65 protein-coding genes and 1 pseudogene (2 of these 66 cut by a window edge) are annotated in these 53,604 nt (G+C 73.1%); 31 read left to right on the plus strand and 35 right to left on the minus strand.

Annotation, left to right across the window (positions count from 1 at the left end; genetic code table 11):
* A protein-coding gene (locus I4I82_RS17605; RefSeq protein WP_218590973.1) for a fumarylacetoacetate hydrolase family protein crosses the window boundary here: on the plus strand, positions 1-474 show its final stretch. The gene continues 660 nt to the left of window position 1, outside the view; 474 of the gene's 1,134 nt are visible here — the last part of the coding sequence; its start codon lies beyond the left edge, outside the window; its stop codon occupies positions 472-474.
* Between the two features lie 45 nt (positions 475-519).
* On the opposite strand, the gene I4I82_RS17610 is transcribed toward I4I82_RS17605, so the two are convergent.
* From I4I82_RS17610 to I4I82_RS17625, 4 genes are all read right to left on the minus strand, one after another.
* The gene (locus I4I82_RS17610) at positions 520-819 is read right to left on the minus strand and encodes a hypothetical protein (RefSeq protein WP_218590972.1); all 300 of its coding nucleotides are present in this window, start codon (positions 817-819) and stop codon (positions 520-522) included.
* 108 nt (positions 820-927) lie between these two features.
* Complete coding sequence (locus I4I82_RS17615; RefSeq protein WP_218590971.1) at positions 928-1,341, minus strand: acyl-CoA thioesterase; 414 nt, start codon at positions 1,339-1,341, stop codon at positions 928-930.
* On the minus strand, positions 1,338-1,664 hold the full coding sequence (locus I4I82_RS17620) for a cupin domain-containing protein (RefSeq protein WP_218590970.1): 327 nt from the start codon (positions 1,662-1,664) through the stop codon (positions 1,338-1,340). Before I4I82_RS17620 ends, I4I82_RS17615 begins: the two co-directional genes overlap by 4 nt.
* Positions 1,665-1,673: 9 nt before the next feature.
* Complete coding sequence (locus I4I82_RS17625; RefSeq protein WP_218590969.1) at positions 1,674-2,378, minus strand: MerR family transcriptional regulator; 705 nt, start codon at positions 2,376-2,378, stop codon at positions 1,674-1,676.
* A 58-nt stretch (positions 2,379-2,436) separates the two neighbouring features.
* Between I4I82_RS17625 and I4I82_RS17630 the strand changes: the two genes are divergently transcribed.
* Both I4I82_RS17630 and I4I82_RS17635 read left to right on the plus strand, forming a co-directional pair.
* Positions 2,437-3,657, plus strand: a complete 1,221-nt coding sequence (locus I4I82_RS17630) for an acetyl-CoA C-acetyltransferase (protein WP_218590968.1) — start codon at positions 2,437-2,439, stop codon at positions 3,655-3,657.
* Complete coding sequence (locus I4I82_RS17635; protein ID WP_218590967.1) at positions 3,657-5,816, plus strand: 3-hydroxyacyl-CoA dehydrogenase NAD-binding domain-containing protein; 2,160 nt, start codon at positions 3,657-3,659, stop codon at positions 5,814-5,816. Before I4I82_RS17630 ends, I4I82_RS17635 begins: the two co-directional genes overlap by 1 nt.
* Before the next feature lie 89 nt (positions 5,817-5,905).
* Here I4I82_RS17635 and I4I82_RS17640 read toward each other — a convergent pair whose 3' ends face one another.
* Genes I4I82_RS17640 through I4I82_RS17650 form a run of 3 tightly spaced genes read right to left on the minus strand, consistent with a single transcriptional unit; the run spans position 5,906 to position 8,042 of the window.
* The gene (locus tag I4I82_RS17640; protein ID WP_218590966.1) at positions 5,906-7,003 is read right to left on the minus strand and encodes a carboxylate-amine ligase; all 1,098 of its coding nucleotides are present in this window, start codon (positions 7,001-7,003) and stop codon (positions 5,906-5,908) included.
* Entirely contained in the window at positions 7,000-7,683 is a 684-nt protein-coding gene (locus I4I82_RS17645; protein ID WP_218590965.1) for an SGNH/GDSL hydrolase family protein, read from the minus strand. Before I4I82_RS17645 ends, I4I82_RS17640 begins: the two co-directional genes overlap by 4 nt.
* The gene (locus I4I82_RS17650; RefSeq protein ID WP_218590964.1) at positions 7,680-8,042 is read right to left on the minus strand and encodes a DUF1330 domain-containing protein; all 363 of its coding nucleotides are present in this window, start codon (positions 8,040-8,042) and stop codon (positions 7,680-7,682) included. The genes I4I82_RS17645 and I4I82_RS17650 overlap by 4 nt, the downstream gene beginning before the upstream one ends.
* A gap of 74 nt (positions 8,043-8,116) precedes the next feature.
* On the opposite strand from I4I82_RS17650, the gene I4I82_RS17655 reads away from it, so the two are divergent.
* The 9 genes from I4I82_RS17655 to I4I82_RS17695 all read left to right on the plus strand — a co-directional run bounded on the left by I4I82_RS17655 (position 8,117) and on the right by I4I82_RS17695 (position 13,236).
* Positions 8,117-8,743 (plus strand): DedA family protein, encoded by a 627-nt coding sequence (locus I4I82_RS17655; protein ID WP_225920619.1) that lies wholly within the window; start codon positions 8,117-8,119, stop codon positions 8,741-8,743.
* Positions 8,744-8,843: 100 nt separating this feature from the next.
* Complete coding sequence (locus tag I4I82_RS17660; RefSeq protein WP_226370119.1) at positions 8,844-9,611, plus strand: ANTAR domain-containing protein; 768 nt, start codon at positions 8,844-8,846, stop codon at positions 9,609-9,611.
* A gap of 47 nt (positions 9,612-9,658) precedes the next feature.
* On the plus strand, positions 9,659-9,955 hold the full coding sequence (locus I4I82_RS17665) for a Dabb family protein (RefSeq protein WP_218590963.1): 297 nt from the start codon (positions 9,659-9,661) through the stop codon (positions 9,953-9,955).
* 3 nt (positions 9,956-9,958) lie between these two features.
* The gene (locus I4I82_RS17670) at positions 9,959-10,762 is read left to right on the plus strand and encodes an ABC transporter ATP-binding protein (protein ID WP_218590962.1); all 804 of its coding nucleotides are present in this window, start codon (positions 9,959-9,961) and stop codon (positions 10,760-10,762) included.
* Complete coding sequence (locus I4I82_RS17675; RefSeq protein ID WP_218590961.1) at positions 10,759-11,412, plus strand: hypothetical protein; 654 nt, start codon at positions 10,759-10,761, stop codon at positions 11,410-11,412. Before I4I82_RS17670 ends, I4I82_RS17675 begins: the two co-directional genes overlap by 4 nt.
* Before the next feature lie 71 nt (positions 11,413-11,483).
* Positions 11,484-11,843 (plus strand): GntR family transcriptional regulator, encoded by a 360-nt coding sequence (locus I4I82_RS17680; RefSeq protein ID WP_226370120.1) that lies wholly within the window; start codon positions 11,484-11,486, stop codon positions 11,841-11,843.
* Complete coding sequence (locus tag I4I82_RS34475) at positions 11,840-12,118, plus strand: ATP-binding cassette domain-containing protein (RefSeq protein WP_218590959.1); 279 nt, start codon at positions 11,840-11,842, stop codon at positions 12,116-12,118. Before I4I82_RS17680 ends, I4I82_RS34475 begins: the two co-directional genes overlap by 4 nt.
* 48 nt (positions 12,119-12,166) lie before the next feature.
* The gene (locus I4I82_RS17690; RefSeq protein ID WP_218590958.1) at positions 12,167-12,565 is read left to right on the plus strand and encodes an ATP-binding cassette domain-containing protein; all 399 of its coding nucleotides are present in this window, start codon (positions 12,167-12,169) and stop codon (positions 12,563-12,565) included.
* Positions 12,562-13,236 carry a hypothetical protein gene (locus tag I4I82_RS17695; protein WP_218590957.1) on the plus strand — a complete coding sequence of 225 codons (675 nt, stop codon included), beginning with the start codon at positions 12,562-12,564 and terminating at the stop codon, positions 13,234-13,236. Before I4I82_RS17690 ends, I4I82_RS17695 begins: the two co-directional genes overlap by 4 nt.
* Positions 13,237-13,297: 61 nt before the next feature.
* Here the strand turns inward: I4I82_RS17695 and I4I82_RS17700 are convergent, their stop codons facing one another.
* Complete coding sequence (locus tag I4I82_RS17700; RefSeq protein ID WP_218590956.1) at positions 13,298-13,873, minus strand: Uma2 family endonuclease; 576 nt, start codon at positions 13,871-13,873, stop codon at positions 13,298-13,300.
* 62 nt (positions 13,874-13,935) lie between these two features.
* Between I4I82_RS17700 and I4I82_RS17705 the strand changes: the two genes are divergently transcribed.
* Positions 13,936-14,970 (plus strand): maleylacetate reductase, encoded by a 1,035-nt coding sequence (locus I4I82_RS17705; RefSeq protein WP_218595880.1) that lies wholly within the window; start codon positions 13,936-13,938, stop codon positions 14,968-14,970.
* 15 nt (positions 14,971-14,985) lie between these two features.
* On the opposite strand, the gene I4I82_RS17710 is transcribed toward I4I82_RS17705, so the two are convergent.
* The gene (locus I4I82_RS17710) at positions 14,986-15,432 is read right to left on the minus strand and encodes an SRPBCC family protein (RefSeq protein WP_218594861.1); all 447 of its coding nucleotides are present in this window, start codon (positions 15,430-15,432) and stop codon (positions 14,986-14,988) included.
* Between the two features lie 56 nt (positions 15,433-15,488).
* Between I4I82_RS17710 and I4I82_RS17715 the strand changes: the two genes are divergently transcribed.
* The 7 genes from I4I82_RS17715 to I4I82_RS17745 all read left to right on the plus strand — a co-directional run bounded on the left by I4I82_RS17715 (position 15,489) and on the right by I4I82_RS17745 (position 18,997).
* Positions 15,489-15,872 (plus strand): SRPBCC family protein, encoded by a 384-nt coding sequence (locus I4I82_RS17715; RefSeq protein WP_218594862.1) that lies wholly within the window; start codon positions 15,489-15,491, stop codon positions 15,870-15,872.
* A gap of 103 nt (positions 15,873-15,975) precedes the next feature.
* On the plus strand, positions 15,976-16,746 hold the full coding sequence (locus I4I82_RS17720) for an IclR family transcriptional regulator (protein WP_275948785.1): 771 nt from the start codon (positions 15,976-15,978) through the stop codon (positions 16,744-16,746).
* Positions 16,743-17,264: a hypothetical protein gene (locus I4I82_RS17725; RefSeq protein WP_218589512.1), complete on the plus strand. Its 522-nt coding sequence runs from the start codon at positions 16,743-16,745 to the stop codon at positions 17,262-17,264. The genes I4I82_RS17720 and I4I82_RS17725 overlap by 4 nt, the downstream gene beginning before the upstream one ends.
* Positions 17,265-17,311: 47 nt before the next feature.
* Entirely contained in the window at positions 17,312-17,803 is a 492-nt protein-coding gene (locus I4I82_RS17730) for a pyridoxamine 5'-phosphate oxidase family protein (protein ID WP_218589511.1), read from the plus strand.
* A gap of 19 nt (positions 17,804-17,822) precedes the next feature.
* The gene (locus I4I82_RS34480; RefSeq protein WP_218589510.1) at positions 17,823-18,128 is read left to right on the plus strand and encodes an SH3-like domain-containing protein; all 306 of its coding nucleotides are present in this window, start codon (positions 17,823-17,825) and stop codon (positions 18,126-18,128) included.
* Positions 18,121-18,411: an SH3-like domain-containing protein gene (locus tag I4I82_RS34485; protein WP_218589509.1), complete on the plus strand. Its 291-nt coding sequence runs from the start codon at positions 18,121-18,123 to the stop codon at positions 18,409-18,411. The genes I4I82_RS34480 and I4I82_RS34485 overlap by 8 nt, the downstream gene beginning before the upstream one ends.
* A gap of 22 nt (positions 18,412-18,433) precedes the next feature.
* Positions 18,434-18,997 (plus strand): nitrile hydratase subunit alpha, encoded by a 564-nt coding sequence (locus I4I82_RS17745; protein WP_218596496.1) that lies wholly within the window; start codon positions 18,434-18,436, stop codon positions 18,995-18,997.
* Between the two features lie 4 nt (positions 18,998-19,001).
* Here I4I82_RS17745 and I4I82_RS17750 read toward each other — a convergent pair whose 3' ends face one another.
* The 8 genes from I4I82_RS17750 to I4I82_RS17785 form a co-directional block, all read right to left on the minus strand.
* Positions 19,002-19,628: a TetR/AcrR family transcriptional regulator gene (locus I4I82_RS17750; protein ID WP_218589507.1), complete on the minus strand. Its 627-nt coding sequence runs from the start codon at positions 19,626-19,628 to the stop codon at positions 19,002-19,004.
* Positions 19,625-20,920 carry a cytochrome P450 gene (locus I4I82_RS17755; protein WP_218589506.1) on the minus strand — a complete coding sequence of 432 codons (1,296 nt, stop codon included), beginning with the start codon at positions 20,918-20,920 and terminating at the stop codon, positions 19,625-19,627. Before I4I82_RS17755 ends, I4I82_RS17750 begins: the two co-directional genes overlap by 4 nt.
* Positions 20,844-21,554, minus strand: a complete 711-nt coding sequence (locus I4I82_RS17760; RefSeq protein WP_218589505.1) for a DedA family protein — start codon at positions 21,552-21,554, stop codon at positions 20,844-20,846. Before I4I82_RS17760 ends, I4I82_RS17755 begins: the two co-directional genes overlap by 77 nt.
* Positions 21,547-21,786 carry a helix-turn-helix domain-containing protein gene (locus I4I82_RS17765; protein ID WP_218589504.1) on the minus strand — a complete coding sequence of 80 codons (240 nt, stop codon included), beginning with the start codon at positions 21,784-21,786 and terminating at the stop codon, positions 21,547-21,549. Before I4I82_RS17765 ends, I4I82_RS17760 begins: the two co-directional genes overlap by 8 nt.
* Positions 21,786-22,271 carry a DUF2975 domain-containing protein gene (locus I4I82_RS17770; RefSeq protein WP_218589503.1) on the minus strand — a complete coding sequence of 162 codons (486 nt, stop codon included), beginning with the start codon at positions 22,269-22,271 and terminating at the stop codon, positions 21,786-21,788. Before I4I82_RS17770 ends, I4I82_RS17765 begins: the two co-directional genes overlap by 1 nt.
* Before the next feature lie 31 nt (positions 22,272-22,302).
* Complete coding sequence (locus I4I82_RS17775; protein WP_218589502.1) at positions 22,303-23,679, minus strand: sensor histidine kinase; 1,377 nt, start codon at positions 23,677-23,679, stop codon at positions 22,303-22,305.
* 182 nt (positions 23,680-23,861) lie between these two features.
* Positions 23,862-24,749, minus strand: coding sequence for an alpha/beta fold hydrolase (locus I4I82_RS17780; protein ID WP_218589501.1), 888 nt, complete (start codon positions 24,747-24,749; stop codon positions 23,862-23,864).
* Positions 24,750-24,766: 17 nt separating this feature from the next.
* On the minus strand, positions 24,767-25,927 hold the full coding sequence (locus I4I82_RS17785; RefSeq protein WP_218589500.1) for an erythromycin esterase family protein: 1,161 nt from the start codon (positions 25,925-25,927) through the stop codon (positions 24,767-24,769).
* 97 nt (positions 25,928-26,024) lie between these two features.
* Here I4I82_RS17785 and I4I82_RS17790 point away from each other — a divergent pair, with 97 nt between their 5' ends.
* The 5 genes from I4I82_RS17790 (at position 26,025) to I4I82_RS17810 (ending at position 31,340) form a co-directional block, all read left to right on the plus strand.
* Positions 26,025-26,714, plus strand: coding sequence for a MerR family transcriptional regulator (locus I4I82_RS17790; RefSeq protein ID WP_218589499.1), 690 nt, complete (start codon positions 26,025-26,027; stop codon positions 26,712-26,714).
* A 388-nt stretch (positions 26,715-27,102) separates the two neighbouring features.
* Positions 27,103-29,472, plus strand: coding sequence for a molybdopterin cofactor-binding domain-containing protein (locus tag I4I82_RS17795; protein ID WP_218589498.1), 2,370 nt, complete (start codon positions 27,103-27,105; stop codon positions 29,470-29,472).
* 10 nt (positions 29,473-29,482) lie between these two features.
* Positions 29,483-29,959: a (2Fe-2S)-binding protein gene (locus I4I82_RS17800; RefSeq protein WP_218589497.1), complete on the plus strand. Its 477-nt coding sequence runs from the start codon at positions 29,483-29,485 to the stop codon at positions 29,957-29,959.
* Positions 29,960-30,029: 70 nt separating this feature from the next.
* A complete protein-coding gene (locus I4I82_RS17805) occupies positions 30,030-30,329 on the plus strand; it encodes a hypothetical protein (protein ID WP_218589496.1) in 300 nt (99 codons plus the stop codon).
* Positions 30,330-30,467: 138 nt separating this feature from the next.
* On the plus strand, positions 30,468-31,340 hold the full coding sequence (locus I4I82_RS17810; protein ID WP_218589495.1) for a LuxR C-terminal-related transcriptional regulator: 873 nt from the start codon (positions 30,468-30,470) through the stop codon (positions 31,338-31,340).
* Between the two features lie 19 nt (positions 31,341-31,359).
* Here I4I82_RS17810 and I4I82_RS17815 read toward each other — a convergent pair whose 3' ends face one another.
* Both I4I82_RS17815 and I4I82_RS17820 read right to left on the minus strand, forming a co-directional pair.
* Entirely contained in the window at positions 31,360-31,713 is a 354-nt protein-coding gene (locus I4I82_RS17815) for an SRPBCC family protein (RefSeq protein WP_218589494.1), read from the minus strand.
* 73 nt (positions 31,714-31,786) lie between these two features.
* Positions 31,787-32,806 carry a helix-turn-helix transcriptional regulator gene (locus tag I4I82_RS17820; protein ID WP_218589493.1) on the minus strand — a complete coding sequence of 340 codons (1,020 nt, stop codon included), beginning with the start codon at positions 32,804-32,806 and terminating at the stop codon, positions 31,787-31,789.
* A 101-nt stretch (positions 32,807-32,907) separates the two neighbouring features.
* Here I4I82_RS17820 and I4I82_RS17825 point away from each other — a divergent pair, with 101 nt between their 5' ends.
* Positions 32,908-33,303, plus strand: coding sequence for a RidA family protein (locus tag I4I82_RS17825; protein ID WP_218589513.1), 396 nt, complete (start codon positions 32,908-32,910; stop codon positions 33,301-33,303).
* Between the two features lie 8 nt (positions 33,304-33,311).
* Here the strand turns inward: I4I82_RS17825 and gdhA are convergent, their stop codons facing one another.
* From gdhA to I4I82_RS17845, 4 genes are all read right to left on the minus strand, one after another.
* Positions 33,312-34,646, minus strand: coding sequence for an NADP-specific glutamate dehydrogenase (gene gdhA / locus I4I82_RS17830; protein WP_218589492.1), 1,335 nt, complete (start codon positions 34,644-34,646; stop codon positions 33,312-33,314).
* A 97-nt stretch (positions 34,647-34,743) separates the two neighbouring features.
* Positions 34,744-35,529: an AraC family transcriptional regulator gene (locus I4I82_RS17835; RefSeq protein ID WP_218589491.1), complete on the minus strand. Its 786-nt coding sequence runs from the start codon at positions 35,527-35,529 to the stop codon at positions 34,744-34,746.
* 64 nt (positions 35,530-35,593) lie between these two features.
* On the minus strand, positions 35,594-36,463 hold the full coding sequence (locus I4I82_RS17840) for an alpha/beta hydrolase (protein WP_218589490.1): 870 nt from the start codon (positions 36,461-36,463) through the stop codon (positions 35,594-35,596).
* Positions 36,464-36,484: 21 nt separating this feature from the next.
* Positions 36,485-37,315, minus strand: a complete 831-nt coding sequence (locus tag I4I82_RS17845; protein WP_218589489.1) for an alpha/beta fold hydrolase — start codon at positions 37,313-37,315, stop codon at positions 36,485-36,487.
* Between the two features lie 153 nt (positions 37,316-37,468).
* Here I4I82_RS17845 and I4I82_RS17850 point away from each other — a divergent pair, with 153 nt between their 5' ends.
* Positions 37,469-38,458: a helix-turn-helix transcriptional regulator gene (locus I4I82_RS17850; RefSeq protein ID WP_218589488.1), complete on the plus strand. Its 990-nt coding sequence runs from the start codon at positions 37,469-37,471 to the stop codon at positions 38,456-38,458.
* Between the two features lie 25 nt (positions 38,459-38,483).
* Here I4I82_RS17850 and I4I82_RS17855 read toward each other — a convergent pair whose 3' ends face one another.
* Positions 38,484-38,975: an FBP domain-containing protein gene (locus I4I82_RS17855; RefSeq protein ID WP_218589487.1), complete on the minus strand. Its 492-nt coding sequence runs from the start codon at positions 38,973-38,975 to the stop codon at positions 38,484-38,486.
* 104 nt (positions 38,976-39,079) lie between these two features.
* On the opposite strand from I4I82_RS17855, the gene I4I82_RS17860 reads away from it, so the two are divergent.
* On the plus strand, positions 39,080-39,598 hold the full coding sequence (locus I4I82_RS17860) for an amidohydrolase family protein (RefSeq protein ID WP_218589486.1): 519 nt from the start codon (positions 39,080-39,082) through the stop codon (positions 39,596-39,598).
* Entirely contained in the window at positions 39,577-40,413 is an 837-nt protein-coding gene (locus I4I82_RS17865) for a LysR family transcriptional regulator (protein WP_218595881.1), read from the plus strand. The genes I4I82_RS17860 and I4I82_RS17865 overlap by 22 nt, the downstream gene beginning before the upstream one ends.
* Positions 40,414-40,569: 156 nt before the next feature.
* On the opposite strand, the gene I4I82_RS17870 is transcribed toward I4I82_RS17865, so the two are convergent.
* From I4I82_RS17870 to I4I82_RS17920, 11 genes and pseudogenes are all read right to left on the minus strand, one after another.
* Positions 40,570-41,820 carry an alpha/beta hydrolase gene (locus I4I82_RS17870; protein WP_218589485.1) on the minus strand — a complete coding sequence of 417 codons (1,251 nt, stop codon included), beginning with the start codon at positions 41,818-41,820 and terminating at the stop codon, positions 40,570-40,572.
* Positions 41,817-42,062 (minus strand): hypothetical protein, encoded by a 246-nt coding sequence (locus tag I4I82_RS17875; protein ID WP_218589484.1) that lies wholly within the window; start codon positions 42,060-42,062, stop codon positions 41,817-41,819. The genes I4I82_RS17870 and I4I82_RS17875 overlap by 4 nt, the downstream gene beginning before the upstream one ends.
* Positions 42,059-42,685 (minus strand): VOC family protein, encoded by a 627-nt coding sequence (locus tag I4I82_RS17880; protein ID WP_218589483.1) that lies wholly within the window; start codon positions 42,683-42,685, stop codon positions 42,059-42,061. The genes I4I82_RS17875 and I4I82_RS17880 overlap by 4 nt, the downstream gene beginning before the upstream one ends.
* Positions 42,686-42,694: 9 nt before the next feature.
* Positions 42,695-43,459 (minus strand): maleate cis-trans isomerase family protein, encoded by a 765-nt coding sequence (locus tag I4I82_RS17885; RefSeq protein WP_218589482.1) that lies wholly within the window; start codon positions 43,457-43,459, stop codon positions 42,695-42,697.
* Positions 43,456-44,976 carry an FAD-dependent monooxygenase gene (locus tag I4I82_RS17890; protein ID WP_218589481.1) on the minus strand — a complete coding sequence of 507 codons (1,521 nt, stop codon included), beginning with the start codon at positions 44,974-44,976 and terminating at the stop codon, positions 43,456-43,458. The genes I4I82_RS17885 and I4I82_RS17890 overlap by 4 nt, the downstream gene beginning before the upstream one ends.
* Entirely contained in the window at positions 44,973-46,628 is a 1,656-nt protein-coding gene (locus tag I4I82_RS17895) for an AMP-binding protein (protein ID WP_218589480.1), read from the minus strand. The genes I4I82_RS17890 and I4I82_RS17895 overlap by 4 nt, the downstream gene beginning before the upstream one ends.
* Positions 46,625-47,887 (minus strand): MFS transporter, encoded by a 1,263-nt coding sequence (locus tag I4I82_RS17900; RefSeq protein ID WP_218589479.1) that lies wholly within the window; start codon positions 47,885-47,887, stop codon positions 46,625-46,627. Before I4I82_RS17900 ends, I4I82_RS17895 begins: the two co-directional genes overlap by 4 nt.
* 79 nt (positions 47,888-47,966) lie before the next feature.
* On the minus strand, positions 47,967-48,668 hold the full coding sequence (locus I4I82_RS17905) for a TetR/AcrR family transcriptional regulator (protein WP_218589478.1): 702 nt from the start codon (positions 48,666-48,668) through the stop codon (positions 47,967-47,969).
* 1,982 nt (positions 48,669-50,650) lie between these two features.
* On the minus strand, positions 50,651-51,220 hold the full coding sequence (locus I4I82_RS17910; protein ID WP_218595882.1) for a hypothetical protein: 570 nt from the start codon (positions 51,218-51,220) through the stop codon (positions 50,651-50,653).
* Positions 51,221-51,227: 7 nt separating this feature from the next.
* Positions 51,228-52,143 (minus strand): annotated as a pseudogene (locus tag I4I82_RS17915) (IS5 family transposase).
* Between the two features lie 15 nt (positions 52,144-52,158).
* Positions 52,159-52,521, minus strand: a complete 363-nt coding sequence (locus I4I82_RS17920; protein ID WP_218595883.1) for an AlbA family DNA-binding domain-containing protein — start codon at positions 52,519-52,521, stop codon at positions 52,159-52,161.
* A gap of 130 nt (positions 52,522-52,651) precedes the next feature.
* Here I4I82_RS17920 and I4I82_RS17925 point away from each other — a divergent pair, with 130 nt between their 5' ends.
* Both I4I82_RS17925 and I4I82_RS17930 read left to right on the plus strand, forming a co-directional pair.
* A complete protein-coding gene (locus I4I82_RS17925; protein WP_225920621.1) occupies positions 52,652-53,290 on the plus strand; it encodes a GntR family transcriptional regulator in 639 nt (212 codons plus the stop codon).
* 108 nt (positions 53,291-53,398) lie between these two features.
* A protein-coding gene (locus tag I4I82_RS17930; RefSeq protein ID WP_308112798.1) for an NUDIX hydrolase crosses the window boundary here: on the plus strand, positions 53,399-53,604 show its 5' portion. Its footprint extends 319 nt past the window's final position; only the first 206 of its 525 coding nucleotides appear in the window; its start codon is at positions 53,399-53,401; its stop codon lies off the right edge, out of view.

A 53,604-nucleotide genomic window follows, 5' to 3' on the forward strand; every position in this document is an offset into this window, starting at 1 on the left:
TTCGCCACGTCGATCTCGGGGTGGGTCACGCCGCTCGACGAGCTCGCCGCCGCGTGGACCGACCCGCCCCCGCGCGACCCCGCGCCGGCGTCGTACCTGCGGGGCTCCACCGACCGCGGGCTCGACGTCGCCTGCGAGCTGGTCGTCAACGGCACGACCGTGTCCCGGCCGCCCGCGGTGGACCTGCACTGGACCGTCGCCCAGCTCGTCACGCACCTGACGACGAACGGCACGCCGCTGCGCGCGGGCGACCTGCTCGGCTCCGGCACGATCTCCGGCGCCCGGCGCGACCAGCGCGGCTGCCTGCTGGAGCTGAGCTGGGGCGGCACGGAGCCGGTGGCGGTCGGCGGTGGCGGCAGCCGGACCTACCTCGAGGACGGCGACGAGGTCGTCATCGCCGCGACGGCGCCCGCGGTCGGCGGCGGGCGCGTGGAGCTGGGCGAGGTGCGCGGGCGGGTGCTGCCCGCCCGCTGACCCGCGGGCCCGGGCGGTGGTGGACGCCCGGGCGGGCGCCCCCGCTCAGGCGGTGGCGGTGCGGATCGGGCAGCCGGCCACGTGCTGGGCCGCGCCCCGCAGGGGCCACTCGGCACCGCACACGCGGCACAGCCGGGCGCGGTCGGAGTCGACCGCGCGCAGCCCCGGCGCCCCGAGCGGGATGATCGGCTCGCCGCCGGACAGGGCCGCGGTGGCGAAGGTGTAGATGCTCAGCTCCGTGTCGGTCATCTCCGCACGGGGCTTGTCGACGAGCTCCTGGATCCGCACCAGTGCGTAGCGCATCCAGACCTCGCGGGTCAGCGGACCGTCGGGGACGGCGAACATCGGGACCTCCGTAGTCGGCAGCGGCGCGGACAGACCGCAGTGTGCACACAGGGTGCACCGGTTGCGTGTCCCGGAATGAGACGCGTCCCACAGAGCGGACGCGACCGGTCAGGGGGCGAGCAGCGGGGCCGGCTCGCCGAGGGCGTCGGCGATCAGCGGTGGGATCGGGCGCTTCCCGGAGCCGTCGGTGGCCACCACGACGTACACCGTGCGGCCTGCGCACGTGACCTCCCCGCCGCGGCGCACCTCGAAGTCGAGCGCGAAGGAGGTGGTGCCGGTGCGGGCGGTGGCGACGGCGATGTCGACCTCGTCCTGGAATCCCACGCCGGTGCGCCAGTCGATCTCCGAACGCACGAGCTGCACGTCGTGGCCCGAGGCGAGCATGTCGGCGTAGGGCAGGCCGCGGTCGGCGAGGAAAGCGGTCATGGCGTCGTCGAACCAGGCGAGGTACCACGAGTTGAAGACGACGCCCTGGCCGTCGACCTCGAGGTAGCGGACCCGGTGCGGGTGGGTGAAGGTCATCCGCGCGACCGCTCGGCCGGGCCGAACACGACGACGATCGACAGGTCCTCGCTCACCTCGACGAACTGGTGCTCCTCCGACGCCGGCACGTAGACCACGCTGCCGGGGCCGATCTCCACGTCGACGGTGTCGGAGACCAGCCGTGCCTTCCCCCGCACGACGACGTAGACCTCGTCCTCGCCGTGCGGGTGCTGGCCGTCCTTGCCCCCGACGGGGATGCAGTAGGTGCCGACCGACAGGTCACGCGCCCGCAGGTGCTCGCGGTACTGGTTGGGCTCGCCCTCGGGGACCGCGAAGTGACCGGCGGCGCGTAGGACCCGCATGGGGCGAACCTATCCGATCCGCTCGCGGATGGTCCGGTTCACCGCCCGCCCGAACGCCGTGACGACGCCGCGCACGGTGATCGGCTTGAGCTGGGAGAAGGCCTGGGCGAGGCGGGTGCGCTCGTCGGCCGGGCGGCCGCGGTCGCGGTAGGGCTGGAGGACCTCGTCCTGGAACACCTTCATGAGGTCCTCGGCGAGCGCGGTGGTGTGCTGCTCGATGAGCTCGTGGGCGCGGCGCCAGACGTCGACGGGCAGCCCCGAGTCGATCACGGCGAGGCCCTCGCCGAGGGTGCCGGAGCCGTGCAGCCGGACGCGGCCGCCGTCGAGGACGTCGACGACGCCGAGGTCGGCGAGGAGGGCGAGGTCGGTGTCGGCGAGGGCCCGGCCGGCGCGGCGCTCGAGCTCGGCGCGGTCGACCTCCTCGAGCTGCTCGGGCACCCACGGGGTGAGCAGCGCCCGCTGCAGCGCGAGCTCGGTGGCGCCCGCCGACTCGGGCAGCCGGCCCAGGTGGCCCTCGATCGCCGACAGCGAGAAGCCCAGCGCCGACAGCTCGCTGACCAGCTCCAGCCGGGCGACGTGCTCGGGGCCGTAGAGGCCGGTGCGCCCGCGCAGGACGGGCGGCGGGAGGAGGCCGCGGCCGGCCCAGAAGCGGATGGTGCGGACGGTGACCCCGGTGCGTTCCGCGAGCTGGTCGATGGTGAGCTGCCCCGTCATGGGTGGCACCGTACGCCTCACCTTGACCTATGTGACAGTGCTGCTGTAACAAAGGTGCATGGCTGAGATTCCCGAGGCGTTCGTCTACGACGCCATCCGCACACCGCGCGGCCGAGGCAAGGCCTCGGGCTCGTTGCACGAGGTCAAGCCGGTCTCGCTCGTCACCGGGCTGATCGACGAGATGCGCGCCCGCTTCCCCGAGCTCGACACGAACACCATCGACGACGTCGTGCTCGGCGTGGTCTCGCCGATCGGCGACCAGGGCGGTGACATCGCCAAGACCGCCGCGATCGCCGCGGGCCTGCCGCACACCGTCGCGGGCGTGCAGCTCAACCGGTTCTGCGCCTCCGGCCTGGAGGCCGTCAACGTCGCCACCCAGAAGGTGCGCTCCGGCATGGAGGAGCTCGTGCTCGCCGGTGGCGTCGAGGCGATGTCCCGCGTGCCGATGGGCTCCGACGGCGGCGCCTGGGCCATGGACCCCGACACCAGCTACCAGACCGGTTTCGTGCCGCAGGGCATCGGCGCCGACCTCATCGCCACGCTCGAGGGCTGGACCCGCGAGGACGTCGACACCTTCGCCGTCGAGTCGCAGGCGCGCGCGGCCAAAGCCTGGGCCAACGGCTACTTCGCCAGGTCCGTCGTGCCGGTCAAGGACCGCAACGGCCTGACGGTCCTCGACCACGACGAGTTCATCCGCGCCGGCGCCACGCTCGACTCCCTCGCCGGGCTCAAGCCCTCCTTCGCGATGATGGGTGAGGCCGGTGGCTTCGACGCCGTCGCGCTGCAGGAGTACCACTGGGTCGAGAGGATCGACCACGTGCACCACGCCGGGAACAGCTCCGGCATCGTCGACGGCGCCGCGCTCTGCCTGATCGGCACCGAGGCCGCGGGGAAGGCTGCGAACCTGCGCCCCCGCGCGCGGATCGTCGCCACCGCGCTGTCCGGCGCCGACCCGACCATCATGCTCACCGGCCCCGCGCCCGCCTCGCGCAAGGCGCTGGCCAAGGCCGGTCTGACGGTCGACGACATCGACCTCTTCGAGATCAACGAGGCGTTCGCCGCCGTCGCCATGCGCTTCATGCGCGACATGGGGATCAGCCACGAGAAGACCAACGTCAACGGCGGCGCCATCGCGATGGGGCACCCGCTCGGGGCCACCGGCGCGATGATCCTGGGCACGCTGATCGACGAGCTGGAGCGGCGCGAGCTGCGGTACGGCCTCGCCACGCTCTGCGTCGGCGGCGGCATGGGCATTGCGACGATCGTGGAGCGGATCTGATGACCGACCAGAAGGCTGTGCGCTGGGAGAAGGGCGAGGACGGGATCGTCGTCGTCACCCTGGACGACCCGGGCCGCAGCGCCAACACGATGAACGAGCGCTTCGGCGCGGCCTTCGACGAGTGCGTCAGCGCGCTCGTCGCGGACCGGGAGGCCATCACCGGCGTCATCCTCACCTCGGCGAAGAAGACGTTCTTCGCGGGCGGCGACCTCGACTCGCTGTCGACGGCCACCCCGGCCGACGCCCCCCGCTTCTACGAGCAGTCCATGGCCATCAAGACCGTGCTGCGCCGACTGGAGACGCTGGGCAAGCCGGTCGTCGCCGCCATGAACGGCACCGCGCTCGGCGGCGGCCTGGAGATCGGCCTGGCCTGCCACCACCGCATCGGCCTCGACGCGCGGGGCGTGCTCTACGGCCTGCCCGAGGTGACGCTGGGGCTGCTGCCCGGCGGCGGCGGCGTCGTGCGCATCACGCGCATGCTCGGCATCGCCGACGGCTTCATGAAGGTGCTCGCCCAGGGCCAGCGGATGAAGCCCGCGCAGGCGCTGGAGACCGGCATCGTCGACGAGCTCGCGGCCACGCCCGAGGAGATGCTCGACAAGGCCCGCGCCTGGATCGCGGCCCACCCCGAGGCCGCGCAGCCGTGGGACAGGCCCGGGTACAAGATCCCCGGCGGCACGCCGTCGTCGCCGAAGCTCGCGGCGTTCCTGCCCGCGTTCCCGGCCAACCTGCGCAAGCAGCTCAAGGGCGCGCCGATGCCGGCGCCGCGCAACATCCTCGCGGCGGCCGTCGAGGGCACGCAGGTCGACATCGAGACCGCGTTCCGCATCGAGGCGCGCTACTTCACCGAGCTCGTCACCGGCCAGGTCAGCACGAACATGACCAAGGCGTTCTTCTACGACCTGCAGGCGATCAACGGCGGCCGCTCGCGGCCCGACGGCTTCGAGAAGTGGCAGCCGCGCAAGGTCGCCGTGCTGGGCGCCGGGATGATGGGCGCGGGCATCGCCTACGTCTGCGCGCTCGCCGGGTGGGAGGTCGTGCTCAAGGACGTCGAGCTCGCCTCCGCCGAGAAGGGCAAGGCCTACTCCGAGGGTCTCGTCGCCAAGGGCGTGAAGCGGGGCAAGACCACGCTGGAGAAGGGCGAGGCGCTGCTCGAGCGCATCACCCCGACCTCCGACTACGGCGACCTCGCCGGCTGCGACGTCGTCATCGAGGCCGTGTTCGAGTCGGTGGCGCTCAAGCAGGAGGTGTTCCGCGAGGCGATGAAGGTCGTCGAGCCCGACGCCCTGCTGTGCTCCAACACCTCGACGCTGCCGATCACCGAGCTCGCCGCCGGCCTCGACCGCGAGGGCGACTTCATCGGCCTGCACTTCTTCTCGCCCGTCGACAAGATGCCGCTCGTGGAGATCATCCGCGGCGAGCGCACGTCCGACGCGGCGCTGGCCAAGGCGTTCGACCTGACGCTGGGGATCAAGAAGACCCCGATCGTCGTCAACGACAGCCGCGGGTTCTTCACCAGCCGCGTCATCGGCACCTTCATCAACGAGGGCGTCGCGATGCTGGCCGAGGGCATCGACCCGCAGACGATCGAGCAGGCGTCGTCGCAGGCCGGCTACCCGGCCCCGGTGCTGCAGCTGATGGACGAGCTCACGCTCACGCTGCCGCAGAAGATCCGCAAGGAGACGCGGGCGGCCGTCGAGGCGGCGGGCGGCACGTGGACGCCGCACCCGTCGGAGGGCGTCATCGACCGGCTCGTCGAGGCCGGCCGCACCGGCAAGTCGGGCGGCGCGGGCTTCTACGAGTACGCCGACGGCAAGCGCACCGGGCTGTGGAAGGGACTGCGCGAGGAGCTCGGCGCCACCAACCATGACGTCGACCTGCACGAGCTGTCCGAGCGCATGCTGGTCATCGAGGCGCTCGAGACCGTCAAGTGCTTCGACGAGGGCGTGCTCACCTCGGTTCCCGACGCCAACATCGGCTCGATCTTCGGCATCGGCTACCCGGCCTGGACCGGCGGCGTGGTGCAGTACATCGAGGGCTACCCCGGTGGCCCGGCCGGCTTCGTGGCCCGGGCCGACGAGTTCGCGCAGAAGTACGGCGAGCGGTTCGCGGTGCCGGCGAGCCTGCGGGAGCGGGCGAAGGAGACGGCGGCGGCCTGACGCCTGCCCTCCGGCCCCCGAGGTTCAGGAAAGCCACTTTCCCGCCACCAGGTGGCGGGAAAGTGGCTTTCCTGCAACAGGCGGAGGGGTCAGGGCGCCGGGAGGGCTGCGTCCTGCGCCACCGCCGCCAGCGACCCGGTCCGCTCCCGCACCGCCCGCTGGCGCTGCGCCCCGGTGCCGCGGCCCAGGACGCCGGCGAGCAGGGCGTCGACGGCGGTGCGGTCGCCCGCCTCGTCCAGCGCGTCGGCGACGTGCGCCACCAGCGCCCCGAGGACGTCGGCGGCCGGGGCCGGACGCCAGGTCGCGGGGTGCAGCAGGTCGCCCGTGACGCCCGACCGCCCGGCCCGCCACGCCGCCAGCCGCAGCACCTCGGTGCGCACCGGCGGCACCTCGCCGCCCGCGCGCCACCCGCGCACCGCGGTCTCCACCAGCCCGCGCACCAGCGCCGCCACCAGCACGGCGTCGTCGGGGTCGCGGCAGACGTCGGCGACGCGCACCTCCAGCGTCGGGTGGTCGCGGGACAGCCGGGCGTCGAGGTAGACCATGCCCTCGTCGAGCACGGTGTCGGTGGCGAGCACGCCGTCGACGAACTCGCGGTAGCCCTGCGCCGACCCGAACGGCGCGTACGCCCCCGCCGAGGGCCAGCGCGACCACACCTGGCTGCGGAAGCTGTCGTGACCGGAGTCGGTGCCCTGCCAGAACGGGGAGTTGGCGCTCAGCGCCAGCAGCGGCGCGAGCCAGGGACGGATGCGGTCGAGTGCGGCGACGCCCTCCTCCGCGGACCCGATCGCCACGTGCACGTGGCAGCCGCAGGTCAGCTGGTCGTCGACGGTGATGCCGAACCGCTGCACCATCCGGGCGTAGCGCTCCACCGGCGAGACGGTCGGCTCCACCGGCAGCGGCGACGTCCCCAGCGGCGCGACGGCGGCACCGAGCCGGGCCGCGGCGGCCGTGGCCTCGGCGCGGGTGGTGCGCAGCTGCGCACCCAGCTCGTCGAGGGTGCGGCACGGGCGCGTGCCCGTCTCCAGCTGCTCGCGGTGCAGCTCCCCGGTGAGCCCGGCGCCGTCGGCGTCCGGCTCGGCGGAGTCCCACGCCGCCAGCACCGCCCCGCCGACGGCGCGCGGCCGCCCGCTGTCCGGGTCGAGCAGCAGGAACTCCTCCTCGACGCCGACGGTCCGCGGGCTCACGCGTCGACCCCGATCGCCTCGCCGAACACCGCGGCGAGACCGGCGTAGCCGCGCTCGTTCGGGTGGAAGCGGTCGGCGGCGAGCTTGCCCGACCAGTTCTGCGTGCGGGGCCTGCGCAGGTCGGCCAGCCGCAGCCCGCGCTCGGCCACGGCCTCGTCGACCAGGCGGCTGACCTCCAGCGCCGCCGCGTAGCCCGCCGGCTGGTTGCCCACCACGGTGCCGGGCGGGACGCGGCGCAGCAGCTCGGCGAGGTCACCCGGGAGCGCGGGGCGCAACCGCGGACTGACCAGGTCGTTGTTGCCGATCAGCAGCGTGACGAGGTCGGGCTCCTGCCCCAGCGCCGCGAGAGCCGGGAGCTGCTGGTCGAGCACGTCGCGCACCCGCCCGCCGCTCACGGCGAGGTTGACCACGCGCCACCCGGGCATGCGCGCGGCGAGCTGCCCGACCCAGCCGCGGTCGTACGCGCCGGCGCCGATGCCGACGGTGAGCGAGTCGCCCAGCGCCACCCACAGCGGGCCCTGCGCGGCGAGGGCCTCCCGGTTGTGCCGCTGCCACGCCTGCGCGTAGGGCACCACCTGGTCCTGGACGCTGCGCACGCCGGGCAGCACGCGGGAGAGCAGGCGCAGCACCGGCCCGGCCGGGCGGCCGCTGAGGCCGGAGTACTCGAACTCCGTCGTCATCCGCGGGGAACCGTGGGTTGCAGCACCGCCTCCACCAGCGCCTCCGTGCGCAGGTGCGTGCCCTCCTGGTAGCCGGGGTCGCGGACCATGTCGGAGAACGCGCGGCGGCTCGGGTAGGACACGAGCAGCACCGCGTCCCAGTCCTGGCCCTGCTCGGCGACGACGGGATCGGCGCCGTGGCCGAAGTACACGACCGACGCCCCCACCTTCTCCGCGAACGGCCGGAAGTGCGCGAGGTAGGCGTCGTACCGCTCGGCCCCGCCGGGGGCGAAGCGCAGCAGGTTGAGCATGACGATCGGTTGGTCGGGGTGGTCGGCGAGGAACGCCTTCATGTCTGCCCCGGACGGGTTCACGGCCATGGTCTCATCATGCCCCGCTGTGAGCTGCCCACCCCCACCGGATGATCACGGGACGAATCGGGCAACCTGAGGGCATGGCCGACTGGGTGTTCTCGATCGTCGACCGCCTGGGAGCGACGGGCGTCGGCCTGCTGATCCTCCTCGAGAACATCATCCCGCCCATCCCGTCCGAGGTGATCCTGCCGCTGGCCGGGTTCCGGGCGCGGGCCGGCGCGTTCAACGTGGTCGCGGCGTGGGGTGCGGCGACGGTCGGTTCGCTGGTCGGGGCGCTGATCCTCTACGGGCTGGGCGCCTGGTTCGGCTACGACCGGCTGCACGCCCTGTCGGGCCGCCGCTGGTTCATCCTGTCCAGCCAGAAGGACCTCGAGCGCGGCTTCGCGCTCTTCGACCGCCACGGCGGCAAGGTCGTCCTGCTGGCCCGCTGCGTGCCGCTGCTGCGCAGCGTCGTCTCCATCCCCGCGGGCATCGTCGGGATGCCGGTGTGGCGGTTCGCGCTGCTCACGGCCATCGGCAGCGGCGTGTGGAACGCCGTGTTCGTCGGCCTCGGCTGGTACCTCGGCGAGAACTTCGAAGTCGTGGAGCAGTGGCTCGGGCCGGTGTCCTACGTCGTACTGGGGCTCCTGGTCATCGGCCTGATCGTGCTGATCGTCCGGCGGGCCCGCTCGCGCGAGGCCCCCGACCGGGCGCGTCACCGGGCCTGACCGCGCCACCGTTCGGCCGAACGGCAGGTGATCGGCTTGCCCCAGGGCGCTGCGGTCGGTCAAGCTTCCGCGCTGGAGCACGACGATCAGGAGTGTGCGGGTGACGGTTGACGAGGGGACGTCCGGCGACGCGGCGGTGCTGGCCGCGATCGTCGACGAGGTCCCGGGTGCGGTGGCGGCGGAGTTCCTCGCGCTCGCGGCGGCCCTGATGGACGCGACGACGGTGCGCGGCGTGCTGGTGCGCGTCGTCGAGGCGGCGAAGGCCGTGGTCCCGGGGGCCGACCTCGTCAGCGTCACGCTGCGCACGTCGGCCGGACTCCACACGCCCGCCGAGACCGATCCGCTCGCCACGCGGCTCGACGAGATCCAGTACCGCCTCGACGACGGCCCGTGCGTCGACGCGACCCGCAAGGCAGGCCTGGGCCTCACGTTCTGCTCCGACCTCGCCTCCAGCACCCGCTTCGGCCCCTTCGGGCCGGCCGCGGCCGAGCTCGGCGTGCACAGCGTGCTGGCCGTCGGCCTGTTCCCGGACGGCGACGGCCCGCGGATGGGCGCGCTGAACGTCTACTCGCGGAAGGTCGCGGGTCTCGACGAGCTCGACCGCGACCTGACCCTCGTGCTCGCCGCCCACGCCTCCACCGCGCTCGCGGCCACGATGGCCGCCACCTCGTCGGAGCTGGAGAGCGCGCAGCTGCGCCAGGCACTGCAGAGCCGTGACGTGATCGGCCAGGCCAAGGGCATCCTCATGGAGCGCCGTGGCATCAGCGCCGACGAGGCGTTCGACGTCCTCCGCACGGCGTCGCAGTCGCTCAACGTGAAGCTCGCGCAGGTGGCCCAGACGCTGGTGGAGCGCCGCGACGAGGTCTGAGCCCGGTGGCGCGCACCCCGTGAGCGGTCGGCGCTAGCCTGGCCGACGTGATCCGCAACGTGGTGGTGGGCCGGCTGCGCCCGGACGTGCCGGCCGAGCAGGTGGAGGCGGCGCTGCAGGCGTTGCGGGACCTGCGCGTCGAGGGCGTGACGATCCGGATGGTGTCCGGCACCGATCTGGGCCTGCGCGAGGGCAACGCGAGCTACGCGCTCACCGTGGACCTCGACGACGAGGACGCCTACCGCGTCTACGACCTCGACGAGGAGCACAACCGCATCCGGCGCGAGATGTTCGCGCCGATCAGCGCGTCGATCGAGCGGATCCAGTTCCGGCTGCCCGGCTGAGCCGTGCGCCTGGAGGCGGTGCGCAAGCGCTACGGGCGCGGGCCCGAGGTGCTCGCGGGCGTCGACCTCGAGGTCGTGCCCGGGGTCCCGGCGGTCGTGCTGGGTGCCAACGGGGCGGGCAAGTCGACGCTGCTGCGCATCGCCGCCGGCTGCTCGGTCCCCACGTCGGGCCGCGTGCGCGACCGGCCGCGCCGCGTCGGGTACCTGCCCGCCGACCTCCCGGTCCCGGAGCGGACGCCCGTCCGGGTCTGGCTCGCGCACCTCGCCGCGATCCGGGGCCCCGGACGGGACGGAGACGAGGCGGCGGCGCTGCTGGAGCGCCTCGGCTTCACCGGCGGGCCCGACACGCCGATGGGGCGGCTGTCGACGGGCAACGCGCGCAAGGTCGGGCTGGCGCAGGCGCTGACCGGGTCGCCCGCGCTGGTGGTGCTCGACGAGCCGTGGTCGGGGCTCGACGACGCCGCGGCCTCGACGCTCGACGCGGTCCTCGGCGGCGTGGTGGCACCGCTGCTGGTCACCGACCACACCGGGCGTTCCGGCGGGCTCGCCGGCGCGGAGCGCTGGAGCCTGGCCGCGGGACGGCTGGCCCCCGGGCCGGCACCGGAGGCGCCCCGCACGGTGGTGGTGCTGCACTGTCCTGACGAGCCGGCGCGGGTCCTCGCACGGCTGCCGCCGGCCGCGCGGTGGTCGCGCGACGGACCGGTGCTGACGGTCCGGGTGCCGGTCGACGGCGGTGACGCCCTGCTGGCCGCGGCCCTCGCGGCGGGCTGCTCGGTGCTGTCGGTGCGCCGTTTCGGGATGCGGTGAACGGCGTCGCGACGACGGCCGCCGTCGCCCGGTACGTGCTCGCCGAGGTCGTCCGGTCGCAGCGCTGGCTGCCCCCGCTGCTCCTGTTCGCCGCGGTGCACGCCGTGTTCTTCGGCGGCGATCCCGGGCCGCCGCCCGTCCCGTGGGCGGCCTCGGCGCTGGCGCTCTACCCCGTGGCCGCGTGGGTCGCGCTGGTCGTCGCGCACGTCGACGACCCGGCGCGACGGGCGCTCACGGCCTCGGCCGCCGGCGGGTGGGCACCGGTCGCGGCGGCCACGGCGCTCGTGGCGCTGCTCGGTGACGCGCTGCTGGTCGCACTCGCCGTGGCGTGGCCGGTGGTGCTCGGCCGCTACCCCTACCCGCCCGCGACCGTGCTGCTCGGCGTCGTGGCGCACCTCGCGACCGCGCTGACCGGCACGGCCGTCGGGCTGCTGTGCGCCCGGCCGGTGGTGACGCGGATCGGGCGGTCGGTGCTGCTGGTCGTCACCGTCGTGGTCGTGACGGCGGTGCAGCCGTGGCTTCCGCCCGTCGGCACCGCGGTGGCCGCGCTGACCGCCGCGGGCCCGCCCCCGCTGCCCGACGCCGCGCTGGCGCTCGCCCTGCTCACCGCGGCCGCGTCCGTCGCCTGGGCGGTGGACCGCCGGCGGTAGGACTTGACATACCGGTTCGTCGGTTACATGGTTAGCTACATGAGTAGACAACCGGCGCGCCGGTGGTCGGGGTGAAGGACGACGGGCGGCCGCTGTTCCTGCGCATCGCGGAGCAGATCGAGGGCTCGATCGTCGACGGCTCGCTCGCCGAGGAGGCGCAGGTGCCGTCCACCAACGAGCTCGCCGCCTTCCACCGCATCAACCCGGCCACCGCGGCCAAGGGCGTCAACCAGCTCGTCGCCGACGGGGTGCTCTACAAGAGACGGGGGATCGGCATGTTCGTCGCCACCGGCGCGCGCACGCTGCTGCTGGAGCGCCGCCGCGAGGAGTTCGCGCAGGAGTACCTGGCGCCGCTGCTGGCGGAGGCCCGCAAGCTCGGCATGGACGCCGACCAGGTCAGGAAGATGATCGACACGTGGGAGGAGGCATGACGGTCAGGACGGTCGGGCTCACCCGGCACTACGGCGCGGTCGCGGCGCTCGACGGCGTCGACGCCGTGTTCGCCGAGGGCGCGGTGCACGGCCTGCTGGGCGCCAGCGGCGCGGGCAAGACGACGCTGCTGCGGATCCTCGCGGGGCAGGAGGTCCCCTCCGCGGGCACGGTCACCGGGGTGGACGGAACGGTGTGCCTGGTCCGCGAGGACCAGGAGCACCCCGACAGCTACCGCGTCTCCCAGGTCCCGCGCGTCGCTGACGCTGCTCGATGAGAGCCCTACCTCGGCCTCGACGCCGTCGCCCGCGCCACGCTGTCGCAGGTGCTGATGGCCGACTATGCCGAGCACCCGCGCACGATCGTGCTGTCCAGCCACCTGATCGACGAGGTCGCCGACCTGCTGGAGCACGTGGTGGTCCTCGACCGCGGCCGGGTCGTCCTCGACGACGACGTCGACGCCCTGCGCGGGCGCGCCGTCACCGTCAGCGGGCCGGCCGGGTCCGTCGAGCGGTTCGTCGCCGGGTGCGGCGAGCTGCACCGCGAGGGGCTCGGGTCGACGCTGCGCGTCACCGTCGTCGGTGCGCCCGCGGCGGTCCCGCCCGACCTGGAGGTCACGCCCGTGACGCTCCAGCAGCTCATCGTCCACACCGCGACCGCACCGTCCAGGCGATCCGCATCCGCCGCGTCCGCTCCGGATGCCGACCCGGGGGAGGCCCGGTGAGCTCCGTGCTCGACATCGTCCGTCTGCAGTTCCTCGACCGCCGCATCCTGCTCGGGACGGCCCTGGGCACGGTGGTGTTCGTCGCGCTGGGGGTGGGCCTCTCCGCGGTCGACGTCGCCTCGCAGGGCAGCTTCGGGAGGGGTTTCGCGTCCGGCGTGGTCGGCGGCTGGTACGGCGCCGTCGCCGCGGTCCAGTTCACCGGGATCGTCCGCCAGCTCCCGTTCACCGTCGCGATGGGCCGGAGCCGCAGCAGCTTCTACCTGGGGACGCTCCTGTCGTTCCTCGTGCAGGTGCTGTTCCACGGCGTGCTGCTGTCGCTGGCGCTCGCCGTGGAGCGGGCGACCGGCGGATGGGGCGCCGGCATCGCGTTCCTGGGCACGAGCTGGGCGGACGCCGGCAACCCCGTCGGCCAGTTCCTCGTGTTCGCCGCGCCCTTCGTGCTGACGTTCCCGATGGTGCTGCTCGCGGCCGTCGTCCAGGTCCGGTTCGGCGGGGTCGGCCTCGCCGTCGCGGCGGTGTTCGCCGGGGCCGGTGCCTTCTTCGTGCTGATCGGGGTGGGTCTGCTGACGGTCGGCGCGCCGCAGACGGTGTTCCAGTCGCTCATGCTGGCGGCCATCGGGGTGCTGTACGCCGTGGTCGGCTGGTTCGTGGTGCAGCGCGCGGCGGTCTGACCGCCCGGGCACCGCGCCGTCCTGCCCGGTCATCCCGCCGGGGTGGTCGGGCAGGGCCCGTTCACAGCAGGGCGTCGAGGTCGAGGACGAGGGGGAAGGGCCGGTCGGTGCGGTGGCTGCCCTGGACGGCACCGCCGTCGGCGTACCCGAACTCGCCCGCGAGGTGGCAGGCGAGCAGTGACACGGGTTCCTCCGGATCGAGGACCCAGTAGTGCGGGATGCCGGCGTCGGCGTACTCGGCGCGCTTCGCCACGTTGTCCGTCCGGCCGGACCCCGGAGAGAGGACCTCCACGACGATGACGACCTCGGACGCGCGGATCAGGCCGCCTTCGTGCCGCTGGCGCAGACGTGCGTCGCGCTGCACGACGATCAGGTCCGGCCGCCGCACGAACCCGGGCCGGTCGGGGGCAGCGAGCTGCAGGTCCACGTCGATGTCGAGGATGACGACCAGGTCCGGTGGGAGTTGGGGCTTGAGCTGGTCCCTCATCTCGGCCGCCACCCAGTTGTGGTCGGCCAGTGGGCTGGGCGTGATGACGACCCTCCCCTCGATCAGCTCCGAGTAACCGGGCTCGATCTCGCCGAGCTCCAGGTACTCGGCCACGGTCAGGAGGCGGGGGGGTGCCGACGGGTGCGCCATGGACGGGTCCTCCTCGGTCTCGTCGAGAGTGTGGCACTCAGGCCCGACACTAGGGTCCGAGCATGCACTCCTTCGTCTACGACGCCCTGCCGGTGCGGGTGGTGTTCGGGTCCGGTACCGCGCGCACGGAGCTGGCCGGGGAGGTCGGGCGGCTGGGGGCGGGGGCCGTGCTGATGATCGCCTCCGAGCGCGACGCCGAGCGCGTCCGCGCCCTGACCGCCCCGTTCGCCGAGCGCGTCGCGGGCACGTTCACCGCGGTGCGCGAGCACGTGCCGGTGGCCACCGCGGAGGCGGCGCGGGCGGCCGCGGCGGGGGCCGACGCCGTCGTCTGCATCGGCGGCGGGTCGACGGTCGGGGCGGCCAAGGCCGTCGCGCTCACCACGCGGCTGCCGATCCTCGCCGTGCCCACGACGTACGCGGGCTCGGAGGTCACGCCGGTCTGGGGAACCTCGGGGAACGGCGTCAAGACCACCGGCACCGATCCGGTGGTGCTGCCGCGCACCGTCGTCTACGACCCGGAGCTGACGGCGACGCTGCCGCCCGCGCTGGCGACGGCGAGCGCGCTGAACGCGATGGCGCACTGCGTCGAGGCGTTCTGGGCGCCGCGGCGCAACCCGGTGAGCTCGGCCGTCGCGGAGGAGGGGGTGCGCGCCCTGGCCGACGGGCTGCGCGACGGCGCCCCCGCCGACCTCCTGCTGGGCGCCTACCTCGCCGGCACCGCGTTCGCGGCCGCCGGGTCGGGGCTGCACCACAAGCTCGCGCACGTGCTCGGCGGGCTGGGCATGCCGCACGCCGCCACGCACGCGGTGCTGCTGCCGCACGTGCTCGCGTTCAACGCCCCCGGGTCGCCGGACGCCGCCGCGCGGATGGCGCGCGCCCTGCGTGCGGACGACGCCGTGGCCGGCCTGCGCGCCGTCGCCGACGCCGCGGGCGTGCCGCACGGCCTGCGCGAGCTGGGCCTGCGCGAGGACCAGCTCGACGAGGTCGCCGACCGGACCGAGCCGGTCGTGCCGGCCGACAACCCGGTGCCGGTCGGCGGCGGCGCGCTGCGCCGGCTCGTGCGGGCGGCCTGGTCGGGCGATGCCCTGCAGCAGTAGGCCCGCGACGGACGGTCAGGCGGTGTAGACGATCGCGCGCCGGTGCAGGAACTCGGCCAGCGCGGCGAGCCGGTTGAGCCGGCGGCGCTGGCCGTAGGCCGACAGCGGCCCGACGACGCCCTGCACGAGCTTCCCGGCCGGCCCCGAGACCTCGGCCGTCATCGTCACCGTGCAGCGCTGGTCGCCGTGCGGGGTGATGAGGTCGGCGTAGTCGAGGCGGTGGCCGGCGGCGCGGGAGGTCCAGCGGATGCCGCGGCCGGGCTCGCACCACGTCACCTCCATGACGGTGCCCGGGCCGAACCACGGCGTGATCGTGCCGCTCCAGCTCGCGTCCTGGATGACCTCGCCCGCGCAGTCGACGCGCCGGATGTGCGGGGACCACAGCCGCCACGCCGCCACGTCGGTGAGCACGGCGTGCGCCACGGCGGCGGGAGCGGCGACGGTCTGCTCGGTTCGGATCACCTGTCCACGGTAGGCCCCGGGAGGCGCCGACGCCCGTGTTCCTCGACGATCGGGGAGTGGAAGCCGGAACACGGGCGCGGGGTGCGGCGACGCCCGCACTGGCGTGGGAGCGCTACGCCGATCCGGGGCGGTGGGCGGGCTGGGCCCCGCAGATCCGCCGCGTCGATACCGCCGCCCCGCGGATCGCGCCGGGGGCCACCGGCACGGTCCACGGGCCGCTGGGGGTGCGGGTCGCGTTCGTGATCACCGCGGTGGACGAGGCCGCGCGCACGTGGGCGTGGGACGTCCGCCTCGGCCCGCTGCGCCTGCACCTCGTGCACGGCGTCGAGGACGACCCGGGCGGCTGCGCCACCTGGCTGACGGTCCGCGGCCCGGCGCCCGTGCTCGCCGCCTACCTCCCCGTGGCGTGGATCGCGCTGCGCAACCTGGTGCGGCCCTAGTCGTACCGATCGGAGGTGCCGGCCCGAACGGCGGACGGCGGGGGCCGCGGCTGCGCGCGGGATACCCTCGGTCCGGGTGACCGGCCCCGGCGATCGGATGGTGATGGGCGCGACGAACGGCATCGGCCGGTCCGGGGGCGTGCAGTCGCTCGACCGGGCCTTCGCGCTGCTCGAGCACCTCGCCGACGGCGACCTCGCGCTCTCCGAGCTCGCCGTCCGCTCCGGGCTGCCGCTGCCGACGATCCACCGGATCGTCCGCACCCTGGTGGCGTCGGGGTACGTGCGGCAGCTGCCCTCGCGCCGCTACGGGCTCGGGCCGCGGCTGATCGGGCTGGGTGAGGCGGCGTCGCGGATGCTGGGGTCGTGGGCGCAGCCGCAGCTCGCCGCGCTCGTCGACGCCGTCGGGGAGACCGCGAACATGGCGATGCTCGACGGCGACGCGGTCGTCTACGTGGCGCAGGCGCCCTCGCGGCACTCGATGCGGATGTTCACCGAGGTCGGCAGGCGCGTCCCGGTGCACTGCACGGGCGTGGGCAAGGCGCTGATCGCCGGGCTGCCCGAGCCCGACGTGCGCGCGCTGCTGGCCCGCACCGGGATGGCGGCGCAGACACCGCACACGATCACCGACCCCGACGCGCTGCTGCGCGAGCTGGAGCGGGTCCGCCGCCAGGGCCACGCCGTCGACGACGCCGAGCAGGAGCTCGGGGTGCGCTGCGTCGCCGTGGCCGTGCCGGGCGTGCCGTCGCCGACCGCGGTGTCGGTGTCGGGGCCCGAGTCGCGCGTGACGTGGGCGGCGGTCGAGCAGATCACGCCGGTGCTGCACGCGGCGGCGGTGGCGCTGGGCAGGGAGCTGTCCGGGCGGGTGGCGCGGTGACGGCGGGCGAGGTCCCGCCCGCGCTGGCGGCCTACCTCGCCGAGTTCCACCGGCACGCGCACCGGCTCGGGCAGGTCTCGCGCCTGGAGGTCGGGTCGCGGATCTGGACGCACTGCGCCGCGCACGCCGGCCCGGGTGCGTCCGACGAGGACGTCGCCGCGGCGCTCGCCGAGCTGGGCCCGCCCGCCGATCTCGTGCGCGCCGAGCTCGAGCGCAGCGGCGAGCGGCCCGACCCGTTCCGCACGCGCGACCTCGCGCCGGTGCACCTGTTCGCGGCGTCGCTGCTCACGCTCGGCGTCGGCGCGGTCGTCGGGCTGGTGCTGCTGTGGTGCTCGCGCGCCTGGCCCGTCGGGCACAAGCTCGCGGCCACCGCGCTCGTCGTCGCCGGGGTGCCCGTCGTGCTGGCGTTCCTGCCGGGCGCGGCCGGCGTCGCCGTCGGGGCCCTGGTGGTCGGGCCCGCGCTGGCCGCCGCGCACCTCGCCGTCGCGCGCCGGTTCGTCCGCGACCGGAACCCGTGACGGATTCCTGACGGGAGCTGTCAGGGACCGCTCCTAGCGTCCTCACCATGACGAGCTGGACGGACTTCACCACGGGCGCCCCCCGCATCTCGACGATCTTCCGACGACGCCACGCCGCGACCGGGAAGCTGTGCCTGCTCGCGACGGTGCGCGCCGACGGCTCCCCGCGGATCAGTCCCATCGAGCCCAGCGTGTTCGAGGACCGGCTGTGGCTGATCGGGATGCCCGACACGACGAAGTTCCACGACCTGCACCGGGACCCGCGCTTCTGCCTGCACACCGCCACCGTCGACACGCAGGTCGGCGACGGCGACGCCAAGCTGTTCGGCTCCGTGTCCGACGTCCGCGACACCGACCTGCACCAGCGCTTCGCCCAGGACCTGTTCGACCGGAGCGGGTTCGACCTCCGCGGCGAGGTGTTCGGCCACTTCTACGAGGCGCACGTCACCGGCGCATCCGCGGTGGAGCTCGTCGACGGGCACATGGAGGTCACGATCTGGAAGCCCGGCGAGGCGGAACGGGTGGTGCGCAAGCACTGAGGAGCGGTAGGAAGGGGTGGTGAGCCGCATCAACGACGTCGGCGGGATGACGGGCTTCGCCGCGATCGTCGAGGAGCCCGACGAACCGCCCTTCCACGACGACTGGGAGGCGCACGTCTTCGCGCTCAACGGCGCCCTGATCCGCCGGGGGATCTACAACCTCGACGAGTTCCGCGACGCCCAGGAGCGCCTGCCCGTCGGCGAGTACCTGGCCGCCTCCTACTACGAGCGGTGGTTCGCCGCGATCCGCACCCTGCTGGCCGAGAAGGGCGTGGTCGCGGCGGCCGACCTGGCGCTCCCGGGTGACGGGGACCCGCATGCCTGACCGCTTCCCGCCCGGCGCGCGCGTGCGCACCCGCACCGGCGACCCCGACGGGCACACGCGCCTGCCCCGCTACGCCCGCGGCGCCGTCGGCACCGTCGTCGAGCGGGCCGGGACGCACCCGCTGGCCGACGAGCGGGCGCGCGGCCGCGCCGGCGAGCCCCGCGGCGTCTACCACGTCCGCTTCCCCGCGGCCGCGCTGTTCGGCGCGGGCGACCACTCCGTGGTCGTCGAGCTGTGGGAGGACTACCTGCACGAGGTCGACCCCGAGGAGGTGCCGTCGTGAGCGGTGACCCGCCGGTTCGACGATCTCGGCGCAGGTCCGGCACGTCGAGTCGCTGCTCGAGTCGCGCGGCCTGCTCGACCCGGGCGAGATCGACACCCGCATCGACGAGTTCCTGGCCGGGGGCACGCCCGCCAACGGGGCACGCATCGCCGCCCGCGCCTGGACCGACCCCGGCTTCACCGACCGCCTGCTCACCGACGCCAACGCGGCGATCCGGGAGGTCGGCCTGTCGATGGCGGGCGGGCTGCAGGAGCAGCGGCTCAAGGTCGTCGCCAACACCCCGCACGAGCACCACGTCGTGGTCTGCACGCTGTGCTCCTGCTACCCGATCGCGCTGCTCGGCCCGTCGCCCACCTGGTACAAGAGCGAGGCCTACCGCTCACGGGTGGTCCGCGACCCGCGCGGGGTGCTGCGGGAGTTCGGCCTGGAGCTGCCCGACGACACGGCGATCACGGTGTGGGACGCGAGCGCCGAGTCGCGGTACATGGTGCTGCCGCGCCGCCCCATCGGCACCGACGCGCTGACGGAGCCCGAGCTCACCGCACTCGTCACGCGCAAGGGGCTGATCGGCACCGCGGCGGTGTGAGGGGTCAGGCCCCCGGTCGGTCCAGCCCCGCGGCCAGCTCGGCCAGCGCCGAGTCGACGTCGGCCCGCAGCACGTCGAGCGAGGGCGTGGCGTCGGCCGGGTCGCCCCCGAGCCACCGGTCCAGCGTGACCCGCAGCGCCGCGAGCGCGGCGGCCGCGCACAGCGCCGGGTAGACCGGCGACACCCCGCCGCCGACGCGCTCGGCGATGGCCGCGGCGAGCGCGGTCTCCTGCCGCGCCAGCACGGCGAGCTGGTGGGGCACCAGCGACGGCGCGGAGCGGATCAGGCGCAGCGCGGCGAGGTGGTCGCGGCCGGCGGCGTCGGTGCGGTCCATGACGACGAGCACCGCCTCGCGCAGCGCCCCGAACACCGACTCGCCGCGGGGCCGCGACCGGAACTCCGCGACGAGCGCGTCGGCGCCGGCGGCCGACGCGGCGAGGATCGCGTCCTCCTTGCTGGGGAAGTGGTTGAAGAACGTGCGCAGCGCGACGTCGGCCTCGGTCGCGATCCGCTCGACGGTGACGTGCTCGACGCCGTGCCGCACCGCCAGGCGCAGGGCCGCCGCGCTCACGGCGGCCCGCGTCGCGAGCTTCTTGCGCTCGCGGCGGCCCGGCGGTGCGGGGGCGCTCACGCCCAGGTCACCGGCAACGAGTGCACGCCGAAGATCTGCATGTCGTTGCGCAACGGGATCTCCTCGGCGGGGACGGCCAGCCGCAGGTCCGGCAGCCGTGCGAACAGCTCGGCGAAGCCGGTGCGCATCTCGATCCGCGCCAGCTGCTGGCCCAGACACTGGTGGATCCCGTGCCCGAACGCCAGGTGCGGCGCGCGGGGCCGGGTCAGGTCGAGCCGGTCGGGGTCGGGGAGGTGGCGGTCGTCGCGGTTGGCCTCCGGCGTCGCGATGACGACGGTGGCGCCGGCCGGCACGTCGACCCCGCCGACGGTGACGTCCTCCAGCGCGATCCGCGTGACGCCGAGCTGCACGATGCTCAGGTAGCGCAGCAGCTCCTCGACCGTGCCGTCGATCAGGCCGGGGTCGGCGCGCAGCGCGGCGAGCTGCGCGGGGTCCTGCAGCAGCGCGAGCACTCCCAGGCCCAGCATGTTGGCGGTGGTCTCGTGCCCGGCGCCGAGCAGGACCAGCGCCACGTCGATCAGCTGGGCGTCGGTGAGCGGCGGCTCGGCCTCGTGGACGAGACCGGAGAGCAGGTCGTCGGCGGGGGCGCGGCGCTTCTCGGCGACCAGGCGGGCGATGAAGCCGTGGAGGGCGCCGCCGGCCGCGGCCCGCTCCGCGTCGGTGGAGCGCGTCGAGAGGGCGACGGCGGTGTTCTGCTGGAACTCGTCGCGGTCGGCGTAGTCGACGCCGAGCAGCTCGCAGATCATCAGCGACGGGATCGGCAGCGCGTAGGCCGGCACGAGGTCGGCCTCCGTGCCCGCGGCGACCATCGCGTCGATGTGCTCGGTCGCGATCTCGCGCAGCCGCTCCTCCAGCGCGTTCATCCGGCGAACGGTGAACTGCCCGGTGAGCAGCCGCCGCAGCCGCGTGTGCTCGGGCGGGTCCATGAACACGAACATGCCGTCCTCGCGGCTCTCCACCCGCGGCCGCGGCGGCCCGGCGTGCCCGGCCAGCTCGGCGACCTGGTCGGGGGAGAGCTGCGAGGCGTCGGGGTAGCGGATCCGGTCGGAGCTGAAGCGGGGGTCGGACAGGACGGTGCGGGCCTCGTCGAACCCGGTGACGAGGTACGCGGCGGCCCCGTTGAGCAGCTCCAAGGCCTGCACCGTGCCGCGTCCCCGGCGCTCCGCGAGGCCGGGCGCGGGCGCGAACGGGCACCCGGCGGCACGCTCGGTGAGGTCAGCGGGCAGGACCCGCGTCAGCGAGGTGACGCCCGCGTCTGTGGGCTCGGTCGGTCGCTCGGGGGAGTCGCTCATACCGCCACCGTACGGACGTCCACTGCACGACGCGCAACGATGCACATCGTGCAGCGATGATCCTGCGCCCGCCCTCCAGCACCGCCCCGACGACCGTGGCGAACCCGAACCCGACGGCCAGCGCGGTGACGGTGTCGTGGGCGAACGCCGCCCCGCCGACGAACCCGAGCATCGCCTGCCAGGCCGCCGACAGCACCGATCCGACCGCGGTGAACCCGACGAACCGCGTCGCCGGGTACCCGGTCGCGCCGGACGCGAGCGTGGCGACGGTGCGTCCGGCCGGCACGAACCGGGCGGTGAGCAGGACCAGGCCTCCGCGCCGCTCCAGCAGGCAGGCCGCCCGGTGGTAGTGCTCGGCGGGGAACCGGTGCCGCACGGCCGGGCCGATCCGCCGCCCGATGAGGTAGCCCGCGCACTCGCCGAGGAACGACCCCGTGGCGGCCGCCGCGACCACCGCCACCAGGTCCTGCTCCCCGGTCACGGCGGCCACGCCGGCGGCGATGATCAGCGCCTCGCTGGGCACGACGGGCAGCAGGGCGTCGACGACGGCCATCCCGACGATCACCGCCAGCAGCCACGGCGAGGCCAGCGCGGCCTCGGTCACGGCGCGCAGGAGCTCCACAGGGTCAGCCACCGGCGGAGGCCGGGGTGGGGGAGCGGTCGTCGTCGACCCACTCCAGCAGGTCGCCCGGCTGGCACTCCAGCACCCGGCACATGGCCTCCAGCGTGCTGAAGCGCACCGCCTTGGCCCGCCCGTTCTTGAGCACGGCCACGTTGGCCGGGGTGAGCCCGACCTTCTCGGCGAACTCGCCGACGCTCATCTTGCGCCGGGCCAGCTCGACGTCGATCCGCACGACGATCGCCATCAGATGACCGCTTCCATGTCCGAGCGCAGCGTCGTGGCCTGGCGCAGCAGCGCCCGCATCACGATCATCAGCAGCAGCACGGCCGACCCGACGAGCCCCATCAGCAGCGGGATCGCGGCGACGCCCGGTGCGTCGTCGGCGTCGGCGATGATGAAGGCGGGCACGAACGCGGCCGCCAGGACCACCAGCCCCGCGACGATGGTCCACACGATCGCGTCCACCCACCGCAGCGCGTCCTCGCTGAAGATGCGGTCGCGGACGACCATCGTCAGCAGCGCCCAGGTGCACACGATGACGACCTGCACGCAGAGCAGCCCGAGCACCGCCAGCGGGATCACGATCCAGAGCAGGTAGGTGAACCGCCCCGGCCCGTCCTCGCCCGGTTGCAGCCCCACCACCACCAGCACCTGGAACAGCAGCACTACGGCGAACAGGGCGACCAGGACGAGCCGGAGGGGCAGCACGGCACGGTTGATCCTCGACATGCGGCGAGTATCAACAGGTATCTATCGAATGTCAATCGGTTGGGAGGCGCACCAGGAGCTCGGTGGCGCCGGGGCGGGAGTCGATCGCGATCGTCCCGCGGTGGCGCTCGACCACGATCCGACGCGCGATGTCGAGGCCCAGCCCCGTGCCCCTGCCGACGTCCTTGGTCGAGAAGAACGCGTCGAACGCGCGCTCCGCGACCTCGGGCACCATCCCCGGGCCGGTGTCGGAGACCGTCACCGCCACGTCGGTGCCGTCCAGCTCCACCGCCACCCGCAGCGTGCCGGAGCCGTCCATCGCGTCCAGCGCGTTGTCGACGAGGTGGGTCCACACCTGGTTCAGCTCGCCCGCGTGAGCGTCGATCGGCGGCACCCCGGGGGCGTACTCCCGGACGATCGTGACCCCGCCGGTGCGGTGCCCGAGCATGGCCAGCGTGCTGTCGATCCCTTCGGCCACGTCGACGCGCTGCATCGAGGCGCGGTCCATCTGAGAGTAGGACTTCACGGTGCCGACGAGTTCGGAGATGCGCCCGGTCGACTCCTTGAGCTCGGCGAGCAGCGCGGTGGCCGAGACGGTGCTCGCCACCCACCCCAGCGCGGGACCCAGTGCCGGGCCGTCGACGGCGCCGGCCGCGCGCGCGCACCAGCCGGTATCGGCGCCGGCGGCGGCCAGGGCCGGGGCGAGCAGCCACCCGCGGTCGACGCCGTGGTCGTCGAGCCACGCCTCCAGGTCGCCCTCCAGGTCGGACAGGGCGAGCGCGTCGGTGACGACCGGGCGTGACGCGAGCTCGGCGCGCAGCGCGTCGACCGCGACGAACTGCGCGGCCGACACGTCCTGCCCGGCCAGCAGGCCGAGCGTGGACACCAGCGTGCGCAGCGTCTCGTCGAGCTCGTCGACCGCGCGCCCGGCGGCGGCCGCGGGGTTGTTGATCTGGTGCGCGATGCCGGCGGCGAGCGTGCCCAGCGCGACGAGCGACTGGCGCTGCCGCGCGGTCGACTCGATCGAGCGCGCCGTGTGGTAGAGCCCGCTGATGAGGTGGCTGCCGAACGGGAACCAGGCCTCGGCCAGCTCGCCCAGGGCCGCGGCGGGCACCCGCAGCACGCGGCCGTCGACGGTGCCGCGGCCGGTCGCCAGGTAGACCCCGCGCTCGTCCCAGGCGCGGAACCCGCCGGCCCACCTGCCCGGGCCGTCCATCCGGCCGACGACGGTGTCCTCGCGGCCGACGCGGCGGCTCAGTTCGATCTCCCCGTCGACGAGCGCCCACCAGGAGTCGGCGGGCTCGCCCTCGCGGAACAGCTCGACGCCCGGCTCGATCCGCACGGCCGTCCCGGCGGCGACGAGCTGGGCGATCTGCCCGTCGTCGAGGTCGCCGAACAGGGGCAGCGAGCGGAGATCGTCGACGCGCACCCCGGCACAGTAGGGCTGTCCGCCCCCTTGTGGAAGTTAGGTGAGCCTGTTCAACACGGCGCCGGTTCCCGATCACGGAGGTACCTCATGACCACCGCGCTCCTCGAGCGTCCGGACGTCTCCGCCGCCGGCCGCCACCGTCGACTTCCGCGCCCGCACCGCGACCGCTCTGGTGGAGGTCTTCACCGGGGCGCTGCGCGGCTGAACCCCTGTCCCAGGAAGTCCAGCAGGAGCTCCGTCGCCCGCTCCGGTGCCTCCTGCGGGATCCAGTGCCCGCAGCCCGTCACGGTCTCGTAGCGGAAGTCGGCGCAGGACTCGGCGGAGCGCCGCATCTGCCCCTCGGTCAGCGCGAGGTCCCCGTCGCTCCACACGCCCAGGACGGGGACCCGCACCGGCGGCAGCGCCGGGGGCTCGAAGCGCACGAACGTCGCCGGGTCGATGTTGGCGCGGTACCAGTTGAGCGACGCCGTCAGCGCGCCCGGGCGGGCCAGGTCGGCGATCTGGCGCTCCGGGAGCGGGTGCCCGTCGGGGAAGGCGGCGTGCGCCCAGGAGCGCAGGAACCTCCAGTCGTCGGCGGGCACCACCTCCTCGGCGACGCCCGGGAACTGGAACCAGAGCATGTACCAGGACATCGCCTTCTGCGCGAAGCCCGCGGTGGCCATCGCGGCGGGGTGCCCCACGGAGAACGCGGCGTAGCGCGTGACGCGGTCGGACGAGAGCGTCAGCGCCCACCCCAGCGACGCTCCCCAGTCGTGCCCGGCGAGGGCGAAGCGGTCGACGCCGAGCGCGTCGGCCACGCCCAGCACGTCCGCGCGCAGCGCCCGCATCCGGTAGTGCTCCACCTCGGCGGGCCGGTCGGACTCCCCGAAGCCGCGCAGGTCGGGTGCGACGACCCGGTACCCGGCGGCGGCGAGGGCGTCGACCTGGTGGGTCCACAGCTCGGCGCGGTCGGGCCAGCCGTGCAGCAGGACCACGGCCGGCCCGTCGCCGCCGGTGTCGTGGACCGACAGCGTGATCTCGGGCAGCGTCGTGCCGGGGACGGTGATCCGCCGCGGTGCCGGGAGGCTCATGGCCGCGACGCTACCGATCATGCGGTGAGCTCGGGCAGCAGCCACACGAGGTCGAGGCCGGCGAGCAGGGCGTCGTCGGCCCCGGAGTAGCCGACGGGCGGCGGTGCGGGGGAGCGGACGGCGGCCCCGGCGGCGAGCCGCCGGGCGTCGGGGCCGCGCAGGACCGCGCCGCGGGGGTGCGCGTCGAGCAGGACCGCCTCGACCGTCCCGGGCTCAGGGGCGCCGATGCCCCGCCCCTGGGCGGCGCCGACCACCGTGCCGAGCACCGTGAGCTCCGGTCCGAGCCGCGGGGACAGGAGCGCGCCGGCCCCGTTCCAGACGAGCTCGACGCCCATCGTCATCGCGCTCGGCCCTCGCTGCAGGTGGCCGTGGTGGGCGAACACGAGCGTCGGCCCGCGCCCGCGCTCCCGCTCGACGGTCGCCGCCAGGTTCGCGGCCATCATCGCGTCGCGCTGGGCGGCGAGCCGCTGCACCCGGTACGCGTCGGGGAGGACGAGGAGCCGGTGGTAGGCCAGCAGGCCGGTGGCGGAGCGGGCCGCCGCGCCGGCGTCCCACCAGGCGTCGTCGTCGGGCCCGTCGGGGGCGGTCGTCACTTGGCGCCAGGCGAGCTCCGCGGCCATGACGGTGAGCTCGGCCGCCGCGGGCGTCGCACCCCTCCCGCGGGCTGGGTCCCCGATGACGGCGGGGTCGCTCCACGGCGCGTCCGGACCGAGGAGGTCGGCGATCCGGTCCCAGGCGGGCAGCGCGGTCGCGCCCCGCGCGCGCAGGAACCCGTGGAGCAGCCCGAGCGCCTCACGCGGCGATTCGGCGCCGCTCGACTCCAGCGGACCGTCGAACCCGCTGAACCGCACCCGGCCGGGCGGTGCGGCGGCACGGTTGTGCGCGGCGATCCACGCCACCAGCTCGCGGTTGCCGCGGCCCGGTCCCCACCCGTGGCTGAAGCCGGCGTCGCGCCGGTCGTCGTCGGGCTGGACGCCGCTGGCGAGCAGCGCATCCAGCCGGGCGCCGCGCAGGCAGCAGCTCTCCACGGCGACCGACCGGAACCCGGCCCGGTCGACGAGCGCGGCGAGCAGGGCGTTGCGCAGGAGAGGCACGTGCTGCTGCCCGTGCAGGGGCTCGGTGAGGGCGAGCAGCCGGGTGCGGTGGTCGAGCAGGGCCAGGACGTCGTCGAGGTGCACCCCCTGAACCGTAACCTTGAACCTCCTGTTGGCGGTTCGTGGCACAGGCCAGCAGCTCGGGGGTGCTCAACCCTCAACTCCAGGGAGGAGGCGGCCCGTGCGGACGGTCCAGCTCGCGCGCGAGCACGGCCTGTCGACGCAGGCCGTGCGCAACCACGAGGCCGCCGGGGTCCTGCCCGCCGCCGAGCGCACCGCCGCCGGGTACCGGGTCTACGACGAGCGCCACGCCGCCTCGCTGCGGGCCTACCTCGCGCTCGTCGGCGGGCACGGGTACCCCGCCGCGCGGGAGGTCCTGCGCCGCCTGCACACCGGGGACGTCGACGGCGCGCTGGCCCGGCTCGACGCCGCCCACGCCGCCCTGGACGCCGAGCGCACCGTGGTCGACACCGTCGCCGGCCTCCTGCACCGGCTCGCCGGGCCCGCCCCGGCGCCGGCGCGGGGGAGCGAGCCGATCTCGGCCGTCGCGCACCGCCTGCGCGTGCGCCCGGCGACCCTGCGCCGCTGGGAGCGGTCGGGGCTGCTGCGGCCCGCGCGCGACCCGTCGACCGGGCACCGTCGTTACGGCCCCGACGACGTCCGCGACGCCCACGTCGTCCACCAGCTCCGCCGCGGCGGGGTCCCGCTCGCCGCGATCGCGCCCGTGGTGGACGAGCTGCGCCGCGGCGGCGACCCGTCCGCCGCCGCGGCCGCACTGGACGCCCGCCGGGCGGCCCTGGCCCGCCGGTCGCGCTCGGCCGTCGCCGGGGCGGCGCACCTGCACGCGCTCCTCGGCCTGGTCGGCCGCTGAGGGCCCGCCGGGTCCGCAGGGCCGTGCCCAGCGGCCCCCGGAGGCCCGGGATCGGCACTCGCACCGGGCATCCGCGGGGCACGACCCGGCCCCCGGTGGACGCAGGTCACGGGCCCGACCCACCCCCGAAAGGGTGGTTCCCGGGCGGAATCTGCGTTTCCGCAGATGCGGAACGCTAGCCCGAATGGCCTAGCATGTGCTGGTAAGGATTCCCTGAGAACCGCAGGTCGTCGTGTCGTGCACCACCTGTGACGGGCGGCGGCGGGGGTAGGTGCACGTCCCCGCCCCCGTATCGCAGCCGAGCGGGCTTCGTTACTGGCACAAGCTGTCCTGAACCGGGTTCGCTCCCCCTCGCATCCGGCCGGGATCAAGTAACGAGAGGACGACGATGCCCGCTCACAGCGCAGGCACCACCACACCCCGCGACCAGCAGACGACCTCCGGCTCCGGGTTCATGACGGTCGGGCGCCGCAAGTTCCTCGGCTACCTGGTCGCCGCCCCGACGCTCGTCGTCGTGGCGGACATCGGCCGGCAGGCCGCCTGGGGCGGAGCGGAGGCGAGCGCCGCCGCGCTGCCGTCGCCGCCGCAGACCCCCGAGCTCTACGAGTTTGTCGACAACTACCGTGACCTCTGCGTCCCGACCAACCCCCTCCTGCGGGTCGAGGTCAAGGAGGACGGCCGGGTGGCCTTCGCGCTGCCGCGCTCGGACAACGGTCAGGGCATCCAGACCCTCTTCGCGATGGTCATCGCCGAGGAGATGGGCATCGACCCGAGCGATGTCGACGTCACCCTGGCGGACGCCCGCCCGGAGCTGCTCTTCAACCAGCTCACCGGCGGGTCCAGCACGACCTACTCGCTGTTCACGCCCGTCCGGGTCGCGGCCGCGATCGCCAAGGGCGCGCTGCTCGACGCGGCCGCGCTGGCGCTGGGCTCGGAGGCGCGGGAGCTCGAGACCCTCGGTCTCACCGTCACCGACACCGCCGGCAAGGCGATCGGCTTCGGTGAGCTGAGCCGGCTGGCGGCCGTCCCGGTCACCACACCCGTCGAGGTGCTCCTCAAGCCGCGCGAGGAGTTCACGGTCCTGGGCAAGTCGCGCATCAAGGACGACGCGCGCGCGATGGTCACCGGGGCGAAGAAGTTCGTCATGGACATCCCGGTGCCCGACGCGCTGCCCACGGTGATCTGCCGGGCGCCCGACCTGAACGGCGCCCCCGACGGTGGGCCCTCGAACATCGACGAGGTCCGCAACATGCCCGGCGTCACCGACGTCGCGCCCATCGGCAACGGCATCGCCGTCCGTGCGGAGACCTTCGGCCAGGCCATCGACGGCGCGAACGCGCTGGAGATGAACTGGAAGCCGGGCACCGTCGCCGGCAAGAGCGACGACGACATCGTCGACCAGCTGCGTCGCGCCGAGCTGCCGCTGGTGACGCCCGCGGTGCCCGGGAAGACCCTCGAGCAGGAGCTGGTCCACTACTCCCGCAACGGGTCCGCGCTGGAGACCAACTGCGCGATCGTGTCCTTCAAGGACGGCAAGGCCGAGGTCTGGGCCCCCGCGAAGAGCCCGATCGCCGGGCAGAAGATCGTCTCGCAGAAGCTCGGCATCGGCGTCAACGACGTCACCTTCCACGTCGTGCCGGGCGGTGGCTCGTTCGGCCGACGCCTGTTCAACGACCACGTCCAGGAGGCGTCGGAGGCCGCGAAGGCCATCGGCAAGCCCGTCAAGCTCATGTGGGACCGCGCCAACGACTGCCGCCAGGGCCGGGTGAAGCCGCTGTGCGTCACGCGGGTGCGCGCCGTGGTCACCGACGACGCGGTGGCGAGCTTCGAGCTCCGCTACACCGGCGTCAACATGGAGGTCGACGAGGGCCTGACCGACGTGCTCACGTCGCAGCTGTTCAAGGCCCCGGCTGCGAACCTGGGATTGTCCGAGACCTTCTGGGAGATCTCGGTGCACACGCCCTACAACTTCGGCGTCAACACCCGGCTGATGCTGGAGGTCAACGCCGGCTTCAACACCGGCTCGACGCGCAACGTCTACGGCCCGGACACCTGCACCGCCCGCGAGCTGATGATCGACCGGATCGCCGAGCGGCTGCGCAAGGACCCGGTCGAGTTCCGGACCGAGTTCGTCAAGACCGACCGCCTGCGCAACGTCATCCAGCGGGCGGCCGACGAGGCCGGCTGGGGCAGGTCGATGCCGGAGGGCACGGCCCAGGGCATCGGCGTCCACCAGGAGTACAAGGCCGCCACGGCCTGCGTCGTGGAGATCGACGCCCGGCCCGAGACGGTGAACCGCCAGATCCGCTCCGCCCGCACCGGGCCGCGCGTCACCAAGGTCACCTTCGTCGTCGACCCCGGGCTGCTGCTCAACCCGACCGGCTACGAGGCACAGATGCTGGGCGGGATCAACGACGGCATCGCCAACGCCATGACCGCGGGCCTGCACCTGGTGAACGGCTCCTTCGTCGAGGCGAGCTGGGACAACTACTTCTACACCCGGCAGTGGAACACCCCGCCCGAGGTCAACGTGATCATCCTTGAGGACTCGGAGTACCCCGAGCCGGCAGGTGCAGGCGAGGCCTCGGTCGCGGCCACCATGTCGGCGGTCGTGAACGCGTTCCGGCGGGCCACCGGTACTGAGCCGGAGTACACCCCGGTCCTGCACAAGGAGCCGTTCCCGGAGGGGTTCACGCAGTACCCGACCTCGCCGCCCATCCCCGAGTCGCCCCGCAACGGCCTCGACTTCACCTTCTGAGGAGCCAGACATGGCACAGCACACCTTCAACCTCAACGGTGAGTCCGTCACCGTCGAGGCCGACGACGACGTCCGCCTGCTCTGGGTGATCCGCGACCTGCTCGGGGTCACCGGCCCCAAGTACGGCTGCGGCATCAACGTCTGCAAGGCTTGCACCAGCCACATCAACGGCAAGGCGTTCAACCCCTGCTCGGTGCCGGTCTCCGAGATCTCCTCCGAGGACGAGATCACCACGATCGAGGGCCTGGCCGACACGGTGGACTCCGACCTGCACCCGATGCAGCAGGCGTGGATCGAGAAGGACGTCGCGCAGTGCGGCTACTGCCAGCCCGGCCAGATCATGGCCGCGGTGGCGAAGGTCCGCCAGTGCGCCGACGAGGGCCGCAAGCTCGACGACTCGGCCATCGAGGAGATCCGCAACATCTGCCGCTGCGGCACCTACAACCGCATCCGCGAAGCGATCTACGCGGGCGCCGAGAACATGTGATCCGGTGGGCCCCCGGTCCCGGGGGCCCACCGTGCTTTCCACGTTTCCCGTAGAGAAGAGGACGAAGCCCATGAGCACTGCCAAGCGCATCACCCTGGCGACGGCGGCAGGTGCCCTGCTGCTGGTCGGCGCAGGCGTCGCGGCCGCCGACGAGGACAGCAACGCCGGCTACCCCAGCACCCAGAACCCGGCCCAGGTCGGCACCACGGTCTCCGAGGTGCTCGGTGAGCTCACCTTCCAGGGCACGGACGCCCTGAACGGTGACAACCGCCCCGACGGCGCCAACGGCGTCGAGTCGGAGTTCCCGCCCATCGATCCGCGCTACGTCGAGGGTCCGGTCGGGGGCCTGCTCAACGGGCCGTTCGACTAGCAGGGGGCTCCCCCGTGCAGTGGCGCGCCGACCCGGGCTTTCTCCTCCCGGGTCGGCGCGCCACGTCCGTCCCACCGCTGCCGGCCCGTCCCCCCGGACGGGCCGGCAGTGACGCTCCCCGAACCAAGGACGGTTCCGATGAGCACGCCGGTCGCGCCGTCAGGCTTCGACGAGCGCGGAGCGCTCCGCGCCGCACTCCGCGCCGTCCAGGCCGAGTCCGGTCTGCCCGTCGCGTTCGGGGCGTTCGTCGAGAACGGCACGTCCGCGGTGCTCAGCGAGTTCCGCGGCACGCGGACGAGCAACCTCCACAGCCTCGAGGTCCGTGCCGGGTCCGGTCTCGGCGGGCGGGTCATCGCGGAGAACCGCCCGGCCGCGGTCAACGACTACCGCACCGCCGACACCATCACCCACGAGTACGACACGTGGGTCCTGTCCGAGGGCCTCGCGTCGATCGCCGCCGCCCCGGTCATGGTGCGGGACCGGCTGGCCGGGCTGATCTACGTCGCCACCCGCGACCGCAACGCGCTGGGCGACCGCAGCAAGTCCGCCATCCTCAGCGCGGGCCGCCGCCTCAGCACCGAGCTCACCGTGCAGGACGAGGTCCGCCGCCGCATGCGGGAGGCCGAGGTCGTCGCCACCGCCGCGCCGGAGCACGTCCGCGACGTCACCAGCCTCGAGGAGATCCGCGCGCTGCACGCCGAGCTCCGCGCCGTCGCCCAGCTCATCTCCGACACGGCCCTGTCCCAGCGGATCTCCGAGCTCAGCCGGCGGCTCGCCCACGTCGGCAAGGGCACGGCGGCCGCTTCCGGCACCGTCGTTCGGCTGTCGGCGCGCGAGGTCGACGTCCTCGCGCAGATCGCCCTGGGCTGCACGAACCAGGAGGCGGCGACCCGGCTGTCGATCAAGCCGGAGACGGCCAAGGCCTACCTGCGCGGCGCGATGCGCAAGCTCGACGCGCACACCCGGTTCGAGGCCGTCGTCCGGGCGCGGGCGCTGCGCCTCATCCCGTAGTCGCGAGCCGTCCCCTGGCCTACCGCTCGCCGGTGCTCCGCACCCCGCGCACGAGCCCAGACAGCAGCCCGGCCGCGAGCCCCTTCACCAGGAGCGCCTCGCCGAAGGGCAGCCGCCGCTCGGCCTCGACCGTGTAGCGGATCTCGGTGCCCGCACCCGCGGGCCGGAGCTCGACCTCGCCCCGGTAGTTCCGCAGCGGCACGCCCGCCAGCGCCCGGTAGCCCAGGAGCCGGCCCGGCTCGAACGCCACGACCTCCTCGACGATCGGCCCGGCGACGCCGAACCCGATCTTCCGCACGGTGCCGACGCCGCCGGTCTCGCTCGTGCCCGGACGCGTCACCGCGACCTTCAGGCCGGGCGCCCACCTGGACATGCCTCGTGGTCGGCCAGCACCTCCCAGACCTGGTCCGGGGGAGCGGCGACCGTGCGGACGGCGGTGGAGCGGATCATGGGCCGATCCTAGGCCGGTCGCGGCCCCCGGCCGGCCCGCCGGCGTCCGCCGTGCCGTACCGGGTGGCGATCTCCGTCGCGCGCTCGTGCAGGGCCGTCCGCAACCACGGCGGCGCCAGCGCCTCGGCGCTGCGGCCCAGCTGCCACAGCGCCCACTCGGCGTGCCGGCGGTCCTGGAAGGACACCGCGAGCCGCAGCCACCCGTCCGGCGAGGGCTCCTGCGCGCGGACGGCCAGCGCCGTGCCCGCCAGGGCGTCCCACGCCGCCGGCTCCACGAGCAGCAGCACGTCGACCTGCTCGCCCCCGGTGCGGAAGCGCGTGCTCCGCTCCCGCCAGAGCGCGTCGAGGTCGACGTGGTCGGCCCGCTGCGCGGGCTCGTCGAGCTGCTCGGCGTCGAGGACGCGCGTGAGCCGGTAGGTGCGGTCCTCCCCGGACCGCGTGGCCAGCAGGTAGGTCGTGCCGCGGACGCCGACCAGCCCGACCGGGTCCACCGTGCGCCACGCCGGCGCCCCCTCCACGGCCGCGTAGCGGATGCGCAGCCGGCGCCCGGCGAGCACCGCGCGCCGCACCTCGTCCACGACGCCGTCGGGTACCTCCTCCTCGCGCAGCCGGCGCGCGAGGAGGTCGGTGTCGGGGTCGACGAGCAGCCGCCCGGTCACGGCGGCCGCGGCGGCCCGCTGCCCCTCGGGCAGCGCGTCGAGCACCTTGAGCACCGCCGACGCGAGCGCCGAGCCGAGGCCGAACGCCTGCGCGCCCCGCCGCGTCCCTACGACCAGCAGCGCGGTGGCCTCGTCGTGGGTGAGCCCGCTGAGCTCGGTCCGGAAGCCGGGCAGCAGCGCGAAGCCGCCGTGCGGGCCGCGCCGGGCGTAGACCGGGACGCCGGCCGCGGACAGCGCGTCGATGTCACGCAGCACGGTGCGGGTGGACACCTCGAGCTCGCGGGCGAGTGCGGTGGCGGACAGCTGCCCGCGCTGGCGGAGCAGCAGCACCAGCGAGACCAGCCGGTCGGCGCGCACCCGTCGGAACGTAGTACACGTACACGACAGGAGGTGTCGTGATCAGCCGGGAGGCTCGTGGCCGTACTGGTTCGTGGATCGACCGAGGAGTGGACGTGGCAGTGGAACGGACGGCGATCAACCCGGTGACCTGGTCGCTCGGGATGGGCTTCGACCAGGGGTCGGTGGTGTCCGGGCACACCCGGACCCTGTACTGCTCCGGTCAGACCGCCATGGGCGACGACGGCACCCCGCGCCACGACGGTGACGTGGCGGCGCAGCTGGCGCTCTGCCTGGACAACCTGGAGGTCGTGCTGGGCGCGGCGGGCATGTCGCTGGCGGACCTGGTCCGGCTGAACGTCTACACGACCGACGTCGACGGGCTCCTCCCGCACTACGGCGTGCTGGCGTCGCGCCTGGGGGCGGCCGGGGTGGCGCCGCCCACCACGATGCTCGGGGTGGCGCGGCTGGCCGTCCCCGGCCAGGTGGTGGAGCTGGAGGGGACGGCCGTCGCCTGAGCAGGGGCCTAGATGAGGCCCAGGGCGAGCATCGCCTCGGCGACCCGGGAGTAGCCGGCGATGTTCGCCCCGGCGACGTAGTTCCCGGGCGTCCCGTACTCCTCGGCGGTCTCGTGGCACCGGGCGTGGATGCCGATCATGATGGCGCGCAGCCGGGCCTCGGAGTGCTCGAAGGACCAGGAGTCCCGCGAGGCGTTCTGCTGCATCTCCAGGGCCGAGGCCGCCACCCCGCCGGCGTTGGCGGCCTTGCCCGGCCCGAACGCGACCCCGGCGTCCTGCAGCACGCGCACCGCGTCCGGGGTGGTGGGCATGTTGGCCCCCTCCCCGACGGCCACGCAGCCGTTGCGCACCAGCGCGGCCGCCCCGTCGGCGTCGAGCTCGTTCTGGGTGGCCGAGGGGAGCGCCACGTGGCAGGGCACGTCCCAGATCGAGCCGCCCTCGACGTAGGTCGCGCCCGACTTCTCGGCGTAGGCGCTGATCCGCTCGCGGCGGACCTCCTTGACGTCCTTGAGCAGCTGCAGGTCGATGCCGCCGGGATCGTGGACGAACCCGGCGGAGTCCGAGCAGGCCACGACCCGGCCGCCGAGCTCGTGCACCTTCTCGATGCTGTAGATCGCGACGTTGCCCGAGCCGGAGACCACGACGTCCCTGCCCTCGAAGGACTGACCGCGCACCCGCAGCATCTCCTCGACGAAGAACGCGCTGCCGTAGCCGGTGGCCTCGCGGCGCACCTGCGCGCCGCCGTAGATCAGGCCCTTGCCGGTGAGCACGGCGGACTCGTAGCGGTTGGTGATCCGCTTGTACTGGCCGAACAGGTAGCCCAGCTCCCGCGCGCCCACGCCCATGTCGCCGGCCGGGACGTCGGTGTACTCGCCGATGTGGCGGTAGAGCTCGAGCATGAAGCTCTGGCAGAACCGCATGACCTCGCGGTCCGAGCGCCCGCGCGGGTCGAAGTCCGAGCCGCCCTTGCCCCCGCCGATCGGCAGCCCGGTCAGCGCGTTCTTGAACACCTGCTCGAAGCCGAGGAACTTCACCGTGCCCAGCAGCACCGACGGGTGGAACCGCAGCCCGCCCTTGTACGGGCCGAGCGCGCTGTTGAACTCGACGCGGAACCCGCGGTTGATGTGGATCCCACCGTGGTCGTCCTCCCACGGCACCCGGAAGATGATCTGCCGCTCCGGCTCGCAGATCCGCTCGACGATCTTCGCGTCGGCGTACTGGGGGTGCTTGTCCACCGCGGGGCCGATGCTCTCCAGCACCTCGCGCACGGCCTGGTGGAACTCCGTCTCACCGGGGTTGCGGGACAGCACCCGCTGGTAGAGCGAATCGAGTGCCTCGTGCATGTCGTGCGTCGCGTCCTCTCCGACCAGCGGCGGCCGCGGGATGCGGCTCTCCCGCATTGTCGCCGAGGCCGGCGGGGGCACCGGATGCGGGCCGCCTTCAGGGCCGCCGCGCGTGCACCTGCCGGCGGCACTGCCGGGGCGTGGTGCCGAAGGCCCGGCCGAACTGCTGGGCGAAGGAGCTGGGGTTGCGGAACCCCCACGACCGGGCGATGGCCGCGACGGAGTGGTGACGGCGGCCCGGGCTGGCGAGATCGGCTCGGGCGCCCTCGAGGCGCTGGTCGAGGATGGACCGCGCGAGACTGGTGCCGAGGGCCTGGTAGACCGCGTAGAGCGTCCGCGTGGAGACCGCGTTCGCCGCGGCGATGCGCGCCGGGCTGAGATCGGGGTCGCGGAGGTGGGCGGCGACGTAGGCCTGGATGCGGGCGGTGGCCGATCCGCCCCGTGCGTCGCCGGGCGCCTGCGGATCGCCGACGACGGAGAGGATCAGGGCACGCACCAGGTCCACCGTCGTCGCGCCGAGCGCCGTGGCGGCGGCGCCGTGCGCGAGGGCGGGTGCCTCGACGGTCACGTGGACGACGTGGTTGCGCACGAGCGGGTAGAGGGGGCTGGTGCGGAGCCGACCGGCCGCGACGCGCACCGCCTCGACGGGGACGCCCAGCTCGTCGAGGTCGATCCGGAGGACGTGGGACGCCCGACCGGCGGGCCCGCCGTCGCGGCGCGGGGCCAGGAGGACGAGGTGCACGACCCGCGACGTGCCCCGGGCCGGTGCGCGGGCCCCCGCCACTGCGTCGACGCCCGGACCGGAGAGCGCGAGGGCGATCTCCCGGTCGACCCCCGGGCCGGGTTCCGGCGCGTCGGCGCAGCGGGTCACGCTGGTGTGCACCGCTCCAGCGTGGAGGGGGTCGTCGAGGCGGTCAAGAGCGCCCGCGGCGCCGGCGGCGGCCCGGTCACACGCTAAGGGCCGCCGTGGGCGGCGCCGGGGACCGGACGATCGGCGGCGGAGCCGTGGCGTGGCGCACCGCCCACGCCAGGACGAAGTCGGCGATCTCCTCCCAGCCGGGCGCGGCCGGCAGGAGGTGGGGCTTGCTGCCGAACTCGACGACCTCGGTGAGGGTGCCCTCGGCCTCGTAGTGCGCGGCGTTGGACCACTGGACCTTCGGCGGCATGATGTTGTCGCAGCTCCCGCCGACGAAGAGCAGCGGCACCCGGTCCTGGTTGCGGTAGTTCACCCAGGTGCCCTGGTGGCCGGGGGTCAGGTTGGCCAGGGCGCTCTCGAACAGGATGCGTCCCGACACCGGCACGGCGTAGCGCTCGTAGAGGGCGCGGGCCTCGGCCTCCGGGAAGGTGTTGGTGAACGCGTAGTTCCAGTGCGCGAAGTCGTAGCGCACGGCGCGGTGCCGGTTGGCCGGGTTCTTCAGCACCGGGAAGGTGGCCTTCACCTGGGACAGCGGCACGACGGGCACGCCCTCGGTCGGGGCCGAGTTCAGCGCCACCCCGGCGGCGCCGAAGCCGTGGTCGAGCAGGATCTGCGTGAACGCCCCGCCGGCGGAGTGCCCGATGATGATCGGTGGCGACGGGAGCTCGCGCAGGACCGATTCCAGGTGGGAGACGATCGCCGGGACCGTCACGGCCTCGACGGGGGAGGGGTCGGCGTTGAGGGACTCGACCTCGACCTCGAAGCCGGGGTAGGCCGGCGCGATGACGCGGTAGCCCTTGGCCTCGTAGTGGGCGATCCACTGCTCCCACGACCTCGGGGTCACCCAGAAGCCGTGGACGAGGACGATGGTGTCGGGGCTGGGACGGGCTGCGGGGTTCACGGGCGGTGCCTTCCTCGGGTGTCAGAACGTCTTCAGGAACTCGAGCAGGTCGTGGGAGAGCTGCTCCTTGTGCGTGTCGGTGATGCCGTGCGGCGCGCCGGGGTAGACGAGGAGCCGGGCGCCGTCGACGAGCGCGGCCGACGCCCGCCCCCCTACGGCGAAGGGGACGACCTGGTCGTCGTCGCCGTGGATGACCAGCGTCGGGACGTCGACCCTCGCGAGGTCGCCGCGGAAGTCGGTCTCGGAGAACGCCGCGATGCACTCCAGGGCGTTGCGGTGGCCCGACTGCAGGCCCTGCAGCCAGAAGGCTTCGCGGACGCCCGCGGAGACGGCCGCGCCCGGCCGCTCGTGACCGAAGAACGGCCCGTCGGCGAGGTCCCGGTAGGTCTGCGATCGGTCAGCGAGTGACCCGGCCCGGATGCCGTCGAACACCTCGACCGGCACTCCGTCCGGGTTGTCCTCGCGGCGGACCATGAGTGGTGGCACCGCGGACACCAGCACGAGCTGCGCCACCCGTCCGGTGCCGTGGCGACCGATGTAGCGGGTCACCTCCCCGCCACCGGTGGAGAACCCGACCAGCGTCACGTCGCGCAGGTCCAGCGCCTCGATCAGCGCCGCGAGGTCAGCCGCGTAGGTGTCCATGTCGTTGCCGTCCCACGTCTGCGTGGAGCGGCCGTGCCCGCGGCGGTCGTGCGCGATCACGCGGTAGCCGTTCGATGCGAGGAACAGCTGCTGGGCCTCCCAGCTGTCGGAGTTCAGGGGCCAGCCGTGGCTGAGGACGACGGGTCGGCCGCCACCCCAGTCCTTGTAGAAGATCTGCGTCCCCCGGTCGTCGACCTCGACGTGCGGCATCGTCGTCCTCCGTGCGGTCCTCGGCGCTGACGTGCTGGTGTCCGCCGAGACTGGCACCGCTGTGCGGGGGCGGATGTCGCCGTCGCGCACAGTCCTCCACTTCCCGTGCAGGTCGCGGTACGGTGCCGTCGGGTGCTCCGGAGGGGTCCGACGATGCCTGTTCTGCTCGCCCTGCCGCCGGCTGACGGCCGAGCGAGCAGGCACGAAGCCCGGGACCGCGCCGCGGCGACGATGGCGGCGCTGGCGCCGATGACCAGGATCACCGGTCTGGAGGTCCCGGCGGCGACGGCCGCCACGGTCAGCCGTCAGAGCCTGGGCCCGATCAGCGTCGTGCACCTCACGGGCTTCGAGTACGGCCAGGTCGCCACGACCCGGACGATCGACGGTGTGCCCGCGGGCATCTCCCTCGCCGTGCGGCCGCAGGGGCGCTGGACCCTGTCACAGGCCGGGGTCTCGAGGAGCGACGCGACCGGCGACGTCGTCAGCGTCGTCGACGTGACGCGGGCGATGAGCACGCGCGCGAGCGCGGGGACCGAGCTGCTGCAGGTCTACTTCTCGGCCGAGCAGCTGGGCCTGGGCGTCGACGCGCTCCGCGCCTGCGCGGCGGCGATCGAGCGCAGCCCGCTCCGGTCCCTGGTGGCCCGGCACGTGCTCGACCTGCCCCGGGACGATGGAGCGGTGCCGATCGGGGTCGTCCGTCGGAGCCTCGGGGACGCCACGATCGAGCTGGTCCGGGCGATGCTCATCAGCGCGTCCCGGCCAGGGGACCTGGTCGGGTCCGAGCTGGGCGCACCCCACCTGCGGCTGTGCATCGAGCGGTACGTCCGCCGGCACCTTCGCGATCCGGCGCTGAGCCCGGCGACGATCGCGCGGGCGCACGCGATCTCGGTCAGGCACCTCCACGGCATCTGGCAGAACGAGCAGACGACCCTCTGGCAGTGGGTCGTCCGCCGTCGGCTGGAGGCGGCACGGGACAGTCTCGCCGATCCCGGGTCGGCCCACCGGGCGGTCGCGGCGATCGCCCGCGAGTGGGGCTTCCCGAACCCGACGTACTTCGCCCGGCGCTTCCGGGCGGAGTACGGATTGGCGCCGCGGCAGTGGCGGAGCCTGAGCCTGGGGGAGGTGCGGCACCCGCTGGCCTGAGCCGTGGCCGCCTCGCAGATCGTCCTCAGTCGAGGACGGCCTCGACGAACTGCCGCGCCCGCTCCCGCAGACCGGCGCGCCTCTCGGCCACATCGGTGCCCGGCGTCGACCGCAGCGCCGCGGTCGTCTTCTCGACGCGCACGTGCTCGGCGCACCGCAGGTCGCCGCACGGGTAGGTGCCGACGGTGTCCCCGTTGCGTCCCGCCGCCCCGGGGCGGCGCGCCACCAGCAGCTCGACCCGCCCGGGGGCGTGCGTGGTGCGGCACAGGGCGCACATGGCGGTGGCCCGGGCCGCTCGCTCCCCGGCCCGCAGCGCGATCCCCACGGGCCCGTCCGGCCCGGGGACGAGCAGGACGCCGCGGTCGGGCGCCTTCGGGTCGCGCCAGCCCAGCACGTCGTCGACGGTGTCGAGGTCGAGGTCACGCACCCACGCCGGGAGCGTCATCCGGGAGGCCTCGCCCTTGGTCGAGTTCGCCATGGCCCGGCGGATGCGGGAGTCGGTGGTCGGGTCGCTCACGAGAAGTGACGCTAGGGCGCCCGACCGCCGCACGCAGCCGGATTCGCCGCCCGTCGTCGCGGGCGGGAGGTGTCGGACGCCGCTGACCGGTCACCCCCGAACGCATGCCGCCGTCCTCGTCCACCCCCGTCGGCCGGGGGCGGGACGTGCTGCGCCGGCCCGGGCGGCAGATCGAGATCGGGCTGGCCATGCCGGTCGACGCCGCCGCGGCGGCCTTCGCGCTCGTCTTCGGCGGGGTACTGCAGCGGCACCCGGGCCTGCGCGTCGCGCTCACCCACGGGTGCGGGGCGTTCCCGTGCGTCTACCCGCGGCTGCGGCTCGTCGGTCCCGCCGAGGAGTGGGGGGCGCTGGTCCGCCGGCTCGACGTCGAACCCCCGGTCGTCGATCCGGAGTACCTGCGGCTGCTCGTGCACCGGTTCGGGCCGGACCGCCTGCTCGTCGGCACCGACAGCCCGTTCATGCCCGAGCAGTTCGACGAGGCGGCCGGGATCGTGGACGCAGCCGTACGCGCGGGCGGAGTCGTCCTGGGCGGACGTGCTGGTGCGCAACGCCCTGGCCTTCCCCGGTCCCCCCGCTTCCGCATGATCCATTCCGCGCGGGAATGCTCCGGCGGCCGGCCCTGAGCAAGCAGGTGCAGGCGCTCGAGCGCGAGCTGGGCGTCGACCTCCTCGTGCGGCTGCCCGGCGGCGTACGGCCCACTCCCGCCGGCACCCGCCTCGACGAGCTGTCCCGGGCGCTGCTGGTGCAGGTGGACAACATCCGCTCGGCGGTCCGCGAGGCGGCGGCGTCGCTGGCGGGCACCGTCACCCTCGGCCTCTCGCCGTCGCTGGTGCCCGCGCTCGCGGGGCACCTGGAGCGGCGGTTCGCCCAGGAGCACCCCCAGGCCCGGCTCGCGATCGTCGAGGCCCTGCCCATGTTCCTCGCGGAACGGGTGGAGGAGGGCCGGCTCGACCTCGGTGTCTTCACCACCTCGCCGGACCAGGCGACGCCCGAGCTCTCCGTCGTCGGGGTCGGTACCGACGAGATGCTGCTGGTCGGCCGCCCCGACCTGCTCGCGGGCACCGACGGCCCCGCCACCGCCGACGTCCTCCGAACGCTCCGCCTCGTCCTGCCCCCCGGCTTCCGCGAGGTCCTCCAGCTCTCCGGCCCGCAGATGGAGCGGGCGACGCAGGACACGGCTACGCGATCGACTCCGTCAACATGGTCCGCGACCTGGTCCTGCGGGTGCGCACTGCTCGGTACTGCCTACACGTTCGTGCGGGGGGACCTGGAGCGCGGCACGATCGCGGTGGCCGGGTTCGAGCCCCCGATCGAGCGGCAGTTGGTGGCGGCGACGCGGGCGGGGCGTCAGCCGTCGCCTGCGGCGCGGGCGGTCGTGGAGATGGTGCGGGGGCGGCTGGGTGAGCTCGCGGAGCTGCGTGGGGTGGGCCGGAGCTGACCGAGCCCGCCAGGAGCCTCGCGGGCGGGGAGGGCGGTCGGTGCCCCGGCAGGATCCGAACCTGCGGCACCGGCTCCGTCTCCGGAGAACCGGGTCAGGCTCCACCGGCGCCTACGCTCCTTGTTCCGTCCTGCAGAAGCAGGGCACGGCCGTCGCTCAACTCGCCCGGTGGCACGCGAGGGCGAACCGCTTGTCGAGCCAGGTGAGGATCTGCCGTCCGGCGAGCAAGGAACCGGGGGTTGCGCCCTCCTCGACGGGCCCGCCGAAGTGAGTGCCGCGGACTCTCGCGGCGGTCAGGTCGGTCGAGCCCAGCGCGGTCAGCATCGCGTGGGAGTCGGAGGGGAAGGCGGCCTGGTCGCCAGTCAGCTCGACGAACAGGGTCGGTGCCGTGACCCCGGGGGCGCAGCGGACGAAGTCCGCGTTGGTGCTGAGCCCCGACCAGGTGGAGAGCCAGGCGTCCGGTGTCGTGAGGCGGCCGAACCCGACGAGGCCGTGGTTGATGAGGTCGGGCCGACGGCCGAACAGCGAGCCGTAGGGGCGTTCGTTGGGGTCGAGGGACAGGTCCACGGTGCGCGGGTCGGCGTCGGTGCGGTAGACGGTGATCAGGCGCGGGGCGAGTGCGGCACGCCGGTCTCGGAGGTCGCCGGTGGCCTTCCCGCGGGCGCGGGCCGCTGCGGCGTCGGCGACCCGCTCGCGGGCCACGGCGTCGATCCGGGCGACGCGGTCGTGCTGGGCGGCGCGGTAGCGGCGGAGGAACTCCGGGGAGTAGCGGGCGCTCGTCGGGGGGTCGGCGAAACCGTTGGCCGGGTCGTAGGGGTCGAGCTCCGGGATCCGGGAGAGCGGATCGCCCTCGTCGGCGACCGACGCGTCGATGCAGGCGAGCAGCAGCCGCCCCTGGCCGGGGTGCGGGGCGAGGAAGATCGCCGCGTCGGTCGGCGGCAGGTCGGCGTCGGGCAGGCCGCTCGGCCGGCCGGCCGGGGTGAGCGCCACGCGCTGGGCGGGGTCCAGCCCGGCCTGCTGGTGGTAGTAGGCGTAGAGGGTGCCGCCGCCGGAGTGGCCGAGGGTCACGACGTGGTCGAACCCGAGGTCGCGTAGGTGCCCGAGGCCCGCGGCGACGTCGAGGAGGGTCTGCTCGTGGACGAGCGCGATGTCGTTGTTCACCGACCGCGACACCTGCGTCCACACCGCAGCCCCGCCCCGTAGCAGGATCGGCACCAGCGGGTGGTGGGTCTGGTCCTGGCGCGGGTGCATGATGCAGACCACCGTGGTGGCACCGGGGACGGTCCGCAGCGTGCCGGTGACGGTGGCCCCGTCGGCCGTGCCCAGCTCGTACAGGCTCGTGCGCGTGGCCTCGGGCAGCGGTTCGCTGCGCACGTGGCGCCCCGCGCCGAGCCGCGCCGCCGTCACGACGGCTCCAGGCGCAGCGCGTCCTTGTCGTGCTGGACGACCGTGGCCGCGCCGAGCCCGGCGACGCAGCTGTACCAGACGGCGTGGCGGCAGCCGGTCGCGCGGCGGTCGATCGTGATGGTGCCGTCGGCGGTGATCGCGAAGTAGGGGCCGACGCGCTCGACGGTCACGGCCGGGTCCTCGTCGGCGACCTTCGGCACGCCGAGGTTCTCCGGGACGTCGAGGACGTAGAGGATGGTCACGAGCGGACCCCTGCCGGCTCGGGCGCCCATCCCGGCGCGCGGGAGACGATCAGCTCGGCCTTGCGGGCGAGCAGCTTCGCGAGCGTGGGCTCGGGGCCGGACGCGACCTCGACGAGCGCCTCGATCGTCAGCTCGGCGTCGAGGTCCTCCTGCGGGGTGACCGGGCGCAGCGCCCGCGTGAGCTCGACCATGTAGCCGTTGGGGTCGTGGGTGTAGATCGACTCGATGGTCTCGTGCTGCACCTGCATCTCCACCGGCCACGCACTGGCGTCGAGCCGCCTGCGGTACTCGAGGAGGTCGTCCTCGGAGTCGACGTGCAGGGCCAGGTGGCGGGAGTTGACGAAGTAGCTGGGGACCTCCGGGCCGAAGCCCGCGTACACGTCGCCCCGGTCCCGGGCGTGGAAGGGCTGCACGCCGAAGTAGTAGAAGAACGCGATGCGGTCGTCGTTGCCGATGTCGAAGAAGAAGTGGATGAAGTCGGGGTGGTCCTCGGGTCCCCAGCCGGCCGCGCAGATCGAGTGGACGACGGGGAAGCCGAGCACATCGCGGTAGAAGCGCACGGTGGCGGCGGGGTCGAAGGTCGGGAACGCGGCGTGGTCGACGCCGTTGACGAGGTGGTCCATGGGTCCCTCTCAGTGGGTGGTGGTGGCCGCGACGGCGCGGTCGCGGGCGAGCAGGCTCCCCGCGCCGGGGAGGTCGACGGGCAGGCCGAGGCCGTCGAGCAGGGTGAACGCGCCGGCCGTCGCGGCGGAGAGCACAGGCATCCCGAGCTCCTGCTCGGCGTCGGTGACGAGGTCGAGCGACGGCATCTGGACGCACGCCGACAGCACGAGCGCGTCGGCCCCGGACAGGTGCAGCCCGCGGGCCGCCGACCGCACCTGCTCGCCGGGGATGCAGCCCACCTGGGCGTTGTCGCCGACCTCCAGCGCGGTCCAGGCGACGACGTCGAACCCCTCGGTCGCCAGGTAGTCGACGACGAGCCGGGCGATCGGCGCCAGGTAGGGCATGACCAGGCCGATCCGGCGGGCGTCCAGGGCGCGGAGCGCGGTCACGAGGGCGCCGGCGCTCGACGCGACGACCGGGTCGAGCCCCCGCTCGTGGAACTGCTGCCGCACCAGGGTCTCGGTGCGGGTGTGCTCGCCCGCGCCCTGAGCCATCAGGGCGACCAGGCAGGCGTAGAGGACGGCGTCGACGCCCGCGTCGGCGATCTCGTCGACGCAGCGCCCGCGCTGGGCGTTCATCGCCCGCAGCTCCTCCTCGGACACCGAGTGCAGCCGCATGCGGCTCGCGTGGAAGGAGAACCCGGCGTCCGGGTGGCGGGCCAGCAGACGTGGCATCTCGGTCTCGACGGTCACGTTGGAGCTCGGGACGACGAGCCCGATCCGGTGGTGGGTCACGGGTTGCCTCCGAGGGCGATCAGGTCGGTCCGGCCGGCGGCGAGGCCGGCGGCCAGGTCGGGCAGGAGCTCGGGCGGCCCCTCGGTGACGACGCGCTGCCCGCGAAGGCGCAGGCGCTCGGCGATGTCGAGGCGGGTGAGCAGGCCGGCGCGGTCGACCGTGCCGGTGAGCCAGGCGGTGCGCCCGTCCTGGGAGAGCCGCCGGACGAGCGCGTCGGCCGCGGGGCCCCACGGGTCGTCGGGCACGGCGTCGACCTCCACGAGCGCCCCCTCGGCGAACGACGTCCGGTCCACGAGCCGTCCGGGCAGGTCCCGGTGCGGCCGGGCGACCGTCCACGGCACGGGGGCGGCGAGGTCGACCTCCTGCGGTGCGACGTCCGCGTACTGGGCCAGCCCCCGGCGCGTGACCTCGGGGCTGCTCGCGGCGAAGCGCTCCAGCGAGACGTTGCCGGCCCGGGTCATGTACGCGACGGTGAGCTGGTCGACGGGCAGGTGCGTGCGGGCGGGGAACGAGTCCCACCACCACTGGCTGCGCCGGGCGATCTGCTGCATGCGCGTCACCGCGGGCTTGCGCTCGGCCTGGTACCGGGAGAAGGCGCGGTCGCGGTCGTCCTCGGCGGTGAGCGCGGAGCACAGCGCGATCGCGTCCTCCATGGCGAGCTTCGTCCCCGAGCCGACCGAGTAGTGCGCGGTGTGGGCGGCGTCACCGAGGAGCACGAGACCGCCGTGCGACCAGCGGTCGCAGGTGACGGTGCGGAAGCGCAGCCAGCGGGTGCGGTTGCCGATGAGCCGGTGCCCGCCCAGGTGCTCGGCGAACGCGTCGGTGAGGTACCCCAGCGCCTCCTCGTCGGAGTCCTCGGGCGCCGTGGCCGCGGTGGTGGCGTCGAACCCGGCGCGGCGCCAGGTGTCCTGGTCGACCTCGACGAGGAACGTGCTGCGGTCGGGTGCGTAGGGGTAGGCGTGCGCGACGAAGGTGCCGTGCGGCGTCCGCGCCGGGGCGAACACGGCCTCGTCGAGGGCGAATCCGGTGCCCGCCCACAGGTAGAGCCCGCGCCCCACCTCGACGCGCTCACCGAGCTCGGCGGCCAGCGCGGTGCGGGTCGCGCTGTTCACGCCGTCGGCGACGACGACCACGTCGGCGTCGACGTCGCGGGCGTCGACCCGCTCGCCGTACCGGAGGTCGACCCCGGCCTTCTCCGCGTGCCGGGTGAGGACGGCGAGGAGCTCGGTGCGGGCGATGGCGACGAGCCGCCCGCCCGGCACGCGGGCGACGTCGTCACCGACGCGCATGCTCATGTCGTGCGGGTGGGACGCGGCCAGGATGTCGCGCAACGAGTCGGGGTCGGCGACCTCCAGGTTGCGCTGGGTCCGAGCCCCGAGCGCGACCCCGAAGCCGAAGGTCGTCTCCGGCAGGCCCTGCTCGTACACGGTGACCTCGGCGTGCGGGTCCGCCAGCCGCAGGAGCCGGGCCGCGTACAACCCGCCGGGACCACCGCCGACGACGGCCACGCGCCTCATGCCGACACCGCCTCGGCCAGGCGGTCGCGCAGGTCCTTCTTGGACACCTTGCCCACGTTGGTCAGCGGGAGCTCCGCGACGACCTCGACCCGCTCCGGCCACTTGTACCGGGCGAGGCCCTCTCCCCTGAGGAACTCCCCGAGCCCGGCAACGTCGAGCGGCGGGGCCCCGGCGGCCAGGATCAGGAAGACGCACGCGCGCTCCCCGAGGACCGGATCGGGCATGGCGACCAGCGCCGCGGTGGTCACGTCCGGATGGCGCACGACGATCTCCTCGACCTCCTCGGCGTGGATCTTCTCCGCGCCGCGGTTGATGACGTCCTTGATGCGGCCCTCGATGGCGTAGTACGTGCGGCCGTCGACGACGTGCCGGACCGCGAGGTCACCGGTGCGGTAGAACCCGTCGCCGGTGAAGGTGGCGGCGTTGTGCGCGGCCGCCCGGTAGTAGCCCGGCACGGTGTACGGGCCCCGGCAGGCCAGCTCGCCCAGCTCCCCGTCGGGCACCTCGAGCTCGCCGCCGATCTCCAGCACTCGGATCTCGTCGCCCGCGGAGACGGGAGAGCCGACGGTCCGCTCCCGCACCCACGCGGGTGCGTCCGGGGGAGTGGCCAGGAACATCCCCTCGGCCATCCCGAACATCTGGGCGCACGGCACCCCCAGCACCGGTTCGATGCGCGCGGCGGCCTCCGCCGGCAGCTTCTGCCCGCCGACCAGCATCCGCTCGACCGGGCGCAGGTCCTCGCCGGTGACCGCGGCCCGCTCCAGCAGCCGGATGACGACCGCGGGCGGCAGCAGCGGGATGGTCGTCACCCGCTCCCGGTGCACGATCTCGAACACCGCTGCGGCGTCCGCCGACGCGCCCAGGACGAACGCCGCCCCCGCCCAGTGCGCCGGCTGCATGGCCGCGGCGATCCCCGCGTTGTGCATGATCGGCAGGACGTGCAGCACGACCGAGTCCGGCCCGATGCCGAGCGGGCCGGTGAAGGCTTCGGCGTTGTGGACGTACTCGCGGTGGCGGCGCGGCGCCACCTTCGGCAGGCCCGTCGTCCCTCCGGAGAGCTGGAACGCGACCAGCCCGTCGGGGTCGATCTCGACGGCCGCCAGTGCGGCGCGGGCGGGGGCCGAGGCTCCGGCCGCGAGGATCTCGTCGTACCCGACCCCACCCGGCAGGTGCCCGCGCAGCGAGATCACGACGTCGAGTCCCACGGTCGCGGACAGGGCGGCGAGGTCCTGGCGCCCGAAGTCGGCCTGCACGACGTGGCCGCGGGCGCCGGTGTGCTCGGCGAGCAGCCCGATCTCGCGGTGCCCGTGCGCGGGCAGGGTGCAGACCGGCAGCAGGCCGGCCTTCACGCAGCCGTAGTAGGCGACGACGGTCTCGGCGACGTTGCCCGCCGAGAACATCACGCGGTCGCCGGGGCGCAGCGCGGTCGTCGCCAGGACACCGGCGGCGAAGGCGTCGGTCATGTCGTCGAGCTCGCGGTAGCTCAGCTGCTGCTCGGCGGTGACGAGCGCGAGCCGTCCGGCGAAGCGCTCGGCCGAGTCGCGCAGCCGGTCGCCGACGGTGCGGCTGCCCCACAGCCCGTCCCGGAGGTACGCGGCGGCGCGGTCCGGGTCGAAGGGCGGGAGGTCGGTGGCCGTCTCGGGGGCGCTCATCGGGCGACAGCCTCGGAGGAGGGCGCCGTGGTCGTCGGGCCCGGTGCGGCCGCCGGGGCGAGGACGGGGACGGCGACGGCGGCCAGAGCACCGACGAGGGCGACGGCGGCGAACGCCGCGAAGTTCCAGCCCAGCGCGAGCCCGGACGCGATGAGGTAGCCGCCGAGGATCGGGCCGGCGGCGGCACCGAGGCGGCCCACGCCACTCGTGACGCCCAGGGCGGTGGCACGGTCGCGGAGCGCGAAGTGCGTCGCGACGTAGCCGTAGACGACGATCTGGGTGCCGACCGACGCGGCGCCGGCCACGGCGATCAGGACGTAGAGCACGAGGGTCGGCAGGGGCAGCGCGAGCAGGGCGATCGACACGACGCCGATGCCGAACGCCGACGTGGCCACCGGGCGTGGGCCGTACCGGTCGGCGAGCGCGGACCCGGCCAGCCCGCCGGCGACTGCGCCCAGGTTGAACACGAGCAGGAACGCGATGGCGGAGCCGAGCGCGTAGCCGGCCTGCCGCATCAGCTGCGGAAGCCAGGTGTTCAGGCCGAACACGAGCAGGAACCCGGCGACGTTGGCCACGGCGAGCAGGGCGAGCGCGACAGCGGGCCGGCCGCGCAGGAGTCCGGCGGAGCGGACCTGACGCGGTCCGCCGGCGACGAATCCCGGGGACTCCGGGAGCAGCAGCAGGGCCAGCGGGACCAGCGTGACCAGCGGCAGCGCGCCGAGGGCGAACAGGGTCCGGAAGCCCGCCGGCTCCAGCAGCGCGATGCCCGCGAGCGCGGCGAGCACCCCGCCGATGGGGAAGCCGCAGAGCATCACGGCGTTGAGCAGGTTCCGCCGCCCGGGCGGCGCCCACTCGACGACCAGGGCGATGGCCACCGGCGCGATGCCGCCGAAACCGAGGCCGGCGAGGAACCGGGCCGCCCCCAGCAGCTCGGGCGTGGGAGCCGCCGCGACCGCCAGCATCATCACCGAGAACCAGGTGACGCAGGCGACGAACATCCGACGCCGACCGATCCGGTCGGTCAGCGCGCCGACACCGATCGCCCCGACGAACATGCCGAGCAGCGCGTAGCTCCCGATGGCGCCGACCTGGGGCGGCGTCAGGTTCCACTCGGGGTGCGCGAGCAGAGCCGGGACGGCCGAGCCGTAGACGATCAGGTCGTAGCCGTCGAACACGATGGCGGCGAAACCCAGGGCCACGACGACCCAGGGCGAGCGGGTGCGCCGGTCCGTGCGGCGGGTGGTGAGCGGTGCAGTCATTGCGCCTCCTCGATGTGAGTCGACACAACTGTCAGCTTCCTGACGTGGATGTCACAAGCCGCCGAAAGGGTGATCCGACCTACCTCTCGGTGTCGGGCAGCTCCGCGGACAACGTGCGCTCGAGGTGGGCCACGTCCTCCTTGAGCAGCGCGAGTGCGGCCCACGGGCCGGCATCGACCGAGCGTCCCGCGCTGCGCCGGACCCCGGTCATCGCGAGCTCGACCATCGCCGTGGCGACCTGCTCGGGCGGGTCGTCGACCTCGGCCCGGTACCACCAGGCGATCCAGTTGATCATTCCCAGCCAGGAGAGGGCGACCGTCCGGGCCGGCAGGGGCCGGATGTCGCCTGCCGTCACGGCGTCCTCGACGAGCCCCACGAGCAGCGCGAGCACCCGCCGTCGCGAGTCTCGGTGCCGGGCGGCCAGCTCCGGGGACAGGTGGGGCTCACTGCGGTCGAGCAGCCGGAAGCGGACGGCGTTGTGGCAGTTGTGCAGCGCCATCTCCCGCACGGCCTCGGTCAGCCGGTCGACAGGGGAGAGGTCGTCGCGCCCGCCGGTCTCCTCGAGGATCCGGACGGTGGGGTCCAGGACGTCGTGTACGAGCTCGGAGAGCAGCTCGTCCTTGTTCCGGACGTAGGTGTAGATCGTCGGCCGGCTCACGCCCATCGAGTCTGCGATGTCCTGCAGGCTGGTGCCGGCGAACCCCCGCTCGGTGAACAGGCGGGCGGCGTGCTCGAGCAGCTCGTTCGACACCAGCTGACGGCGGCTGTTCGGGCTCGCCATGGTTGCTCCCCTCGGTCGTCGTCGCTCTGCCTGGTCATCCTGCACCTGGGCGGATCCACCGACCCCGTTGCCTCGTCGGGTCGGGCAGTGCACTCGGTGGAAGAGAACGAGGATCAGCTGTGCATCCGCGCACCCAGCGGCTCAGCCGCCAGGATTCGAGACCACTGCTCTCCTGCCGCGAGCAACGTCGATCAGGCCCTCGGCGATCGTCTGGTATGGCCCACGGGGTACAGCTGGATCGCGTACCGGCCTCGGAACGATCGCAGCCATCGTGTCGGCCGCACGTCGGTCGGCTTCGTCGACCCAGTCCGCGTGCCATGCGGGGTGTCTGCTCGCGACATCGCGGGGCGCATCCCCCTGGTCAGCGCTTGTGCCCCCGGCAGGATTCGAACCTGCGGCACCCGCTTTAGGAGTGTCAGCTCACTCCACTACTAAGTCATCTACGTGCGACTTTTCGTAAGCGGAAGCAGCCATAGTAGCTCCACACCTCGCTGGCACTCGCAGTTTCGCTCCACGAACGGCTCCACGAGCCAGCTATCGAGGAGGCTGCGTCGACGGCATGCCACAAGCCTGCATCGGCCCGGACGGCGGCGTGCAGGCCTTCCGGCCGACACGCCGCCGCTCAAGACCTGGGTGCCGTGGCGGAGCCACGGCAGGGACAACTCGTACCGTCATGTGGTGACGGCCCCAGGAGTTGCCAAAAGATCGTGTCGCAATCAGCGCTTCGGTGTCAATATCTGGTGGTGACGACTATCGCTTCGTGGGCAGCCGTCGACTCGCGCGGAGTGTCTGCCATCTACATCGCCAGTGACAGCAAGATCACGTGGGGCTCCTCCGGGTCGTGGAGTCAGGGCCGAAAAACCTTCGCGAGCCAGCGTGAGGCCTTCGTTTTCGGCTACTGGGGCGACGTTGTCTTCCCTGCACTCGCACTTCCGGTGGTCGTTGAGCAGCTAGACAACTCCCTCATCGCCGTGAATCCTTCCCGTCCATACGGCGCGATAGGGAACGTTATTCGCACACTCTGGCTCGATTATCCTGTGATGCATCGACATGACCTAGGTATTTTGATGGCGCATCGACTCGGAGTTGGAATGCGCTCAGTGTTCTCGCTATCGGTGCTGTTCTATGAAGCCCAAGTTAATAAGTGGACGCGTAGATCGATTCCCATGCCTCCAAGATCTGCCGAGCTGACGATTGCGGGTAGTGGAGCCGCAAATGTCCGGAGTGCTCGAAAGTTGTGGGAGGAAAGTCGTCAGGGTGGAACGAGCCGAGCCATTTTTGGCGCGTTCTCGGAAGCCCTGGCTGAAGCAGCGGACCCACTAAGTGGTGGGGGCCCTCAGTTGGTAGGCCTTCATCGACAAGGCGCAGGTAAGTCGTTTGGGTTGGTCTACGAAGGGGAGCGGTACTTCAGTGGTCGACGAATCTCTAAGCGTGAGGCGTCGCAGGGTAACGTGGGCTGGTTCAACGAGCTATTTGAGCGAGTCGATGTCAGGTCGATGCGCCGCCTATCTGGGGCGCAACGTCACATGCCTCGCTAGCTCTATCGCAACTTGTCCCCGGGTGGGTAGCTGTCTGCGAGAGATTCGACCTTAGAGTGCGACGTGCAAGTATAGGTCTAGCTGATGCAGAAACGTGCGGTTCGCTTGAATCATCTGGTCGCCACTGCTGAGGATCTCTGAGTACAAGGCCGTGGCAAGCTGTCTATCCTCGACCGCTTCTCGAATCCTCGCTTCGCGCCCCCCGGGAAGCCGTACAATTCCGTAGGCACGTCGAACATCAGAAAGGTAGGAAGGCCGGTCGGGGCTATCGCAGACTCTCCTCACTGCACCGCGGATTCCGTAGTCACTAGGAAGGAGCACTGAACGTTCTTCCCAAAAGAATGCGCCTACAATGTAGGGCACAATTGTACTTGCCGGATAGTCGTTGGTGGAAATCTTCTCAAGAAGAAGCGTGCGAAGTTGTTCGGGCTTAACCTTTGAGGCCTAGAACATCGGGAAGTCACTGCCGTCGATTGCTGATAAACACGCAAAAAGAGCGCCGTCCGACACGGCGTCGAAGTCGATCTCGTCATGAACGGAGTACCACCGGTGAAGGGTACTAGGCTTAACGCGGTGCCCGGCATCCATGCGCCATTGCCGAACCTGATTCGCAATCTCGTGTGTCGGGCCGCTGAGCGGAAAGTCGGGTAGAAGCGTCTCGTCGATCTTGATCGCCGTTGCCCCCTTCTCGGGCCCAACGATTGTCACCGGTATCCCTTCACCGCTCGCTGTCAGGACGTATCCAGTTTCTGACCCAGGGCTGGTCGCAACTAGCTGTGTTGCCACCGGCAGAGAAGCTACATGATCGATGCGGGCGATGAATGCCTTGAGGTTGCGAGTCAGTAGTCGATCCATCGCAGTGTTGACTTCGAGTTGCGTAGCCGGCCCGGTAGCGCTTTGGCGACGGACGTAGACGACTCCCTGCTGAATGGCCGTCTTGTTTGACCCCGGGTATTGGATCGTCTTGTCGAAAACAATCAAGCGCGAGCTAGGGTAAACCCAGAGAAAGCCCACGATTTTGTTATAGTACGACAGCTCTGAGAGCGTGTTTGAGAAGATCAAGTCGCGGGTGTGAAGACGTACTTCTGTTGGCGGGCGGCCGGCTTGCCGCGGGCGATGCGGCGGGTGATGGTGTTGATCGCGGCCCAGCGGATCATGGCCTCGGAGACGGCGGGGTGGCGTTCGTAGTCGCGGGCCAGACGGCGGTGTGCGGTCAGCCAGGCCAGTGTCCGCTCGACCACCCAGCGGCGCGGGAGGACGGCGAACCCGCGCTGCTCAGGCGGTTTGCGCACGACCTCGACGCTGGTGCGCAGGATCGTGTTCGCCCACTCCAGCAGGCGTCCGGCGAACCCGGCGTCGGCGTAGACGAACCGCACCCTGGTGCGCAGGTACAGGTCGAGCAGGATCGACTTCGCCCCGTCGCGGTCCTGCACCGACGCCGAGCACACCACCGTGGTCAACAGCAGGCCCAGGGTGTCGGTCACGATGAACCGCTTCCGGCCGTTGATCTTCTTCCCTGCGTCGAAGCCGCGCGAGTCCTGCCCGACGGTGTCGGCACCCTTCACCGACTGCGAGTCGATGATCCCCGCGCTCGGTTCCGGGTCCCGCCCCTCGTCGGCACGTAGCTGACGGCGCACGACCGGGAGGATCTTCTCGGTGACCTTCTGCTGTTCCCACCGGTTGAAATACCAGTAGACGGTCTGCCAGGGCGGGAAGTCCGCTGGTAGAGCCCGCCAAGCGCACCCCGCCCGCACGACGTAGAGGATCGCGTCGACCACGTCCCGGCGCGGGTGCTTCTCCGGACGCCCACCCGCCCCGGCCTCGGGCAACAGCGGTTCGATCAACGCCCACTGCTCATCGCTGGTGTCCGAGGGATACCGCCGCTGACGCCGAGCCACCCGTCCACGATGGACCAGAGCGCGGCCCGCGCGGCGCAGACACGCCGACCCTTCTCAAACACGGTCTGAGTATGCGGTTCGGACTGCCGAGTTTCCGCTGTACTTAGTAATTCGGCTGGCAACTTTGGTGGGATCGAACACTTGCAGTAATGACTCTGCCAGTCCGGTCCGTGTTCCATCATCCGAGACGCCGAGCACAAGAACGCCTCCGCCGGTATTTGCTAGGGCGACAGCATGTTTCACGAAGTCGAGCCACTGACTGTCGGACTGGTCAAATTCTCGCTTGAAGTCGAGGTGGTTATGCTCAACTCGAGAGCTGTTGCTTCCCAGCTCGCGCAGAAGGCGGCGCATCTCCTCGTCGGGCGCAATGCGGCCATCTAGTACGAAATTGTCGACCAGTTGTGCCGCAGACTGCATCGGGTCTATCTCCTATCGCGTGAAGCGAACTGGCGGCGACGTTGCTGCCCAGTAACGGGCTCGAGAAGTGCTCTGTGGCCAGGTTGTGTTGATAAGGGTTTAGTCACTCGTTGCGTTCCTGTCAACTGCGATGCGCTATTCGCTGCGCAGCGCGGGCCGGGTTGGCGCTGCGGTCGATGGTGGTGGCGGGCAGGATCGAGGTGGCCGAGCGTCTAGGTCCAGCTGTCAGCCGCAAGTGCTCGCCACTGAGCTATGGTCGCCTTGCGTGGGTGCGCTAGCGACGCCCTATACTCGCGTAGTAGTTGTACCCGGCCTGTGGGAGCGTGGGCGTTTGAACCCCCGAGGCACTTCGCGGCGTATCGCCGGAGAACTGCGGGAGCGAGTTGTCTCCGGCCGGCTTGCCTCTGGAGCCTTTCTGCCCTCTGAGGGCATGTTGTCGGAAGAATTCGGCGCCTCCCGTGGCACCGTTCGATCGGCATTGGCCATCCTGACAGGAGAAGGGTTAATTGAGTCGGTCCGCGGTCGGGGGCGGCGCGTTGTGGGTGAGCCTCAAGTAATAGAAGGTTCAAATGCGTACGAGAAGATTGCGCTCGATCTCAAGGCTCGTGTAGCCGAGGGAGAGTTCTCCGCTGACGAGCCTCTCCCAAGTGAGGCAGAGTTGGTCGCCGCTTACGGTGTCTCCCGAAATACTGTTCGCCGGGCGTATCGATCGTTAACAGAGGACGGTATCGTGTTCGTTCGTCAGGGGGCGGGCGCGTTTCTGCGTTAGGTTGAGCAGTCATACACTCGGAATTCGGCACCTTAGCCTCGCTACAGTCAGGATATGGAGCACTCGTTGGATGAGAGTGGCAGCTGGTCTGTTCATGGTGGCAGGCCCGTGTACCGGAACGAGTGGGTGTCTGTCGACATTGCGGAGGTTGAGCTTCCTTCTGGCGAGCGATTCGAGCACCACGTCGTCACGCTCAAGCCGGCCGCGATGACCGTCGTGCTCGACGACTCAAGCGAGCATGTACTGATGGCGTGGCGGCACCGGTTCGCGCCGGACCTGTGGAACTGGGAGTTGCCAGGCGGGTTGCTCGACCC

Source organism: Pseudonocardia oceani, assembly GCF_019263585.2.
GTDB classification, from domain to species: domain Bacteria; phylum Actinomycetota; class Actinomycetes; order Mycobacteriales; family Pseudonocardiaceae; genus Pseudonocardia; species Pseudonocardia oceani.

What these genes read in the sequence shown, in the direction of transcription:
- I4I82_RS17610 (WP_218590972.1), bottom strand. Translation starts at nt 819, where the DNA reads ATGTTCGCCGTCCCCGACGGTCCGCTGACCCGCGAGGTCTGGATGCGC.
- I4I82_RS17615 (WP_218590971.1), bottom strand. Translation starts at nt 1,341, where the DNA reads ATGACCTTCACCCACCCGCACCGGGTCCGCTACCTCGAGGTCGACGGC.
- I4I82_RS17620 (WP_218590970.1), bottom strand. Translation starts at nt 1,664, where the DNA reads ATGCGGGTCCTACGCGCCGCCGGTCACTTCGCGGTCCCCGAGGGCGAG.
- I4I82_RS17625 (WP_218590969.1), bottom strand. Translation starts at nt 2,378, where the DNA reads ATGACGGGGCAGCTCACCATCGACCAGCTCGCGGAACGCACCGGGGTC.
- I4I82_RS17630 (WP_218590968.1), top strand. Translation starts at nt 2,437, where the DNA reads ATGGCTGAGATTCCCGAGGCGTTCGTCTACGACGCCATCCGCACACCG.
- I4I82_RS17635 (WP_218590967.1), top strand. Translation starts at nt 3,657, where the DNA reads ATGACCGACCAGAAGGCTGTGCGCTGGGAGAAGGGCGAGGACGGGATC.
- I4I82_RS17645 (WP_218590965.1), bottom strand. Translation starts at nt 7,683, where the DNA reads ATGACGACGGAGTTCGAGTACTCCGGCCTCAGCGGCCGCCCGGCCGGG.
- I4I82_RS17650 (WP_218590964.1), bottom strand. Translation starts at nt 8,042, where the DNA reads ATGGCCGTGAACCCGTCCGGGGCAGACATGAAGGCGTTCCTCGCCGAC.
- I4I82_RS17655 (WP_225920619.1), top strand. Translation starts at nt 8,117, where the DNA reads ATGGCCGACTGGGTGTTCTCGATCGTCGACCGCCTGGGAGCGACGGGC.
- I4I82_RS34475 (WP_218590959.1), top strand. Translation starts at nt 11,840, where the DNA reads ATGACGGTCAGGACGGTCGGGCTCACCCGGCACTACGGCGCGGTCGCG.
- I4I82_RS17700 (WP_218590956.1), bottom strand. Translation starts at nt 13,873, where the DNA reads ATGGCGCACCCGTCGGCACCCCCCCGCCTCCTGACCGTGGCCGAGTAC.
- I4I82_RS17705 (WP_218595880.1), top strand. Translation starts at nt 13,936, where the DNA reads ATGCACTCCTTCGTCTACGACGCCCTGCCGGTGCGGGTGGTGTTCGGG.
- I4I82_RS17720 (WP_275948785.1), top strand. Translation starts at nt 15,976, where the DNA reads ATGGGCGCGACGAACGGCATCGGCCGGTCCGGGGGCGTGCAGTCGCTC.
- I4I82_RS17730 (WP_218589511.1), top strand. Translation starts at nt 17,312, where the DNA reads ATGACGAGCTGGACGGACTTCACCACGGGCGCCCCCCGCATCTCGACG.
- I4I82_RS34485 (WP_218589509.1), top strand. Translation starts at nt 18,121, where the DNA reads ATGCCTGACCGCTTCCCGCCCGGCGCGCGCGTGCGCACCCGCACCGGC.
- I4I82_RS17755 (WP_218589506.1), bottom strand. Translation starts at nt 20,920, where the DNA reads ATGAGCGACTCCCCCGAGCGACCGACCGAGCCCACAGACGCGGGCGTC.
- I4I82_RS17765 (WP_218589504.1), bottom strand. Translation starts at nt 21,786, where the DNA reads ATGGCGATCGTCGTGCGGATCGACGTCGAGCTGGCCCGGCGCAAGATG.
- I4I82_RS17770 (WP_218589503.1), bottom strand. Translation starts at nt 22,271, where the DNA reads ATGTCGAGGATCAACCGTGCCGTGCTGCCCCTCCGGCTCGTCCTGGTC.
- I4I82_RS17780 (WP_218589501.1), bottom strand. Translation starts at nt 24,749, where the DNA reads ATGAGCCTCCCGGCACCGCGGCGGATCACCGTCCCCGGCACGACGCTG.
- I4I82_RS17795 (WP_218589498.1), top strand. Translation starts at nt 27,103, where the DNA reads ATGCCCGCTCACAGCGCAGGCACCACCACACCCCGCGACCAGCAGACG.
- I4I82_RS17800 (WP_218589497.1), top strand. Translation starts at nt 29,483, where the DNA reads ATGGCACAGCACACCTTCAACCTCAACGGTGAGTCCGTCACCGTCGAG.
- I4I82_RS17805 (WP_218589496.1), top strand. Translation starts at nt 30,030, where the DNA reads ATGAGCACTGCCAAGCGCATCACCCTGGCGACGGCGGCAGGTGCCCTG.
- I4I82_RS17810 (WP_218589495.1), top strand. Translation starts at nt 30,468, where the DNA reads ATGAGCACGCCGGTCGCGCCGTCAGGCTTCGACGAGCGCGGAGCGCTC.
- I4I82_RS17815 (WP_218589494.1), bottom strand. Translation starts at nt 31,713, where the DNA reads ATGTCCAGGTGGGCGCCCGGCCTGAAGGTCGCGGTGACGCGTCCGGGC.
- gdhA (WP_218589492.1), bottom strand. Translation starts at nt 34,646, where the DNA reads ATGCACGAGGCACTCGATTCGCTCTACCAGCGGGTGCTGTCCCGCAAC.
- I4I82_RS17845 (WP_218589489.1), bottom strand. Translation starts at nt 37,315, where the DNA reads ATGCCGCACGTCGAGGTCGACGACCGGGGGACGCAGATCTTCTACAAG.
- I4I82_RS17850 (WP_218589488.1), top strand. Translation starts at nt 37,469, where the DNA reads ATGCCTGTTCTGCTCGCCCTGCCGCCGGCTGACGGCCGAGCGAGCAGG.
- I4I82_RS17860 (WP_218589486.1), top strand. Translation starts at nt 39,080, where the DNA reads ATGCCGCCGTCCTCGTCCACCCCCGTCGGCCGGGGGCGGGACGTGCTG.
- I4I82_RS17865 (WP_218595881.1), top strand. Translation starts at nt 39,577, where the DNA reads ATGCTCCGGCGGCCGGCCCTGAGCAAGCAGGTGCAGGCGCTCGAGCGC.
- I4I82_RS17880 (WP_218589483.1), bottom strand. Translation starts at nt 42,685, where the DNA reads ATGGACCACCTCGTCAACGGCGTCGACCACGCCGCGTTCCCGACCTTC.
- I4I82_RS17890 (WP_218589481.1), bottom strand. Translation starts at nt 44,976, where the DNA reads ATGAGGCGCGTGGCCGTCGTCGGCGGTGGTCCCGGCGGGTTGTACGCG.
- I4I82_RS17895 (WP_218589480.1), bottom strand. Translation starts at nt 46,628, where the DNA reads ATGAGCGCCCCCGAGACGGCCACCGACCTCCCGCCCTTCGACCCGGAC.
- I4I82_RS17900 (WP_218589479.1), bottom strand. Translation starts at nt 47,887, where the DNA reads ATGACTGCACCGCTCACCACCCGCCGCACGGACCGGCGCACCCGCTCG.
- I4I82_RS17905 (WP_218589478.1), bottom strand. Translation starts at nt 48,668, where the DNA reads ATGGCGAGCCCGAACAGCCGCCGTCAGCTGGTGTCGAACGAGCTGCTC.
- I4I82_RS17920 (WP_218595883.1), bottom strand. Translation starts at nt 52,521, where the DNA reads ATGCAGTCTGCGGCACAACTGGTCGACAATTTCGTACTAGATGGCCGC.
- I4I82_RS17925 (WP_225920621.1), top strand. Translation starts at nt 52,652, where the DNA reads ATGCGCTATTCGCTGCGCAGCGCGGGCCGGGTTGGCGCTGCGGTCGAT.